The 57,671-nt window shown below is 71.9% G+C and carries 49 protein-coding genes and 1 tRNA gene (2 of these 50 running past the window's edge); 34 read left to right on the top strand and 16 right to left on the bottom strand.

The genetic code is table 11. The features are described 5' to 3' along the window. Positions 1-39: the 3' portion of a suppressor of fused domain protein gene (locus ACGFNN_RS11390; protein WP_362674800.1), read on the top strand. The gene continues 546 nt to the left of window position 1, outside the view; 39 of the gene's 585 nt are visible here — the last part of the coding sequence; the start codon falls outside the window, past its left edge; the stop codon is at positions 37-39. A 103-nt stretch (positions 40-142) separates the two neighbouring features. On the opposite strand, the gene ACGFNN_RS11385 is transcribed toward ACGFNN_RS11390, so the two are convergent. Next, positions 143-1,375: an MFS transporter gene (locus ACGFNN_RS11385; protein ID WP_393554835.1), complete on the bottom strand. Its 1,233-nt coding sequence runs from the start codon at positions 1,373-1,375 to the stop codon at positions 143-145. Between the two features lie 154 nt (positions 1,376-1,529). On the opposite strand from ACGFNN_RS11385, the gene ACGFNN_RS11380 reads away from it, so the two are divergent. The 3 genes from ACGFNN_RS11380 (at position 1,530) to ACGFNN_RS11370 (ending at position 3,819) form a co-directional block, all read left to right on the top strand. Then, positions 1,530-2,174, top strand: coding sequence for a DUF6758 family protein (locus ACGFNN_RS11380; RefSeq protein ID WP_362555688.1), 645 nt, complete (start codon positions 1,530-1,532; stop codon positions 2,172-2,174). Between the two features lie 79 nt (positions 2,175-2,253). Beyond that, positions 2,254-3,120 (top strand): PHP domain-containing protein, encoded by an 867-nt coding sequence (locus ACGFNN_RS11375; protein WP_362674802.1) that lies wholly within the window; start codon positions 2,254-2,256, stop codon positions 3,118-3,120. Positions 3,121-3,213: 93 nt separating this feature from the next. Beyond that, complete coding sequence (locus ACGFNN_RS11370; protein WP_393554833.1) at positions 3,214-3,819, top strand: MarC family protein; 606 nt, start codon at positions 3,214-3,216, stop codon at positions 3,817-3,819. 110 nt (positions 3,820-3,929) lie between these two features. Here ACGFNN_RS11370 and ACGFNN_RS11365 read toward each other — a convergent pair whose 3' ends face one another. Then, entirely contained in the window at positions 3,930-4,082 is a 153-nt protein-coding gene (locus ACGFNN_RS11365; RefSeq protein WP_362555682.1) for a hypothetical protein, read from the bottom strand. Between the two features lie 207 nt (positions 4,083-4,289). On the opposite strand from ACGFNN_RS11365, the gene ACGFNN_RS11360 reads away from it, so the two are divergent. Beyond that, entirely contained in the window at positions 4,290-5,198 is a 909-nt protein-coding gene (locus ACGFNN_RS11360) for an NYN domain-containing protein (RefSeq protein WP_393554831.1), read from the top strand. Between the two features lie 25 nt (positions 5,199-5,223). Here the strand turns inward: ACGFNN_RS11360 and ACGFNN_RS11355 are convergent, their stop codons facing one another. Next, positions 5,224-6,078, bottom strand: coding sequence for an alpha/beta fold hydrolase (locus ACGFNN_RS11355; RefSeq protein WP_393554829.1), 855 nt, complete (start codon positions 6,076-6,078; stop codon positions 5,224-5,226). Positions 6,079-6,182: 104 nt separating this feature from the next. Next, positions 6,183-8,132, bottom strand: a complete 1,950-nt coding sequence (locus ACGFNN_RS11350) for a DEAD/DEAH box helicase (protein ID WP_393555118.1) — start codon at positions 8,130-8,132, stop codon at positions 6,183-6,185. Positions 8,133-8,605: 473 nt separating this feature from the next. Here ACGFNN_RS11350 and ACGFNN_RS11345 point away from each other — a divergent pair, with 473 nt between their 5' ends. Beyond that, the gene (locus tag ACGFNN_RS11345) at positions 8,606-9,352 is read left to right on the top strand and encodes a ferritin-like fold-containing protein (RefSeq protein ID WP_393554827.1); all 747 of its coding nucleotides are present in this window, start codon (positions 8,606-8,608) and stop codon (positions 9,350-9,352) included. Between the two features lie 24 nt (positions 9,353-9,376). Here ACGFNN_RS11345 and ACGFNN_RS11340 read toward each other — a convergent pair whose 3' ends face one another. The 4 genes from ACGFNN_RS11340 to ACGFNN_RS11325 all read right to left on the bottom strand — a co-directional run bounded on the left by ACGFNN_RS11340 (position 9,377) and on the right by ACGFNN_RS11325 (position 11,228). Then, positions 9,377-9,649 (bottom strand): hypothetical protein, encoded by a 273-nt coding sequence (locus tag ACGFNN_RS11340; protein WP_393554825.1) that lies wholly within the window; start codon positions 9,647-9,649, stop codon positions 9,377-9,379. A 190-nt stretch (positions 9,650-9,839) separates the two neighbouring features. After that, a complete protein-coding gene (locus ACGFNN_RS11335; protein WP_362555672.1) occupies positions 9,840-10,067 on the bottom strand; it encodes a DUF3107 domain-containing protein in 228 nt (75 codons plus the stop codon). A gap of 135 nt (positions 10,068-10,202) precedes the next feature. After that, positions 10,203-10,844, bottom strand: coding sequence for a TetR/AcrR family transcriptional regulator (locus ACGFNN_RS11330; RefSeq protein ID WP_362675145.1), 642 nt, complete (start codon positions 10,842-10,844; stop codon positions 10,203-10,205). A 168-nt stretch (positions 10,845-11,012) separates the two neighbouring features. After that, entirely contained in the window at positions 11,013-11,228 is a 216-nt protein-coding gene (locus tag ACGFNN_RS11325; protein ID WP_393554823.1) for a hypothetical protein, read from the bottom strand. A 110-nt stretch (positions 11,229-11,338) separates the two neighbouring features. Here ACGFNN_RS11325 and ACGFNN_RS11320 point away from each other — a divergent pair, with 110 nt between their 5' ends. The 7 genes from ACGFNN_RS11320 to moeZ all read left to right on the top strand — a co-directional run bounded on the left by ACGFNN_RS11320 (position 11,339) and on the right by moeZ (position 20,209). Next, positions 11,339-12,304: an alpha/beta fold hydrolase gene (locus ACGFNN_RS11320; RefSeq protein ID WP_393554821.1), complete on the top strand. Its 966-nt coding sequence runs from the start codon at positions 11,339-11,341 to the stop codon at positions 12,302-12,304. Between the two features lie 8 nt (positions 12,305-12,312). After that, on the top strand, positions 12,313-13,629 hold the full coding sequence (locus ACGFNN_RS11315) for a DUF3152 domain-containing protein (protein WP_393554819.1): 1,317 nt from the start codon (positions 12,313-12,315) through the stop codon (positions 13,627-13,629). A gap of 284 nt (positions 13,630-13,913) precedes the next feature. Then, positions 13,914-15,731, top strand: coding sequence for a DUF3492 domain-containing protein (locus ACGFNN_RS11310; protein ID WP_393554817.1), 1,818 nt, complete (start codon positions 13,914-13,916; stop codon positions 15,729-15,731). 31 nt (positions 15,732-15,762) lie between these two features. Next, on the top strand, positions 15,763-16,965 hold the full coding sequence (locus ACGFNN_RS11305; RefSeq protein ID WP_393554815.1) for a hypothetical protein: 1,203 nt from the start codon (positions 15,763-15,765) through the stop codon (positions 16,963-16,965). A gap of 194 nt (positions 16,966-17,159) precedes the next feature. Next, the gene (locus ACGFNN_RS11300; RefSeq protein ID WP_362555660.1) at positions 17,160-18,131 is read left to right on the top strand and encodes an NAD-dependent epimerase/dehydratase; all 972 of its coding nucleotides are present in this window, start codon (positions 17,160-17,162) and stop codon (positions 18,129-18,131) included. Then, positions 18,119-18,946: a spherulation-specific family 4 protein gene (locus ACGFNN_RS11295; RefSeq protein ID WP_393554813.1), complete on the top strand. Its 828-nt coding sequence runs from the start codon at positions 18,119-18,121 to the stop codon at positions 18,944-18,946. Before ACGFNN_RS11300 ends, ACGFNN_RS11295 begins: the two co-directional genes overlap by 13 nt. Before the next feature lie 84 nt (positions 18,947-19,030). Continuing rightward, positions 19,031-20,209: an adenylyltransferase/sulfurtransferase MoeZ gene (gene moeZ, locus ACGFNN_RS11290; protein ID WP_362555656.1), complete on the top strand. Its 1,179-nt coding sequence runs from the start codon at positions 19,031-19,033 to the stop codon at positions 20,207-20,209. Between the two features lie 72 nt (positions 20,210-20,281). On the opposite strand, the gene ACGFNN_RS11285 is transcribed toward moeZ, so the two are convergent. Together ACGFNN_RS11285 and ACGFNN_RS11280 are read right to left on the bottom strand one after the other, a co-directional pair. Next, the gene (locus ACGFNN_RS11285) at positions 20,282-21,874 is read right to left on the bottom strand and encodes an alpha/beta hydrolase (protein ID WP_393554811.1); all 1,593 of its coding nucleotides are present in this window, start codon (positions 21,872-21,874) and stop codon (positions 20,282-20,284) included. 76 nt (positions 21,875-21,950) lie between these two features. Next, positions 21,951-24,689: a lysylphosphatidylglycerol synthase domain-containing protein gene (locus ACGFNN_RS11280; protein WP_393554809.1), complete on the bottom strand. Its 2,739-nt coding sequence runs from the start codon at positions 24,687-24,689 to the stop codon at positions 21,951-21,953. Between the two features lie 217 nt (positions 24,690-24,906). Here ACGFNN_RS11280 and ACGFNN_RS11275 point away from each other — a divergent pair, with 217 nt between their 5' ends. From ACGFNN_RS11275 to nudC, 5 genes are all read left to right on the top strand, one after another. Continuing rightward, the gene (locus ACGFNN_RS11275; protein WP_393554807.1) at positions 24,907-25,317 is read left to right on the top strand and encodes an MGMT family protein; all 411 of its coding nucleotides are present in this window, start codon (positions 24,907-24,909) and stop codon (positions 25,315-25,317) included. Positions 25,318-25,641: 324 nt separating this feature from the next. After that, positions 25,642-29,046 carry an ATP-dependent helicase gene (locus ACGFNN_RS11270; RefSeq protein WP_393554805.1) on the top strand — a complete coding sequence of 1,135 codons (3,405 nt, stop codon included), beginning with the start codon at positions 25,642-25,644 and terminating at the stop codon, positions 29,044-29,046. A gap of 89 nt (positions 29,047-29,135) precedes the next feature. Beyond that, positions 29,136-32,681, top strand: a complete 3,546-nt coding sequence (locus tag ACGFNN_RS11265; protein ID WP_393554804.1) for a UvrD-helicase domain-containing protein — start codon at positions 29,136-29,138, stop codon at positions 32,679-32,681. Positions 32,682-32,691: 10 nt separating this feature from the next. Continuing rightward, positions 32,692-34,086, top strand: coding sequence for a dipeptidase (locus tag ACGFNN_RS11260; RefSeq protein WP_393554802.1), 1,395 nt, complete (start codon positions 32,692-32,694; stop codon positions 34,084-34,086). A 45-nt stretch (positions 34,087-34,131) separates the two neighbouring features. Then, a complete protein-coding gene (nudC, locus tag ACGFNN_RS11255) occupies positions 34,132-35,079 on the top strand; it encodes an NAD(+) diphosphatase (protein ID WP_362673652.1) in 948 nt (315 codons plus the stop codon). A 90-nt stretch (positions 35,080-35,169) separates the two neighbouring features. Here the strand turns inward: nudC and ACGFNN_RS11250 are convergent, their stop codons facing one another. Further along, the gene (locus ACGFNN_RS11250) at positions 35,170-35,412 is read right to left on the bottom strand and encodes a mycoredoxin (RefSeq protein ID WP_365527547.1); all 243 of its coding nucleotides are present in this window, start codon (positions 35,410-35,412) and stop codon (positions 35,170-35,172) included. A gap of 227 nt (positions 35,413-35,639) precedes the next feature. On the opposite strand from ACGFNN_RS11250, the gene ACGFNN_RS11245 reads away from it, so the two are divergent. The 5 genes from ACGFNN_RS11245 to ACGFNN_RS11225 all read left to right on the top strand — a co-directional run bounded on the left by ACGFNN_RS11245 (position 35,640) and on the right by ACGFNN_RS11225 (position 39,653). Further along, on the top strand, positions 35,640-37,862 hold the full coding sequence (locus tag ACGFNN_RS11245; RefSeq protein WP_393554799.1) for an ATP-dependent DNA helicase UvrD2: 2,223 nt from the start codon (positions 35,640-35,642) through the stop codon (positions 37,860-37,862). Between the two features lie 167 nt (positions 37,863-38,029). Then, complete coding sequence (locus tag ACGFNN_RS11240; protein ID WP_393554797.1) at positions 38,030-38,356, top strand: hypothetical protein; 327 nt, start codon at positions 38,030-38,032, stop codon at positions 38,354-38,356. A gap of 170 nt (positions 38,357-38,526) precedes the next feature. Then, positions 38,527-38,895: a WhiB family transcriptional regulator gene (locus ACGFNN_RS11235; RefSeq protein ID WP_031091240.1), complete on the top strand. Its 369-nt coding sequence runs from the start codon at positions 38,527-38,529 to the stop codon at positions 38,893-38,895. A 17-nt stretch (positions 38,896-38,912) separates the two neighbouring features. Continuing rightward, entirely contained in the window at positions 38,913-39,251 is a 339-nt protein-coding gene (locus tag ACGFNN_RS11230; protein WP_362675046.1) for a hypothetical protein, read from the top strand. Between the two features lie 198 nt (positions 39,252-39,449). Further along, complete coding sequence (locus ACGFNN_RS11225) at positions 39,450-39,653, top strand: hypothetical protein (protein WP_393554795.1); 204 nt, start codon at positions 39,450-39,452, stop codon at positions 39,651-39,653. A gap of 42 nt (positions 39,654-39,695) precedes the next feature. On the opposite strand, the gene ACGFNN_RS11220 is transcribed toward ACGFNN_RS11225, so the two are convergent. Together ACGFNN_RS11220 and ACGFNN_RS11215 are read right to left on the bottom strand one after the other, a co-directional pair. Continuing rightward, complete coding sequence (locus ACGFNN_RS11220; protein WP_393554793.1) at positions 39,696-41,174, bottom strand: ABC1 kinase family protein; 1,479 nt, start codon at positions 41,172-41,174, stop codon at positions 39,696-39,698. Positions 41,175-41,237: 63 nt separating this feature from the next. Beyond that, complete coding sequence (locus ACGFNN_RS11215) at positions 41,238-42,389, bottom strand: ThiF family adenylyltransferase (RefSeq protein ID WP_393554791.1); 1,152 nt, start codon at positions 42,387-42,389, stop codon at positions 41,238-41,240. 180 nt (positions 42,390-42,569) lie between these two features. Between ACGFNN_RS11215 and ACGFNN_RS11210 the strand changes: the two genes are divergently transcribed. The 4 genes from ACGFNN_RS11210 (at position 42,570) to ACGFNN_RS11195 (ending at position 46,407) form a co-directional block, all read left to right on the top strand. Next, positions 42,570-43,193, top strand: a complete 624-nt coding sequence (locus ACGFNN_RS11210; RefSeq protein WP_393554789.1) for a M48 family metallopeptidase — start codon at positions 42,570-42,572, stop codon at positions 43,191-43,193. A gap of 149 nt (positions 43,194-43,342) precedes the next feature. Continuing rightward, entirely contained in the window at positions 43,343-44,944 is a 1,602-nt protein-coding gene (locus ACGFNN_RS11205; RefSeq protein ID WP_393554787.1) for a TerD family protein, read from the top strand. Between the two features lie 11 nt (positions 44,945-44,955). Then, positions 44,956-45,636: an AIM24 family protein gene (locus ACGFNN_RS11200; RefSeq protein WP_362553467.1), complete on the top strand. Its 681-nt coding sequence runs from the start codon at positions 44,956-44,958 to the stop codon at positions 45,634-45,636. Positions 45,637-45,651: 15 nt separating this feature from the next. Further along, the gene (locus ACGFNN_RS11195) at positions 45,652-46,407 is read left to right on the top strand and encodes an AIM24 family protein (protein ID WP_393554785.1); all 756 of its coding nucleotides are present in this window, start codon (positions 45,652-45,654) and stop codon (positions 46,405-46,407) included. 98 nt (positions 46,408-46,505) lie between these two features. Here the strand turns inward: ACGFNN_RS11195 and ACGFNN_RS11190 are convergent, their stop codons facing one another. Together ACGFNN_RS11190 and ACGFNN_RS11185 are read right to left on the bottom strand one after the other, a co-directional pair. Then, the gene (locus ACGFNN_RS11190) at positions 46,506-47,048 is read right to left on the bottom strand and encodes an NUDIX hydrolase (protein WP_393554783.1); all 543 of its coding nucleotides are present in this window, start codon (positions 47,046-47,048) and stop codon (positions 46,506-46,508) included. Next, the gene (locus ACGFNN_RS11185) at positions 47,045-48,535 is read right to left on the bottom strand and encodes a zinc-dependent metalloprotease (RefSeq protein WP_393554781.1); all 1,491 of its coding nucleotides are present in this window, start codon (positions 48,533-48,535) and stop codon (positions 47,045-47,047) included. Before ACGFNN_RS11185 ends, ACGFNN_RS11190 begins: the two co-directional genes overlap by 4 nt. Before the next feature lie 191 nt (positions 48,536-48,726). Between ACGFNN_RS11185 and ACGFNN_RS11180 the strand changes: the two genes are divergently transcribed. The 4 genes from ACGFNN_RS11180 (at position 48,727) to ACGFNN_RS11165 (ending at position 52,027) form a co-directional block, all read left to right on the top strand. Then, positions 48,727-49,869, top strand: a complete 1,143-nt coding sequence (locus tag ACGFNN_RS11180) for an SDR family oxidoreductase (RefSeq protein WP_393554779.1) — start codon at positions 48,727-48,729, stop codon at positions 49,867-49,869. A 118-nt stretch (positions 49,870-49,987) separates the two neighbouring features. Beyond that, a complete protein-coding gene (locus ACGFNN_RS11175; RefSeq protein ID WP_365528534.1) occupies positions 49,988-50,449 on the top strand; it encodes a molybdenum cofactor biosynthesis protein MoaE in 462 nt (153 codons plus the stop codon). Positions 50,450-50,577: 128 nt separating this feature from the next. Further along, positions 50,578-50,748, top strand: coding sequence for a hypothetical protein (locus tag ACGFNN_RS11170; RefSeq protein WP_181011218.1), 171 nt, complete (start codon positions 50,578-50,580; stop codon positions 50,746-50,748). Positions 50,749-50,920: 172 nt separating this feature from the next. Then, positions 50,921-52,027, top strand: coding sequence for a PDZ domain-containing protein (locus ACGFNN_RS11165; RefSeq protein ID WP_393554777.1), 1,107 nt, complete (start codon positions 50,921-50,923; stop codon positions 52,025-52,027). 19 nt (positions 52,028-52,046) lie between these two features. On the opposite strand, the gene ACGFNN_RS11160 is transcribed toward ACGFNN_RS11165, so the two are convergent. Then, positions 52,047-52,613: a PPA1309 family protein gene (locus tag ACGFNN_RS11160; protein WP_393554775.1), complete on the bottom strand. Its 567-nt coding sequence runs from the start codon at positions 52,611-52,613 to the stop codon at positions 52,047-52,049. A gap of 126 nt (positions 52,614-52,739) precedes the next feature. Between ACGFNN_RS11160 and ACGFNN_RS11155 the strand changes: the two genes are divergently transcribed. From ACGFNN_RS11155 to ACGFNN_RS11145, 3 genes are all read left to right on the top strand, one after another. After that, a complete protein-coding gene (locus ACGFNN_RS11155; RefSeq protein ID WP_393555116.1) occupies positions 52,740-55,664 on the top strand; it encodes a UPF0182 family protein in 2,925 nt (974 codons plus the stop codon). Positions 55,665-55,706: 42 nt separating this feature from the next. Beyond that, positions 55,707-55,780, top strand: a tRNA-Met gene (locus ACGFNN_RS11150). Positions 55,781-55,992: 212 nt separating this feature from the next. Further along, positions 55,993-57,671: the 5' portion of a sel1 repeat family protein gene (locus ACGFNN_RS11145; RefSeq protein ID WP_393555114.1), read on the top strand. 415 nt of this gene lie beyond the right edge of the window; only the first 1,679 of its 2,094 coding nucleotides appear in the window; it begins with the start codon at positions 55,993-55,995; its stop codon lies beyond the right edge, outside the window.

Genomic DNA, 57,671 nt, shown 5'->3' with positions numbered 1-57,671 from the left:
CTGAGGGATCCGCTGCGCGCCTCGGTCGCGCTGGACTGAGACACCCGGGCGCGCCGGCCGGTGCGCCCCGGGCAGGGAGAAGCCCCGCCGCGCGGCAAGGAGGGGGAACCGCGGGCGGGGCCGGAGAGAGGTCGGGAGGCGGTCAGTCGGCGAAGACGGTGACGCCGTCCTCGACCGCGTGGACCGGTTCCAGTGCCTCCGCCTCGTGGGTCAGCGCCGCACGCCTGGCCCATACGACCAGGGCTCCGACCAGCGCCGCGAGCGCGGCGACCACGAACGGGATGTGGATGTCGCTCCACTCCTCGATCTTCGGCGCGAGGTAGGGAGCCGCGGCCGCGGCGAACCAGCGGACGAAGTTGTACCCGGCGCTCGCCACCGGGCGCGGCGCGTCGGACACGCCGAGGGCGAGCTCGGTGTAGACGGTGTTGTTCATACCGATGAAGGCACCCGAGACGATGGTGCAGACGATCGCCGCCGTGTGGTTGCCGTACCCGAGGACGACCAGGTCCGCGGCGAGCAGCACCAGGGAGCCGCCGACCACCTTCAGTGAGCCGAACCGCCGCTGCAGCCGCGGTGCGACGAGTACCGAGAAGACCGCCAGCAGCAGGCCCCAGGCGAAGAACACCGCGCCCGACCGGTACGGCGACATGTCGAGGACGAACGGTGTGAAGGCCAGGATCGTGAAGAACGCGTAGTTGTAGAAGAACGCCGACGTGGCGACCGAGGCCAGCCCGCCGTGTCCCAGCGCCCGGATCGGGTCGAGCAGGGATGTCTTCCTGGCCGGCCTGGGCTGCTCCTTGAGGAACGCGGTGATGCAGAGGAAGCCGATCGCCATCAGGGCTGCGGTGCCGAAGAACGGGTAGCGCCAGCTCGCGTCGCCGAGCAGCGCGCCGACCAGCGGGCCGCACGCCATGCCGAGGCCGAGTGCGGACTCGTAGAGCAGGATCGCCGCGGCGCTGCCGCCCGCGGCGGCGCCGACGATGACCGCGAGGGCCGTGGAGACGAACAGCGCGTTGCCCAGCCCCCAGCCCGCGCGGAAGCCGACCAGTTCGGCGACGGACGAGGACGTGCCGGAGAGCGCGGCGAAGACGACCACCAGCGCGAGGCCGGTCAGCAGGGTCTTGCGGCCGCCGATGCGGCTGGAGACGAATCCGGTCACCAGCATCGCGACCGCGGTGATCAGGAAGTACGAGGTGAACAGGAGGGACACCTGGCTGGGTGTGGCCTCCAGGCCCTTCGCGATGGACGGCAGGATCGGGTCCACCAGCCCGATCCCCATGAAGGCGACGACCGAGGCGCCCGCCGTGGCCCAGACGGCCTTCGGCTGACGCAGGATGCTGGTCGCACCCTCGTCGAACGGATCCTCTTCCCGCATGGCTTCCCTCACTCCCAAAGATCGTTGCGTTATGCACAGAATAAGTTAGAGAGGCTAATAAATGCAAGCTACACTCATCTCGCCAGGTGGGAGCCCCGGCAGGGATGGGTGATCGCCTTGACGCGGCGACGGCCGGGGAGGACCGTGGGGCGTTATGAGGGGCGAACCCAGTTGCCCGAAGTGCGGTGGCCGGGTCAGGGCGCCCGGCCTCTTCGCCGATGCCTGGCAGTGCACCACGCACGGCCAGGTGCACCCGATGCAGCCGGTGGTCCCGCCCAGCGTCGAGGCGCTGGGCGTCGTGGTGCACCGTGCCCGGGTGCCGGTGTGGATGCCCTGGCCACTCCCGGTCGGCTGGCTGTTCACGGGCGCCGCGTACGCGGGTGACGACCGCAGCGGCGGCCGCGCCACCGCCGTCGCCTGCTCGGGCCCCGGACCGCTAGGGGGAATGGGTGAACTGCTGCTGGTCGCCGAGGAGCTGGGTGTCGGCCTCGGGGCGCGCTACGCCGGGGTCGAGGGCCCCGATCCCGGGGCCGGCCTGCGGGTCGAGGCGGTCCCCGACGCCAAGGTGCATGCGGCGGGACGTCCCACCGCGCTGTGGCACGTCAAGGACGCGCCCGCCGACCGCGCGGTCTTCGCGGGGGAGGCGCGCGGCCTCTGGCTCTGGGCCATCGTCTGGCCCGAGCGGTCGGGGCTGCTGATGTACGACGACCTCGTGCTGACCGATCTGCGTGACGCCGGGGGGGAGGTGGACCTCCTGCCCTGCGGCGCACTCACCCCCCGGCTGCTCGGCGGGCCCTGAGGGCGACCGGAAAGAGGGCGGTTCCCGGCGGTTATCCTTGAGCGTCCCCTGTCCGTCCACCAGCACCGGAGTACGCGTCGTGCGCATCGACCTGCACACCCACTCCACCGCTTCGGACGGCACGGACACCCCCGCCGAGCTGGTGGCCAACGCCGCAGCGGCGGGCCTCGACGTCGTCGCCCTCACCGACCACGACACGGTCGGAGGCCACGCCGAGGCCGCCGCCGCCCTCCCCGAAGGGCTGACCCTCGTCACCGGCGCCGAGCTCTCCTGCCGCGTCGACGGTGTCGGCGTGCACATGCTGGCCTACCTCTTCGACCCCTCCGAGCCCGAACTGGCCCGTGAGCGCGAGCTCGTCCGGGACGACCGGGTGCCGCGTGCGCAGGCCATGGTGCGCAAGCTCCAGGACCTCGGCGTCCCGGTCACCTGGGAACAGGTCGCCCGGATCGCCGGCAACGGGTCGGTCGGACGCCCGCACGTGGCGACCGCGCTGGTCGAGCTCGGTGTCGTCGCCTCGGTCTCCGACGCCTTCACTCCCTCCTGGCTCGCCGACGGCGGTCGGGCGTACGCCGGCAAGCACGAGCTCGACCCGTTCGACGCGGTCCGGCTGGTCAAGGCGGCCGGCGGGGTCACCGTCTTCGCCCACCCGCTCGCCGTCAAGCGCGGCCGGGTGGTCCCCGAGGACGTGATCGTGCGGCTGGCCGACGCCGGGCTCGACGGCATCGAGGTCGACCACATGGACCACGACGAGCCCACCAGGGCCCGGTTGCGCGGCCTCGCCGGCGAGCTGGGGCTGCTGACCACCGGGTCCAGCGACTACCACGGCAGCCGCAAGACCGTCCGGCTCGGGGAGTTCACCACCGACCCCGAGATCTACGGCGAGATCACCCGGCGCGCCACGGGAGCCTTCCCTGTGCCGGGCGCGGGCGGTCCCTTCCCCGCGTAGCGCCTCACCGCTCGCCGCATCCCCTCCGCGCCTCCGGTCGTGCACCCCCGGCGCGCTCCCGTCTCACCCGCTCATCTCCCGCAAGGCTCAACCGTGTTCGACTTCGCCGTATTCGGATCCCTCTTCCTCACCCTCTTCGTGATCATGGATCCCCCCGGAATCACCCCGATCTTCCTGGCTCTCACCGCGGGCCGGCCCGCGAAGACGCAGCGGCGGATGGCACTGCAGGCCGTCTCCGTCGCGTTCGGCGTGATCGCGGTCTTCGGTCTGCTCGGCCAGCAGATCCTGGACTACCTTCACGTCTCGGTGGACGCGCTGATGATCGCCGGCGGGCTCCTCCTGCTGCTCATCGCGCTGGACCTGCTCACCGGGAAGACCGACGAGCCGACGCAGACCAAGGACGTCAACGTCGCCCTGGTGCCGCTCGGCATGCCGCTGCTGGCCGGCCCCGGTGCCATCGTCTCGGTGATCCTCGCCGTGCAGAACGCCGACGGCGTCCAGGGACAGGTCTCCGTCTGGTCCGCGATCCTCGCGATGCATCTGGTGCTCTGGCTGACCATGCGGTACTCGCTCCTGATCATCCGTGTGATCAAGGACGGGGGTGTCGTGCTCGTCACCCGGCTCGCCGGCATGATGCTCTCGGCCATCGCCGTGCAGCAGATCATCAACGGCGTCACCCAGGTCGTCCAGAACTCCTGAGCCGCGGAGCCGGACAGCACTGCGCCCTCGCACGGACCATCCGTGCGAGGGCGCTTCGTCTTCAGCTCGTCATGCGTCCGAGGTCGGCGACGCGAAAGCGATGCGAGGTGTTATGAAGCCGTGGTGTCGGCCGGCCGGATGTAGATGCGCTGGCCCGTTGCCGCGGCCTGCTGCACGATCCGGTTGACGGAGGCGGCGTCCACGACGGTGCTGTCCACGGCGGTACCGTCGACATCGTCGAGTCGCATGATCTCGAAGCGCATAAGGCTTCCCTTCGTCTGATCCTCCTGGTGGAGAACTACTGGCGCCGGTGGGGCGTCCCACCGGCAAGGATAGGAACGCGAAGCTTCCTTCGCGTTCCATACGGGTTACAACGGCTTGCTCACCACAAACATTCCCTACGCTAAGGAAATTTTTTGGATGTCTAAGTACCCATCGGTAATCAGACGTGCGCGGACGATGAGGTCCGCATGAGTCACACGGACACGACGGACGGGACGCCCGGCGTCCGCGAACAGCTGGACCGCACGAACGCGCTGCTCCAGCGGGTACTCGCCGAGGTCTCCAAGACACCCTCCACGCACGCGATCTTCGTCGACGCCGGCTACGTCTACGCGGCGGCCGGACTGCTCGTCACCGGCACGGAGGACCGCCGCTCCTTCGACCTGGACGCGGAAGGGCTGATCGAGGCCTTCATCGACAAGGCCCGCACGATCTTCGCCGACAGCCGGCTGCTCCGCGTCTACTGGTACGACGGCGCGCGGCGCCGGATCCACACCACCGAGCAGCAGTCCATCGCCGAACTCCCCGACGTCAAGGTCAGGCTGGGCAACCTCAACGCCAACAACCAGCAGAAGGGCGTCGACTCACTCATCCGCTCCGACCTCGAATCGCTCGCCAGGCACCGCGCCATCAGCGACGCGGCGCTCGTCGGCGGCGACGAGGACCTGGTCTCGGCCGTGGAGGCCGCCCAGGGGTACGGCGCCCGGGTCCACCTCTGGGGCATCGAGGCGGGTGAGGGGCGCAACCAGGCCGAGCCGCTGCTCTGGGAGGTCGACAGCCAGCGCACCTTCGACCTCGACTTCTGCCGCCCGTATGTGACCCGGCGCTCCGTCACGATGTACGACGACGACAGCCCCGCCCCCGCACGCGAGGACGTACGGTTCGTCGGCGCCCAGATCGCGGCGGCCTGGCTCTCCGCCCGCGGACGCGACGCGCTGGCCGACCTGCTCCCGGGGCACCCGTATCTGCCGGGCTCCGTCGACCAGGACCTGCTCGTCGAGGCGGAGCGGATCCTCCAGCACTCGCTGCGCGGCCACGCCCCGCTCCGCCGCGCGCTGCGCGACGGCTTCTGGCAGCACCTTCAGGCGCAGTACTGACGCCGCGCCCGGCGCGCGGACCGGCTCAGGCGGCGTTCCAGAACGCGGCCAGGGCCGCGGCGGTATCCGCCGGACGGGCGGTGTTGGGGGAATGCTCGGCGCCCTTGACCACCGTCCGGTGGGCGCCCAGCCGCACGGCCATCTCGTCGAGCAGCGGCAGCGGCCACACGTCGTCGCTCTCCCCGGAGATCACATGCACGGGAAGGGGCAGGGCCGAGAGCTCGGCCACCCGGTCGGGTTCCCGGGAGAGCTGGGCGCCGGTCGCGATCAGCTGCGCCGGGTCGTGGCTCAGCCAGCGCAGGCGCAGGCCCTCGCCGTCCCCCGTGTCCGCGTCCTCGGGCGGGTCCATCGCGCGCATCATGCGCCAGACGTCGTCCATGCTCCAGCGGACGAGCGCGTCGCTGAGCAGGGCCGCCTTCGTCCGCTGGGCCGGGTCGATCGCGGCGGGGCCCGACGACATCAGGGTCAGCGAACGGAAGGGCGAGGGGTCCAGGAGTACCGCCGCGCGGGCGATCTGCCCGCCCAGGGAGTGGCCGAGCAGATGGATGCCGCCCGTGGCCGCCGTACCGTCCACCGCCGCGGCCTGCGCGAGTACGTCACGGGCCAGCTCCTTCTGCGCGTAGGATCCCTGGTCGCCTGTACCGGCGCTCTCGTACTGTCCCCGGCCGTCGACGGACAGCACCCGGAAGCCGGCCTCGGCGAGGGGTTCGAGCAGGGCGATGAAGTCCTCCTTGCTGCCGGTGTAACCGGGCAGCAGGAGCGCGGTGGAGTGGGCCCCCGAGGAGGGCACCGCGTCCAGCACGGCGAAGTCCCCGCGCTCGGTGCTCAGTACGCGCTTGCTGGCACAGCGGGGCGGGGTGAAGGTGGGCGGCCGGCTCATGGGCCCGAGACTATCGCCGGTGACCGGGGCGCGCCCCGGCAGAGGTACGGCCCCGGCCCCGCAGTGCGGGAACCGGGGCCGTACGAAGTGCCGGCGGCGGGTACTCAGCCCTCGGTCGTCTCCGAGACGGCCGTCGCCGCACGCGAGCGGCGCCTGCGCGGCTTCGCGGGCGCTGCCTCGTCCGTCGCGGTGACGGACACCGCGGCGGCCTCGGGCTTCTCCGCGGCGCGCGTCGACCTGCGGCGGCGCGGCTTGGTCTCCGCGGCCTCCTCGGCGACCGGGGCCGTCGCCTGGGCGACGTCCTTGCCGTCCTTCGGCTTCGCGGCGGCGCGGGTACGGCGGCGCGGCCTGCTCTCGGTCACGGGCTCCGAGGGCGGGGCGATCTGGAAGTCCACCTCGTCGGCGGGCTTCACGATCCGGGCGCGGCGGCGCGGCTTGGCCGCCACGGGCTCCGCGGCCGGGGCCGAGACGGCCACGGTCTGGAAGTCGACCACGGCCTCGGCGGCCGGCGCGGGCGCCTCGGACACCTTCGGCGCGGCGGCGCGCGTCGACCTGCGGCGGCGCGGCTTGGTCTCCGCGACCGGCTCGGTGACCTCCGCCGCGGGCTTCACGGCCGGGGTCTCGGCGACGGCCACCGCGGCCTCCGCCACACCCTCGGCGGCGGCGCGGGTACGGCGGCGGCGACGCGGCGTGCGCGGCTCCGGAGCATCCTCGCGGGGAGCCTCGGTCGCGGGAGCCGGCACCGAGGCGACGGCGTTCTCCTCGACCGAACTGCCACCGCGGGTGCGGCGGCGCTGACGCGGGGTGCGCGGCGGGCGCTCCTCGCGGGGAGCGGGCGCGGCGGACCTGCGGCCACGGCCACCGGTCTCGCCGAGGTCCTCGATCTCCTCGGCGCGCAGACCGGCACGGGTCCGCTCGGCCCGCGGCAGGACACCCTTGGTGCCGGCCGGGATACCGAGGTCCTCGTACAGGTGCGGAGACGTGGAGTACGTCTCGGCGGGGTCGGGGAACTTCAGGTCCAGAGCCTTGTTGATCAGCTGCCAGCGCGGGATGTCGTCCCAGTCCACCAGCGTGATCGCGGTGCCCTTGGCGCCCGCGCGGCCGGTACGGCCGATGCGGTGGAGGTAGGTCTTCTCGTCCTCGGGCGACTGGTAGTTGATGACATGGGTCACGCCCTCGACGTCGATGCCGCGCGCGGCGACGTCGGTGCAGACGAGGACGTCCACCTTGCCGTTGCGGAAGGCGCGCAGGGCCTGCTCGCGCGCGCCCTGGCCGAGGTCGCCGTGGACCGCGCCGGAGGCGAAGCCGCGCTTCTCGAGCTGCTCGGCGATGTCGGCGGCCGTCCGCTTCGTACGGCAGAAGATCATCGCCAGCCCGCGGCCCTCGGCCTGGAGGATGCGGGAGACCATCTCGGGCTTGTCCATCGAGTGGGCGCGGTAGACGAACTGCGCCGTGTTCTTGACGGTCGTGCCCTCGTCGTCGGGCGAGGTGGCGTTGATGTGCGTCGGCTGCGACATGTAGCGGCGCGCGAGGCTGATGACGGCGCCGGGCATGGTCGCGGAGAACAGCATCGTCTGGCGCTTCGAGGGAAGCATCGTGATGATGCGCTCGACGTCGGGCAGGAAGCCCAGGTCGAGCATCTCGTCGGCCTCGTCCAGGACGAGGGCGCGGATGTGCGAGAGGTCGAGCTTGCGCTGGCCCGCCAGGTCGAGCAGCCGGCCGGGGGTGCCGACGATGATGTCGACGCCCTTCTTCAGGGCCTCGACCTGGGGCTCGTACGCCCGGCCGCCGTAGATCGCGAGGACGCGGACGTTACGGGCCTTGCCGGCGGTGAGGAGGTCGTTGGTGACCTGCTGGCAGAGCTCACGGGTGGGGACGACGATCAGGGCCTGGGGCGCGTCCGTCAGCTTCTCGGGCGCGGCGCGGCCGGCCTCGACGTCCGCGGGGACGGTCACACGCTCGAGGAGCGGAAGACCGAAGCCCAGGGTCTTGCCGGTACCCGTCTTGGCCTGGCCGATGACGTCGGAGCCGGAGAGGGCGACCGGGAGCGTCAGCTCCTGGATGGGGAAGGGGGACGTGATGCCGACCGCCTCGAGGGCTTCGGCCGTCTCGGGAAGGATTCCGAGGTCGCGGAACGTAGTCAGGGTGCTGCCTCTTCTGTGAGACGCGGTCCGAGGCGAACGATGGGGGTCGTACCGTGCCGGGGTTGGTCATCCGGCCGTGGATGGGCCGGGTGGCGCGGGACCACTGCCGTCGCTCGAGCGCTCGTGCCGCTGAGGGGGCCCCTCATCTTGCGGTCGTGCGTGGTGCACGGCCTGCGCGGAGGGCTGTCGGGTCGGAGCCGATCGGGCCACCGACCGGGCATCCTCATTCAAGGTCGCGCCCCTGGCACAGGAATGCTCAGTAGGCGCATTACCACTGTACCCCGGATTCGCGCATGCGTGTCGGGCGAATTCATCGGAACGGTGTGATGTCTCCTGCTGGACGGGGCCTTCCGCCCCTCGCGGGGCGGGCTATTCTGCGATCCATGGAGACGCCTGACACCGCCACCGAAGCATCCGAAGAAGTGCCTGCCCCGACCGGAATCGCCGCCCAGGACTGGGTCACAGCCTCGGCCGACCCGCACTACCGCGCCGCGGTCGTGGACCTGCTGGGCGCGCTGGCCTACGGCGAGCTCGCGGCCTTCGAGCGGCTCGCCGAGGACGCGAAACTCGCGCCGACACTCGGAGACAAGGCCGCGCTGGCGAAGATGGCCTCCGCCGAGTTCCATCATTTCGAGCAGCTCACCGACCGGCTCACCGCCGTCGAGGAGTCGCCCACCGCGGCCATGGAGCCCTTCGCCAAGGCGCTCGACGACTTCCACCGCCAGACGGCCCCGTCGGACTGGCTGGAAGGCCTGGTCAAGGCGTACGTCGGCGACTCGATCGCCAGTGACTTCTACCGGGAGATCGCGGCCAGGCTGGACGCGGACACACGTTCCCTCGTCCTCTCCGTGCTCGACGACACGGGCCACGGGAACTTCGCGGTCGAGAAGGTGCGGGCCGCCATCGAGGCCGACCCCAGGGTCGGCGGCAGGCTCGCCCTGTGGGCGCGCAGGCTGATGGGCGAGGCCCTCTCGCAGGCACAGCGGGTGGTCGCCGACCGTGACGCCCTCTCCACGATGCTCGTGGGCGGAGTCGCGGACGGCTTCGACCTCGCCGAGGTGGGCAGGATGTTCTCCCGGATCACCGAGGCCCACACCAAGCGGATGGCCGCGCTCGGTCTCGCGGCCTGAACCGAGGGGGCCGGGGGACGGTCCTCAGTGGACGGCGGCCGAGCGCACGGGCCGACTGCCCGGGGGGCGGATCAGCAGGGACAGGGTGATCGTCCCGACGATCAGGGATCCGGCGCACGTCGCCAGGAGGTGGCCGGTGCCCAGCGCCGAGTGCGTCAGCAGCGCACCGAACAGGGCAGCCGGTCCTCCCGTGAGGAAGACCGCCCGCGAGGACGGGAGGCGGTCGGGCAGCGCCCGGAGCGCGCCCCAGGAGAGCGCGAGTCCGAGCACGACGGAGCTGATGGTTTCCCAGAGCACTGAGGGGTCACCTCGCTTGACGGCGCGGCGGGCGGTCGGTCGTAGGCCGTCCTACCCGTGGCCCCCGGAACGCAACCCTCCGTGGCGACCGGTGAACCCCACCGAGGGACGCGTCGTGCGCGGGTGCGGACATGGGTGAGGGCCCGGCGGAATCTTCCGCCGGGCCCTCACTCCTTGCCGCGTGCGCGGACTACAGCGCGCCGAACCCCACCCGCCGGGCGGTGGGCTCACCGATCTCCACGTAGGCGATCCGGTCGGCCGGCACCAGGACCTTGCGGCCCTTCTCGTCCGTGAGGCTGAGAAGCTGCGCCTTGCCGCCCAGCGCCTCGCCGACCGCGCTCTCGACCTCTTCGGCGGAAAGTCCGCTCTCCAGAACGATCTCGCGGGGCGAGTGCTGCACCCCGATCTTGACCTCCACGGCTATGTCCCTCCGACGGTCCGTCTCTGCGCGGTGAACCGCGCCGTACGCAGCACACATTAGCCCGGTGAAGGGACGGACCAGGGGTCGACCGGCAACGCCCGCAGCGAACACCGGCTCGTCGGTCGCGCCGGTTCAGTGCAGATCGGCACCGTGCAGCGGGAAGCCGGCGATGCCGCGCCACGCGAGCGACGTCAGCAGCTGGACTGCGGATTCGCGCGGGATGCCGGAAGGGCTGGACAGCCAGTAGCGGGCCACGACCTGCGAGACGCCGCCCAGGCCGACCGCGAGCAGCATCGATTCGTCCTTGGACAGGCCGGTGTCACCGGCGATGACGTCCGAGATGGCCTCGGCGCACTGGAGGGACACCCGGTCCACCCGCTCGCGGACGGCCGGCTCGTTCGTCAGGTCGGACTCGAACACCAGTCGGAAGGCGCCGCCCTCGTCCTCCACGTACGCGAAGTAGGCGTCCATCGTGGCCTCGACACGCTTCTTGTTGTCCGTCGTCGACGCGAGCGCCGTGCGGACCGCCTGCAGGAGCGATTCGCAGTGCTGGTCGAGAAGGGCGAGGTAGAGCTCCAGCTTGCCGGGGAAGTGCTGGTACAGCACCGGCTTGCTCACGCCCGCCCGCTCGGCGATGTCGTCCATCGCCGCGGCATGGTAGCCCTGGGCGACGAAGACCTCCTGGGCGGCGCCCAGCAGCTGATTGCGACGGGCACGGCGAGGCAGCCGGGTGCCTCGCGGGCGCGCCGCATCTGTCTGCCCGATGGCTGTCACGCCGCCTCCCAAATTCGTGTTCGAACACAGTCGTACCGTGCACGCTGCGCCGTTGGGCCATCGTACTTTTGAGTAACCCGGGTGTGCGCGGCGCGAACGCAGAATTTCACGGACCGGACGGCTGCGGAAGGCGCAGATATGCCGGTCACCACCGCAAAGCGGTGCGATCTACCGGTAATCGTCCTCGTCCTCCGTGACGACGCGCGCCTGCTCGGCCGCGTCCGCCTCGTCGGCGGTGGAGCGGTCGAGCCCTGAGGGCGGCTCGTCGCGCTCCGGCCGGACCGGCGCCCGCTGCTCCGCGCTGTCGGCCCGCGGGGTCTCGGGGCCCGGCTCGTCCGGCTGTGGATCCTCGAAGGTGTCCGGGTCGCTCGGGTCGACCGTCATGACGTCTCCCTTCCTTCCCTTGCAGCGTAGGAGCAACCATCCGGGGACGCTATGCGGCCTGTGACCGCGAACACATGAATCATCACGTGATCGTCTCGTAACATTGGCGCATGTCTTCGACCGAGCTGCCCGGTATCCAGGCCGCCGCCGCAGCGGTGGCACCCACGGTCAGTCCCGTACGGGTCGCGGAGGGGGAGGAGCTGCGGTCCGTCGCACTGCCCGGGCTCACCCTGAGCGTCCGCTCCCGCCCCGCGGAGACGGCGGCCACCGAGCCCGCGCTCTTCGTGCACGGCCTCGGTGGCTCCTCCCAGAACTGGTCGGCCCTGATGCCGCTGCTGGCGGACACGCTCGACAGCGAGGCGCTCGATCTCCCCGGCTTCGGTGACTCACCGCCGCCGGACGACGGCAACTACTCCGTGGGCGGACACGCCCGGGCCGTGATCCGGCTGCTGGACGCGGGCGGCCGCGGCCCCGTTCACCTTTTCGGGAACTCTCTCGGCGGCGCGGTTGCCACCCGGGTCGCGGCCGCAAGGCCCGATCTGGTGCGTACGCTGACGCTGATCTCCCCGGCCCTGCCCGAGATCCGGGTCCAGCGGCCCGCCGTGCCGACGGCCCTGCTCGCACTCCCGGGCGTCGCATCGCTGTTCGCCCGTCTCACCCGGAACTGGACCGCGGAACAACGCACCCGTGGCGCCATGGCACTCTGTTACGGCGATCCGGCGCGCATCTCCGACGAAGCCTTCCGCAACGCGGTGGCCGAGATGGAGCGAAGGCTGGAGCTGCCGTACTTCTGGGACGCCATGGCGCGTTCGGCGCGGGGCATCGTCGATGCCTACACGCTGGGCGGACAGCACGCGCTGTGGCGCCAGGCCGAGCGCGTGCTCGCGCCGACCCTCCTGGTGTACGGCGGACGGGACCAGCTCGTCTCGTACCGGATGGCACGCAAGGCGTCCGCGGCCTTCCGCGACTCGCGCCTGCTGACACTGCCCGACGCCGGGCACGTGGCGATGATGGAGTACCCGGAGGCGGTCGCCCAGGCCTTCCGGGAACTGCTGGACGAACGCGGCGGGAGCTGATCCAGGGCGTGGGACGACACAGTCGAAAGGGCCCCGAGGCCGTCCGGAGCGACGCCGGGGCCGCGGCGCCGGGTGCCGAAGCGGCCCGGGGCACCGGGCGCCGGGGCAGGGACTCCGCCACCCCGGCGCCGCGGGACGGCCACAGCCCGTTCCTCGACACCCCGCGGGTGCGCGGCGGGCACCCCGAGCAGCGCGAGCCGGGCGGCGGCTGGGGCGGCGGGCCGCAGCAGGGGTACGACGGCCGGCGGGACCCGGGTGGTCCGGGCGGCCAGGACCTCTTCCGCCCCCGGCAGCCCGCTCCCTCGCGGCAGCAGGCGCCCGAGCGGCGCACGGCGGACCCACGGACCGGTACCGCCCCGCTGATACCCGGCCCGCGCAGGGAGTTCCTGGAGGCCTTCGACGCGCCGCCCCCGCGACCGGCGCCGGCGGACGCGTCCGAGGGCGCGCCGGACGGCCCCGTCCCGCCCGCCGGGACCGGCACCGCCGAACGGGACGAGGACGGCAAGGGCGTTGGGGGCGGCAAGGGGCGCACCTTCACCGGGATCGCGGCCGCCGCCGTGACCACGGTGCTCGCGGTCGTGGTCGCAGGGCAGGTGGCACAGGACTCCGGAAGCACGGTGGACGGCCCGAAGTCCTCCGGCGTCGACCGGCAGGACACCGGGGACGCCTCCCGCTCCGTGGAGCGTTCCGCGCCCGAGCTGCGGAGCCAGCAGGTCAAGCCCATGTCCTACGCGCAGAAGATGGCCACCGCCTTCCCGCTGGCCCCGGACATGAAGGCGTCCGGGAAGTTCGAGGCGGTACCGGGGCTGGCCGAGGCTCCCGGCAAGGGGCGTAAGTACCGGTACCGGATCGACGTCGAGAAGGGCCTCGGCCTCGACGCGGGGCTGTTCGCGCAGGCCGTGCAGACGACGCTGAACGACGACCGCAGCTGGGCGCACGGCGGCGCCATGACCTTCGAGCGGATCTCCACCGGCCGGCCGGACTTCGTCATCACCCTCGCGAGCCCCGGCACCACCGGTGTCTGGTGCGCGAAGTCGGGGCTGGACACCACGGAGGACAACGTCTCCTGCGACTCGGCCGCCACCGACCGCGTGATGATCAACGCGTACCGGTGGGCCCAGGGCGCCTCGACCTTCGGTCCGGACAAGCTCTACTCCTACCGCCAGATGCTGATCAACCACGAGGTCGGTCACCGGCTGGGCCACAACCACGTGAACTGCCGTACCCCCGGGGCCCTGGCGCCGGTGATGCAGCAGCAGACCAAGACCCTCGACATCGACGGCGTCAAGTGCCGCCCCAACGCCTGGGTGTACCCGGGGAACTGAGCGGACGGCGGGGCCCGGCCGCGAAGGCCCGGCGCCCGCCTTCCCGCCGCGCCGTGCGCGGGATCGGCACCGGCCCGGAACAGGCCGCAGCCTGACCCTGTGTCACCGATCTCCCGCGTATCGCAACAGAACGCGACTGGCACGGGAAAGTTACGACGGTTCACCCCTTTCGGTGGCGCGACGGACAACCGTCCGTCGCGCCACCGGTGTGTCCGCATACGGTCGTCCCGCTGTGAGTCGCCGATCAACGGCGGCTGCCCACAAGGGAGATCGGAGGTGTGCTCGTGCGGATCGGACTCCTCACGGATGGTGGTTACCCGTATGCGAACGGTGAGTCCAGACTCTGGTGCGACCGCCTGGTGCGCGGTCTTCCTCAGCACGAGTTCGACCTCTTCGCGCTCAGCCGCTCCGCCGATCAGGAACGCCAGGGCTGGGTCAGGCTCCCCGACCACGTCGGGCACGTCCGTACGGCGCCGATGTGGACGGGCGCGGACGACTCCCGGCACGCCGGGGGCCGCCGCGGCCTGACCGGCCGGCTCGCCACCGGACTGGGGCGCTCGTACGGGCGCAGGGACCGGCGGCGCTTCGAGGAGGACGTCGCGGCGCTGGTCGGAGCGGTGTGCGCGGGGAGCGGGGCCGGCCCCGAAGACGGCGGCGGCCACGCGGGCACCGCCTCCGCCCTCTTCGCCGGGGGCCTCCACGGGCTCGCCGAACTGGCCAGGGAGAAGGGCGGGCTCCACACCGCCCTCCGCTCGGAGACGACCGTGCGCATCGTGGAGTCCGCCTGCCGCGCGCCGGGTACGGGGAGGACCGTCCACAGCGCCACCGTCCCCGACTACCTGGCCTTCACGACCGAGCTTGAGCGCGCGCTGCGCCCCCTCTCCCTCGACTGGTACGACGAGGACGGTCTCGGCGCCGTCGACCTCTGCCATGCCGCGTCCGGCGGGGCGGCCGCGCTCCCCGGACTGCTGGCCAAACGCTTCTTCGGCGTGCCGCTGCTGGTGACGGAACACGGCGTACCGCTGCGCTCCCACTACCTGGCGGCGCCCGCGGCCGCGTCGGGCGCGCCGGTGCGCGCCCTGCTCGCCAACTTCCACCGGCTGCTCGCCTCCGAGGTGTACCGCGAGGCCGCGCTCATCACCCCCGGCAACACCCATGTACGCCGCTGGCAGGAGCGGTTCGGCGCGGACCGCGAACGTGTCCGCACGGTCTACCCGGGCATGGAGGCCGACCGGTTCCGGTCCGTGGGGGAGGACGACGACGGGGGTGGTCCCGGCACGCTCGTGTGGATCGGCCGGATCGAGCCCGCCAAGGACCTGATCGCCCTGCTCCACGCCTTCGCCGAGGTGCGCAGGGCCGAACCGGACGCCCGGCTGCGCATCTTCGGCGCACCCGCGGAGGAGGGCGAGGGGGACGCGTACCTCACCCAGTGCCGTGCCCTGGCCGCCCAGCTCTTCCCCGACGAGGCCGCGGACGCCCACGCCGTGGGCGACAACCCGGTCACCTTCGAGGAGATCGGCGGCCCGGAGGTGCCCGACCTGGCCGAGGCGTACGCGTCCGGCGGCGTCGTCGTGCTCTCCAGCGTCGTCGAGGGCTTCCCCATCAGCCTGGTCGAAGCGATGTTCTGCGCACGGGCGACCGTCTCGACCGACGTGGGCGCGGTGGTCGAGGTCGTCGGCGGTACGGGACTGGTGGTCCCCCCGCGCAACCCGCGCGCACTCGCGGACGCCTGCGTCGCGCTGCTGCGCGATCCGGAGCGCCGGGCACGGCTGGGCGCGGCGGCGCGTGCACGGGCCCTCGAGCTCTTCACCGTCGAGCAGAACCTCGACGCCTTCCGCGACATCTACCTGGATCTGGTGGGACACGCCCCGGCCCGCTGGCCCGCTTCGTCGGAGGCCCGGGCCGAGGCGGGCCCGCCCCGCCCCTTCGCCCTGCCCCCCGAGGCCCATGTGCTGGACGCCCTGCCACCTGTGCCGGTCGGCGCCACCGCCGCGGTGGCGGCCGGCACGGCCCCCGCCGGCGCCTCACGCGTGCCGAGCTGGGCGGTCGGCGCGGAGTGCGCCTGCGCGGGCGTGTGCGCGGCGGGGGACGGCCATGCGTGACACGAACGACAACGAACACCGAGGAGCCCTCATGGGCAGACAGACCGACGCCCGGGACGCCGACGCCGGCGGGGAGCCGACGGACGAGGGCGCGGTCCGCTCCGCCGTCCGCGCACCGGAGATCGCCTACCGCCCTGCCCGCAGGTCCGCGGTCCGGCGGGGCCCCGCGGACCCGGTGAAGGTGCTGATGCACCGGCACCGGGACCTCTGTGAGCGCGCCGTCGACCCCCTGGAGATCGCCGCGGGTCTGGAGGCGCACGGACTCACCGACCGGGTCGCCGCGCGCTACCGCCACCGGAACGTCTTCTCGCTCGCGGAGGAGCTGTACGCACGGGTTCCGAGCGCGGGCCGGCACATCGCCCGCGCGTCCGGGCCGCGGGCGCGTCCCGTCGCCCAGGAGGGGCGCGCCGGATGGACGCTCATGGCGCTGCTGCCCGGCGCCGCCTGCCTCGCGACGGCAGGAACGCTGCGGGTCACCGAGGGTGTGCTCGGCAGTGAGGCCCGGTTCGCCGTCACCGCTGCCGGAGCGCTGCTGGTCGCCCTGACGCTCCGGCTCTGCCTGCGCTCGGGGCCGCTGCGCGCGCCGGAGGGCGCCGGGGGAGTCGCGCCCTACGTCTGCTGGCTCCTCGGCTACGCGGTCTACGGCGAGGACCTGATCGCCCAGGTGATCAGCGGCGGGCCGGACGGCAACTGGACCGCGGCCCCCGCCCCGCTCCTCGGCCTGGCGCTCTCCCTGGCCCCGGCCGCCTGGTGCGCCCATCTCTTCGCCGTGCACGCGCGCCACCGGCTCGCGGGCTCCCACGCCCTGTCGGAGTTCGGCGCCGGGGTGCGTCCCCTCCTCTTCGGCGTCGTCGCCCTCTTCCTCTGTGCGCCCGCCGCGATGGTGCACCTGGCCGCCCTCGGCCACCCCGGCCCCGGCAACGGCCTGGCCGGCCCGGTCGCCCTGGGAGCCCTGCTCTTCCTGGCGCGTCTGCTGGCGGTCCACGGCTTCCCCGAACCGGCCGCCACCGGACTCGCGGCCGCCTGCGCCGTCGAGGTCGCCGCTCCCTTCCTGGTCCTCGCCGGACGGCTGCCCGGTCTCGATCTCCTCGCCCGGCCCGTCGACGCGGTCGTCGCCGCCTCCGGTCCCGGCGGGGTGCCCGTCCTCGCGTGCTCGATCGCGGCCCTCGGGCTGCTGGTCCACGCCTCGGTCGCCCTCACCAGGGCGTCCGCCCACGCCTCCGCCCGGGACTGACCGGCGGACCTGGCACGGTCGGCGACACCCGGTCCGGCCCGGTCCGCCCACAGCCTCCGGCCGGTCCAGTCACGCCCCGCGGAGCCGACGCCGCGGGTCTTCCCACCGCACACCACGAACCTGAAGGAGACACCGGACATGACCCGCCAAGGCCCCGCACCGGCAGCACGCCGTCGGCACCGAGGGAGTGCGCGATGAGGGTTCTGCTGCTCGGAGCCAACGGATTCCTCGGCCGCTTCGTCGCCGACCGGCTGCTCGCCGACCCCGCCGTGCACCTCACGGCACTCGGACGCGGCGACGACGCCGACGTGCGCTTCGACCTCGCCGGCGGCAGCCCCGGAGCGCTCACCCGCTTCCTGGACGCCGTCCACCCCGGGGTCGTGGTGAACTGCGCGGGCGCCACCCGCGGCGGCGCCCGCGACCTCACCCGGCACAACACCGTCGCCGTGGCCACCGTCTGCGAGGCCATGCGCCGCAGCGGCTGCAGCGCGCGGCTCGTCCAGGTCGGCTGCGCCTCGGAGTACGGGCCCTCGCAGCCCGGTTCGTCCACCGCAGAGGACGCGGTGCCGCGTCCCGGCGGCCCGTACGGGGTGAGCAAGCTCGCCGCCACGGAACTGGTCCTCGGCTCCGGCCTGGACGCGGTCGTGCTCAGGGTCTTCTCCCCGGTGGGGCCCGGGACCCCGGCGGGTTCCCCGCTCGGCCGGCTCGCCGAGACGATGCGCCGCGCCATGCAGACGGGAGACCCCGAGCTCAAGCTCGCCGGCCTCGGGGTGCAGCGCGACTTCGTCGACGTACGGGATGTGGCGCGTGCCGTCCACGCGGCTTCCCTCTCCGCCGCCCAGGGCGTCGTGAACATCGGTACGGGCAGGGCCGTTCGCCTGCGTGACGCGGCCGCGGTCCTCGCCCGGGTCGCCGGATACGCGGGCGCCCTCCACGAGCTCGACGCGCCACCGGCCCGGCTCCCCATCGGTGCCCCCCGCGCCTCCGCCGAGTCGGCGGTGGAGCACCTCGCGGGCCCTCCCACCCCGTCCCCGTATCCCGACGGCTGCGGTGCCTGGCAGCAGGCCGACGTGCGCACCGCCCGGGACCGGCTCGGCTGGCGGCCCCGGATCAACCTGGAGGAGTCGCTCGCCGACATCTGGATGGAGGCGGCGTGCCGCATCTGACCAGTACCGGCGCCGGCACGCGGACGGACGGGGCGCAGCATCTCGGGGTGGGGGTGCCGGGGTACGCCCACCCGCTGCTCGCTCCCGTCGAGTGGGCCGGGCTCAGCAGGCCCGGCACACCGCTGCACTGGGCGGTCCTCAACATCGACAACGGGCCGGGTGCCCGGCCCGACCCGCACTGCCTGGAGGCGGCCGGCCGGCTGCGCAACGCCCGCGAGCGCGCCCTCCACTCGGAGGACCCGGAGGACACGGTCCGGGCCTCCGGGGGCAGGCTGCTCGGCCACATCGACCTGGCCTTCGGGGGCCGGCCCTTCGGTGAGCTGGTGGCCGACGCCCAGGCGTACCTGGACTGGTACCGCGTCGGGGGCTTCTACCTGGACCGCTGTCCGGCCGGGCGTGACAGCCTCCCGGCCGTCCGCCGGCTGACCAGTACCCTCAGTGCGCTCCTCGGCGACAGCGACTGCGCGGGGGAGGGCGGCGGCCTGCTGGTCCTGGGCCACGACACCCACCCGTACCCGGGCTATGCCGAGGCCGCCGACCAGCTGGTCACCTTCCGCGGCCCCTGGACGGACTACCGCTGGTCCCAGGTGGCCGAGTGGACCGCCGGTTACGCACCGGGCCGCTTCGCGCACCTCGTCCACGGCGTCCCGCGCACCCACCTGGAGGAGGCCATGCGGATCGCCCGCTGGCACGGCGCCGGGACGATCTTCTTCACCGACCGGGACGGCACAGCGGGGCAAACCGACCCATTCGCGGCGCTGCCCAGCTACTGGGACGAATTCGTCTCGCGGATCGGACCCGGTATCTCGGAATGAGGAGGGGCGTGGCAGTGTTACGGGAGAACAACCGTACGTAGATGAAGTACGTAGAAACCGACCACCTGCATTGTTGAGGTTCCTGTGTCGCTGCCACCCCTGGTCGAGCCGGCTGCCGAGCTCACCGTCGATGAGGTCCGCAGGTACTCCCGCCACCTGATCATCCCGGATGTCGGGATGGACGGACAGAAGCGGCTGAAGAACGCGAAGGTGCTCTGCGTCGGCGCCGGCGGCCTCGGCTCGCCGGCCCTGATGTACCTGGCCGCGGCCGGTGTCGGCACGCTCGGCATCGTGGAGTTCGACGAGGTCGACGAGTCGAACCTGCAGCGCCAGATCATCCACAGTCAGGCCGACATCGGTAAGTCCAAGGCCCAGTCGGCAAAGGAGACCGTCCAGGGGATCAACCCCCTGGTCGACGTCATCCTTCACGAGGAGCGGCTCGAAGCCGAGAACGTGAAGGAGATCTTCGCCCAGTACGACCTGATCGTGGACGGCACGGACAACTTCGCCACCCGCTATCTGGTCAACGACGCCGCGGTGCTGCTGAACAAGCCGTACGTCTGGGGCTCGATCTACCGCTTCGACGGCCAGGCGTCCGTCTTCTGGTCCGAGCACGGTCCCTGCTACCGCTGCCTCTACCCGGAGCCGCCCCCGCCCGGCATGGTCCCGTCCTGCGCCGAGGGCGGCGTCCTGGGCGTGCTCTGCGCGTCCGTCGGCTCCATCCAGGTCAACGAGGCCATCAAGCTGCTCGCCGGCATCGGCGACCCGCTGGTCGGCCGTCTGATGATCTACGACGCCCTGGAGATGCAGTACCGCCAGGTCAAGGTCCGTAAGGACCCCGACTGCGCGGTCTGTGGCGAGAACCCGACCGTCACCGAGCTCATCGACTACGAGGCCTTCTGCGGCGTCGTGTCCGAGGAGGCCCAGGAGGCGGCGGCCGGTTCCACGATCACTCCCAAGCAGCTCAAGGAGTGGATCGACGGCGACGAGAAGATCGAGATCATCGACGTCCGCGAGCCGAACGAGTACGAGATCGTCTCGATCCCCGGTTCCCGGCTTATCCCGAAGAACGAGTTCCTGATGGGCAACGCCCTCCAGGACCTGCCGCAGGACAGGCGCATCGTCCTGAACTGCAAGACCGGTGTCCGCAGTGCGGAGGTCCTCGCGGTCCTCAAGTCGGCGGGCTTCGCCGACGCGGTGCACGTCGGCGGCGGTGTCATCGGCTGGGTCAACCAGGTCGAGCCCGAGAAGCCGGTCTACTAGACCGTTCACGAAGGGGGCCGGTTCCATCACGGGAACCGGCCCCCTTCGCGTACCCGGCCGTCCGCAGGGCGGTCACTCGCAGACGGTTCCCGACTTCGGGACCTTGCCCGCGAGCAGATACGCGTCGACGGTCCGCTGCACGCAGGTGCTGCCGCCGTTGTACGCCCCGTGGCCCTCGCCCTTGTAGGTGAGCTCGATACCGACGCCCTTGCCGAGCTGCGCCGCCATCGCCTTCGCCCCGGCGTACGGCGTCGCCGGGTCCCCGGTGTTGCCGATGACCAGGATGGGGGCGGAGCCCGGTGCGCTGACGTCCGGTGTGTCCCAGGCGCCCGCCACGGGCCAGCCGGTGCAGGCCATGAGCCCCCAGCCCAGGTAGTCGCCGAAGACGGGGGACGCCTCACGGAAGCGGGGGAGCGCCTTCCTGGTCTGCTCCAGCGTGTAACGCTGCTTGGAGTCGGCGCAGTTGATCGCGGCGTTGGCCGCGTTCGAGTTGTCGTAACGGCCGTCCTCGGAACGGCCGTTCAGCGAGTCGGCGAGCGCGAGCAGCAGCCCGCCGTTACCGGCGTCGGCCTCGTCGAGCCCCTGCTCCAGCAGGGGCCAGGTCTCCTTGGAGTAGAGGGCCGAGGCGATCCCCGTGGTGGCCTGGGTCTCCGTCAGCTCCCGCTCCCCGAGCCCCGGTACGGGCTTCTTCTCCAGCTTCGCCAGCAGGTCCGCGATCCAGTCCTGGACCTCCTGCGAGGTGGCTCCGGGGAGCTTGCAGTCGTCGCGCTCGGCGCAGTCGGCGGTGAAGTTGTCCAGGGCGAGCTGGAAGCCCTCGGCCTGGCCGATCGAGGACTCCAGGGAGTCCTCGGTGGGGTCGACGACCGCGTCCAGGACGGCCCTGCCGACCTTGTCCGGGTACAGGTGCGCGTAGACACCGCCGAGTTCGGTGCCGTACGAGATCCCGAAGTAGTACAGCTTGTCGTCGCCGAGCACCTGGCGCAGCAGGTCCATGTCCCGGGCCGCGTTCGTCGTCCCGACGTAGGGCAGCTGGTCCCCGGAGTTCTCCTCGCAGTCCGCGATGTAGGACTTCTGGTCGTCCACGAACTCCTTCTCCTCCTCGGAGTCGTCCGGGGTGCCGTCCTTCTCGTAGCGGGCGTCGAGCGTCTCGTCGTCCGAGCATTCGACGCCCTCGCTGCGGCCGACCCCGCGCGGGTCGAAGCTGACCAGGTCGTAGCGGGTGCGCAGGGCGTCGTAGTCGGTGCCGAAGGACGGCAGCGTGGCGACGCCGGAGGCGCCCGGTCCGCCGAAGTTGAAGATCAGCGAGCCGATGCGCCGCTCCTGGTTCCTGGCGGCGGCGCGGATGAGTGCGAGTTCGATGGTGCGCCCGCCCGGATCCCCGTAGTCGAGCGGCGCGTCCATGAAGGAGCACTCCCAGGCCGCCCCGCCGGGGAGCGGAGAAGGCGCCGTACCGCTGCCCTGGGCCTCGTTGGGCGCGGGGCAGGGTTTCCAGTCGAGCTTCTGGGAGGCAAGGTCCTCCGGTGTCGCCGTGGGCGACGCCGTGGAGGCGGTCGACGGTGTCGCCGTCCCCCCGTCGTCACCGTCGTCCGAACAGGCCGCCAGCGGCAGCAGCACGGTGGCGGTGGCGAGGAGGGCGGCGGCACGCAGGGCGGGGGAGGTCCTCATGAGCCCATCGTGCTGCGGGGCGCGGGGGAGCGCGCGGGGCGCGGTCCATGCGAGTGGCGCGCCCCGCGCATATGTTCTACAGCTCGCCCTTGCGGGTCAGCTGGTTGAAGCAGATCCATCCGGGCAGCACCGGCAGCCACAGCGTCATCACGCGGTACAGGAGCACCGCGGGTGCCGCGACCTCCTTCGGCAGCCCCACCGCGATCAGACCGAGCGTCAGCGCACCCTCGACCGCGCCCATACCGCCCGGCGTGGGCGCGGCCGAGCCGAGGGCGTTGCCCGCGAGGAAGACCACCGCGATGCTCGCGTAGCTGAGCTGGGGGACGTCGGGGCCGCTGAAGGCGCGGATCGACGCGTCCAGACACATCACGAACAGGCCCGTCAGCAGCAGCATCCCGCCGATGCCGGTGATCAGCTTCTGCGGACGCTGCACCACGTCGAGCATGCGGGGCACCACGCCGGCGAACAGCGACCTCACCCGGGTGACGACGAACTTCCGCATGAAGGGGATCGCCGTCACCACCAGCACCAGCACGGCGACCGTGAGCAGACCGGCGATCACCGTCCTGGACGGGGTGAGCGAATCCGGGGTCTTCTCCGTGCCGGTCAGATAGCCGAACAGCGCCAGCAGCAGGATGTGGGCGCCGAGGCCGAACAGCTGGGAGGCCCCCACACTGGCGACGGCGAGCCCCGGACGTACTCCGGCACGCTGCAGGAAGCGGGTGTTCAGCGCCACACCCCCGACCGCCGCCGGGGCCACGATCTTCACGAACGAGCCGGCCACCTGCGCCAGCACCGTCTTACCGAAGGCCACCCGCTCCGGCACGAAGCCGAGCAGGCTCATCGCGGCGGCGACGTAGCTCAGGGCCGAGAAGCCCAGCGCCGCGGCCACCCAGCCCCACTCCGCCTGCTCCACGACCGTGCCGAAATCGGCCTCGGTGACCTGCGAGATCAGGAAGTAGGCGGCGATCGCGCCCGCGATGAAGCTGAAGAGCGTCCGCGGCTTGATGCGCTCCAGCCGGACCGGCTCCACCGGCGCCTGCGGCCTGATCAGCAGCACCTCACGGCGGATCTGGGCCAGCATGTCCTCCTCGCGGGCCTCTTCCAGGGCGTCGTCCATCGCCCGCTTCTCCGCCTGCTTCTCGGTGCGCAGCGACTTGCGGACCTCCTTGCGGCCGGATTCCGCGGCGGCGTGCTCCTCGGCCTTGGCCTGCTTGGCCGCTTCGGAGGCCTCCAGCACCGCCTCCCGTTCCCGCTGCGAGCGCTCCCGGGCGAGACGGCGAAGCGTCGCCCGGGTCGAACGGCTCAGCGCGATGGGCTGGAGCAGCGGGAGACAGTCGGCGACGGCGTCGGGTCCCAGCACGGCGAGCGCCCCCGCGACCGCACGCTCGGCGCCGACCCGCAGTCCCGTGGTGGTGAGCAGCTGGGCGATGTCCATCCGCAGGATCAGATCGCCGGCCGCGATCTCACCGCCCCGAAGATCGGTCACGAACACCGTGCCGGAACGATCCACCAGGATCGCGTCGCCGGTCAGCCTGCGGTGCGCGATCCGCCGCGACTGGAGGGCCTTCACCTGCCGCCAGGCGCCCCGTACCAGGTCGTCGGTGATCTCCTCGTCCTCCAGCGCGTCGAGCGAGCGCCCGCCGATGTGCTCGTACACGAGCATCACGGCGTCGGGCCCCAGCTCGGAGGTGGCGATCAGCTTCGGGGCGTTGGCCCCCGCGGCGATCGCCGCGTAGGCCAGGAGGGCTTCCTGCTCCAGGGCCTGGCGCAGCGACTGGATCGAGCGGCGCTGGGTGATGCTGCGCAGGGTGAGTCTGCGCCACACCCGGTAGAAGAAGCCCTGGGCCTGCTGCTCACGGTCCACGACCGTGACGTCCAGCGGTGGGCCGTCCTCCAGTGTGACCAGATAGCGCCGGCCCCGGTCGCTCTGGTCGACGGTGTCGTGCGCCTCCTCGGTCCGCATCGCCGCCACCGGACGGAAGCCGACATGGCGCAGACCGGCCATCAGATGCTGACCGGTCGGACGGACGTTCGGCGAGCCGACGGTGTAGAGCGTGCCGTACGCCACGGTCCAGCCGATCAGCACCGTGAGGACGATCGAGAACGGTGTGGTGTAACCGCCGACCAGCATCGCGAAGGCGTCCAGCAGCAGCACCATCCACAGCACGACCCGCCAGCGGGGTCTGCGTGCCATCCCGACCGCCGTCATGTAGGCGATGACGGGAGCGAGGTATCCGTGCACGGGATCGGTGAGCGCGTCACCGGGCTGCGGCTGCGTCAGCGCGTCCCGGATCGTCCCGGGCGCCGACCGCGCGACCCAGAGATCGGTGGCCAGGGTCACCCCGTGGGCGAGCACGGCGGCGAGCACGCCGTCGGCGATGCGCAGCCCGTCCCGCTTGACCAGGCGCTCGATCGCGAAGGCGACCGGCACGAGGAGCACGGCGATGCTCGACACCAGTCCGGCCAGCTTGATCAGCAGGTCCGGGGCCTGGTCGGTCCCCTTGGAGATGTCGTCCTCGAGGCCGGTGGTGGTCCCCTGGGCGAAGGCGGCGACCGCGAGCAGCAGAGCGATCGCGAGGACACCGACGAGCAGCCGCAGCAGGTCCGACGGACGGTGCACCCGGGCGGGCAGCAGCGGCTCGTCCCCCGAGACCCGGTCGGTCAGCCCGTCCTGGGACGAGGCGAGCGTCGACCCGGTCGGATGTCCGTCCGACGGCCCCGAGGCCTCGTCGGAACCCGGGGCACCGGGGTCGCCGGGCGCGTCGCGGCGCGGCTCGGCGTCAGAGGCGTCGGCCGCCTTCGGTGGCTGCACGCCCTGCTCCTTAGCCTCTGAAAAATCTTCGTGGTCTCGTATCACCCGGTCACCGCCCGCATGATGGTGGCACGGCATGCAGACAGAGGGGGGCATCAGGGTGCATTGCGCGGGCGCGATGCGCAACATACGCCGATCCGCCCGCCCGTGCACGGTCTGTGACCGGTCTGACACCGCGGCGGCCCCGTTGTCGGTGGCGTACGGCAGGATGGGGCGGATGAGCCAAGACCGGACGAGCGGCGACCGGGCCGGTGCCGTGCCCGCGATCCCCGTGACCGCCGAGCTGCCCGAGTACGCCGAGCGCGTCCTGGACGTGGCCGATCTCATCCCGCCCGGCCGCGTCATGACGTACGGCGACGTCGCCGAGTGGCTCGGGGACGGCGGACCGAGACAGGTCGGCCGGGTGATGGCCCTCTACGGATCCGCGGTGCCCTGGTGGCGCGTGGTGCGGGCCGACGGAGTGCTGCTGCCCGGCCATGAACAACGCGCGCTCGGCCACTACCGCGAGGAGGGCACCCCGCTGCGCACGGCACCACGTGACGCGGAGGGACACGTCCCGCGCATCGACATGAGGCGCGCCCGGTGGGACGGCGGGACGGGCGGTCCCGGCGAGGAAGCTCACACCTGACAGCTTCCGCCATCGGGCTCCGCCGGGACGGACGCCTTGCCGGTGGCCGAGCCGGGCCACTGCACCCGGGCACGGTGGGACAGCGGCGCCGTGTGACGGGGGACGCGTCCGGAAGCCCCTTCTCCTCACCGCCACTGGCGTAGCGTCGTCCCTGCGCGGCACACTCCGCTCCCTCACTCCATCCGTTCCCGTCACGACCCGTCTCCCGTCAAGGCCGGGCCGTGGTCACCGGGGACCGGCACCATCCGTCACACCCGGGCGGCGGTCACCGGCACGCCGGACCACCGCGCGGACCGAGTACACCCACCAGGACCGGCGATCCACGTGAGCTCCTCCTCCACCACCCGCGACAGCCCGCACCGCCAGACACGGCGGCGGGCCGCGGGCGCGTACCGGCTGGTGCGCACACCACCGGGCTCCGTGGAACCCCCTCTCCTGGACGCACCGCAGCGCGCGGTGGTTGACCACCGCGACGGGCCGCTCCTGGTCCTCGCCGGGCCGGGCACCGGCAAGACCACCACCCTCGTCGAGACCGTGGCCCGGCGGGTGGCCCGGGGCGCCGATCCCGCCCGCATCCTCGTCCTCACCTTCAGCCGCAAGGCGGCGGTCGAACTGCGCGACAGGATGGCGGCCAGGCTCGGCGGCGCCAGGGGCCCGCAGGCCACCACCTTCCACTCGTACTGCTACGCCCTGGTCCGCGCCCACCAGGACGCGGACCTCTTCGCCGACCCGCTGCGTCTGCTCTCCGGACCGGAGCAGGACGTCACCGTGCGCGAGCTCCTCGCCGGGCAGCTCGGCCTGGAGCGCGCCGGACTCGCCCATGTCCGCTGGCCCGACGAGCTGCGCGCCTGCCTGACCACCCGCGGCTTCGCCGACGAGGTCCGCGCCGTGCTGGCGCGCAGCCGGGAGCTGGGCCTGGGCCCGGACTCGCTGGCCGCCTTCGCCCGCCGCACCGGCCGCCCCGACTGGGGCGCCGCCGCCCAGTTCCTCGCCGAGTACCTCGACGTACTGGACGCCCAGGGCGTCCTCGACTACGCCGAGCTGGTCCACAGGGCCGTCCTGCTCGCCGAACGGCCCGAGGTCGCGGCGGTCCTCGCCCGGAGCTACGACGCGGTGCTGGTCGACGAGTACCAGGACACCGACCCCGCCCAGGTACGGCTGCTGCACGCCCTGGCGGGGAACGCGGCCGGCGCGGCGCCCGGGACCGGCGGGGGCAGGACCCTGATCGCCTTCGGAGACCCCGACCAGTCGATCTACGCGTTCCGGGGCGCCGACGTGAACGGCATCCTCGACTTCCCCGACACATTCCGCCGCGCCGACGGCGCCCCCGCACCCGTCGGCGTTCTCACCACCTCCCGCCGCTCCGGCGGGAAACTCCTCGAGGCCACCCGGCTCCTCACCCGCCGGATGCCCCTCACCCGGCTGCCCGCCGACAAGGTCCGGGCCCACCGGGAGCTCTCGGCCGTGCACGGTGGCGGGCACGTCGAGGCGTACACCTACCCGACCCCCTCCGCCGAGCTCGACAACATCGCCGACCTGCTCCGCCGCGCGCATCTGGAGGACGGCGTCGCCTGGCGGGACATGGCGGTCCTCGTACGCGCCGGCGGGCGCTCCCTCCCCGGCGTACGCCGGGCGCTCACCTCCGCCGGCGTCCCCCTGGAGGTCGACGGCGACGACCTCCCGCTGCGGCACGAACCGGCCGTCGTACCGCTGCTCACCGCGCTGCGCGCGGTCGCCACGGCGGCGGCCCCGGGGCCGGCCCTGCCCGGTGCGGGCGGTGCGGGTGGTGAGGATGCCGCGGACGCCCCGGAGCCGGAACAGGCCGAGGAGGACACGGCGGTACGAGGACGGCCCGGCGGTCTCGACACCGAGACCGCGCTCACCCTCCTGACCTCCCCGCTCGGCGCCATGGACGCCGCCGACCTACGCCGTCTCGGCCGGGCCCTGCGCGACGAGGAGCGGGCCGCCGGAAACCGCGTCCCCCCGCCCTCGGGGGAGCTGCTGGCTCGCGCGCTCGCCGAACCCGAGCGGCTCGTCACGCACGACCCGGCGTACGCCCGGGGCGCCCAGCGGCTCGGCGCGCTCCTGCGCAAGGCCCGTGAACTGCTCGAAGGCGGAGGCACCGCCGAGGAAGCGCTGTGGACCCTCTGGAACGGCACCCCCTGGCCCGCCAGGCTGGAGCGGGCCGCACTGCGCGGAGGCGCGGGCGGGCGGAACGCCGACCGTGACCTGGACGCCGTGTGCGCCCTCTTCGACACCGCCGCACGGGCCGAGGAACGCACCGGAGGACGCGGGGCGCTCAACTTCCTGGAGGAGGTCGACGCCCAGGACATCGCCGCCGACACCCTGTCCCGGCGCGCCGTACGCCCCGACGCCGTACGCCTGATGACCGCGCACCGGTCGAAAGGGCTGGAATGGCGGCTCGTGGTCGTCGCGGGCGTGCAGGAGGGCCTCTGGCCCGACCTGCGCCGCCGGGGCTCCCTCCTGGAGGCCGACCGGATCGGCCGGGACGGACTGGCCGAACCGCTCACCCCGGGGGCGCTGCTGGCCGAGGAGCGCCGCCTCTTCTACGTCGCGGCCACCCGCGCCCGCGAGCGTCTCGTCGTCACCGCGGTCAAGGCCCCTGCCGACGACGGCGACCAGCCCTCCCGCTTCCTCACCGAGCTGGGCGCCGAACCACGGGACGTCACCGGACGCCCCCGGCGCCCGCTCGCGCTCGCCCCGCTCGTCGCCGAGCTGCGGGCGACGACCGTCGACCCCGCGGCCTCGGAGGCGCTGCGCGACGCCGCCGCCCGACGGCTCGCCCGGCTCGCGGCGCTCACCGACGACGAGGGGCGGCCCCTGGTCCCGGCCGCCCACCCGCACCGCTGGTGGGGGACGGACGAACCGACCCGCTCCGAGATCCCGCTCCGCGACCGGGACCAGCCCGTCACCCTCTCCGGCAGCGCGCTCGACCAGCTCGCCAACACCTGCGCCCTCCAGTGGTTCCTCGGCCGTGAGGTGAAGGCCGACGCGCCCGCGACGGCCGCGCAGGGCTTCGGCAACGTGGTCCACGTGCTGGCCGACGAGGTGGCCTCCGGACGGACCGCCGCCGACCTGGACGTCCTGATGGAACGGCTCGACTCCGTGTGGGACGGCCTGGTCTTCGACGCCCCCTGGAAGTCGAGGCAGGAGAAGGACCAGGCGCGCGCCGCCCTGGAACGCTTCCTGCAGTGGCACGTCACGGACCGGGCGGGCCGCACCGCCGTCGCGGGCGAACACGGCTTCGACGTCACCCTCGAAGCGGGCGAGTACACCGTGCGCATCCGGGGATCCATGGACCGGGTCGAGAAGGACTCCCAGGGGCGGGCGTACGTCGTCGACTTCAAGACCGGCAAGGCAGCGCCGACCAGGGACGAGGTGGCGGCCCACCCCCAGCTGGCCGTCTACCAGCTCGCCGTCGGCGAAGGCGCCGTCGACGAGGTCTTCGACGGCGAGCGCCCCGGCCTCGGCGGCGCCGAACTCGTACAGCTGCGTCAGCCCGCGCCCAGGAAGGAGGGCGGCGACGCCTTCCCCAAGGTGCAGGCACAGGAACCCCTGTCCGGGGAGTGGGTCCCGGACCTCCTGGCCACCGCGGCGGGACGTGTCCTGGACGAACGCTTCACCCCCTCGACCGGCGCGCACTGCGCCCACTGCTCCTTCAAGGCGTCGTGCAGCGCCCAGCCCGAGGGCCGCCAGATCGTGGAGTGACCGCCGCCCAGGGCGCCGACGCGATGCGGGGGTCCGCCCGGAACCGCGCACCGGCCCGCTCTGTCGGTGCGTCCGGTTAGCCTCGTGGGGTGTCCCCGCGTATCACCGATCCCGAGCAGCTCAAGGAGCTCCTCGGGATCCCCTTCACCCCGGAGCAGACGGCCTGCATCACCGCGCCGCCCGCCCCGCAGGTGATCGTCGCCGGGGCCGGCTCCGGGAAGACCACGGTGATGGCCGCCCGTGTGGTCTGGCTCGTCGGAACCGGACAGGTCGCCCCCGAACAGGTCCTCGGCCTCACCTTCACGAACAAGGCGGCGGGCGAGCTCGCGGAGCGCGTGCGCAAGGCCCTCGTCGCGGCCGGGGTCACCGATCCGGACACCATCGACCCGGACAGCCCGCCGGGCGAGCCCAGCATCTCCACCTACCACGCCTTCGCCGGCCGGCTCCTCACCGACCACGGTCTGCGGATCGGCCTCGAACCCACCACCCGCCTCCTCGCCGACGCCACCCGCTACCAGCTCGCCGCCCGGGTGCTGCGCGAGGCCCCCGGGCCCTACCCGGAACTGACCCGTTCCTTCCCCACACTCGTCAGCGACCTGCTCGCCCTGGACGCCGAACTCGCCGAGCACCTCGTACGGCCCGAACAGCTCGCCGCCCACGACACCGCGCTCCTCGAGGAGCTGGAGACCGCCCGGCTGAGCAACGCCGAGCTCCGCAAGATCCCGGAGGCCTCCCGTGCGAGGCGCGAACTCCTCGACCTGACCCGGCGCTACCGGGACGCCAAGCGCGGCCGGGACCTCCTGGACTTCGGGGACCAGATCGCCCTCTCCGCCGAGCTCGCCCTCACCAGGCCCGAGGTCGGCGCGATCCTGCGCGACACGTACCGGGTGGTCCTCCTCGACGAGTACCAGGACACCTCCGTCGCCCAGCGGCTGCTCCTGTCCGCGCTCTTCGGCGGCGGTGGAGCCGACGGCGCCACGGGCCACGCCGTCACCGCCGTCGGCGACCCCTGCCAGGCGATCTACGGATGGCGCGGCGCCTCCGTCGCCAACCTCGACGACTTCCCCCACCACTTCCCGCACGCCGACGGCACCCCGGCGACCCGCCACGCCCTCAGCGAGAACCGCCGCAGCGGAGGCCGCCTCCTGCATCTCGCCAACGGGCTCGCCGAACCCCTGCGGGCCATGCACGAGGGCGTCGAGGCACTGCGCCCCGCACCCGGCGCCGAGCGCGACGGCATGGTCCGCTGCGCCCTCCTGCGTACCCACGAGGAGGAGATCGAATGGATCGGCGACTCCCTCGCCCACCTCGTACGGACCGGCACACCACCCGGCGAGATCGCCGTCCTGTGCCGGACCGCGGGTGATTTCCCCCGCATCCAGGCCGCACTCGTCGCACGGGACGTCCCCGTGGAGGTCGTCGGCCTGTCCGGGCTGCTGCACCTGCCCGAGGTCGCCGACCTCGTCGCCGTCTGCGAGGTCCTCCAGGACCCGGGGGCCAACGCCTCCCTGGTCCGGCTCCTCACCGGCCCGCGCTGGCGGATCGGACCCCGGGACCTCGCGCTGCTGGGGCGCCGTGCCCGTCTCCTCGTCCACCGCCCCGCCTCAGGCGACGACGCCGACCCGGACCAGCGCCTGGCCGAGGCCGTCGAAGGCGTCGACCCGGCCGAGGTGATCTCGCTCGCCGACGCCCTGGACACCTTCCTGGAGTCCGGCGGCGCCGAGGACGACCGGCTGCCGTTCTCCCCGGAGGCGCGCGTCCGCTTCGCCCGCCTCGCCACCGAGCTCCGCGAGCTCCGCCGCTCACTGGCCGACCCGCTCATGGACGTACTGCACCACGTCCTCGCGACGACCGGCCTCGAAGTGGAACTCTCCGCCTCGCCGCACGCCCTGGCGGCGCGGCGCCGCGAGACACTCGCCAACTTCCTGGACATCGCGGCGGGCTTCGCGGCGGTCGACGGCGAGGCGACACTGCTGGCCTTCCTCGGTTTCCTGCGCACCGCCGCGCACTACGAGAAGGGGCTCGACAACGCCCTGCCCGGCGGCGAGAACACCGTGAAGGTCCTCACCGCCCACAAGTCGAAGGGCCTGGAATGGGACGTCGTCGCCGCCCCGGGGCTCGTCACCGGCCAGTTCCCCAGCACCCGGTCCCGGGAGGCGTGGACCTCGACCTCCCACGTGCTCCCGCACCCCCTGCGGGGCGACGCGGCCACACTCCCCGCCCTCCACCACATCGACGCCAAGGGCCTCACGGCGTTCAAGGCGGAGATGAAGGCACACCAGCACACCGAGGAGCTCCGCCTCGGATACGTCACCTTCACCCGCCCCCGCAGCCTGCTCCTGGGCTCGGGCCACTGGTGGGGCCCCTCCCAGAAGAAGCCGCGCGGCCCGTCGGCCTTCCTCGACGCGCTGTACGACCACTGCGAGGCCGGACACGGCGAGATCGAGGTCTGGGCCGACGAGCCCGGGAAGGACGAGGAGAACCCGGCGCTGCAGAAGAGGGACGCCGATCAGCCCTGGCCGCTCCCGCTCGACGACACCGCCCTGGCCCGCCGCCGGGCCGCCAGGGACACCGTGCTCGCCCACCTGGACGCCCTGGCGGCAGCACCCGGGGCGGACACCTACGGAGCTCCCGCGCCCGCGGGGAGGCCACGGCACGAGGCTGCGCCGGACGAGCCGCCTTTCGAGGAGGAGCCGCCGTACGGGGAGGAGCCCCCCTACGACGAGCCGCCGTACGACGACGAGCTCCCGTACGGGGAAGAACCGTCCCACGAGAGCGAGCGCCCGCTCCCGGTCGCGGGCGCCGCCGGCCCACACGGCGGCCCTCCCCACGCCACGCCCCCCGCAGGCGTCGAGCGGTCACGCGTCGAGCAGCCCGGGCAGCCGCGGCCCCGGCCGCAGGTGCCGGCTGCCCGCGCGCCGGAGGACGCCGGCCTCACCCCCGAGGAGAGCCGCACCCTCGCCTCCTGGGACCGCGACCTCGACGCCCTCGCCGGTGAACTGCGCCGTGCCCGCGCGACCGTGCACGACGTCGTCGTACCCGCGACGCTCTCCGCGACCCAGCTCCTGCACCTCGCGGACGACCCCGACGGCTTCGCGCGGGAGCTCGCCCGCCCCATGCCCCGGCCCCCGCAGCCCGCCGCCCGCCGCGGCACCCGCTTCCACGCCTGGGTGGAATCCCGCTTCAAGGAGCTACCGCTGCCCATGCTGGGGCCGGACGAACTCCCCGGAGGGGACGAGACGGACGCGGACATCGCCGACGAGCGCGACCTCGCCGAACTCAAGGAAGCCTTCGAGCGCACCCCGTACGCCCGGCGCACCCCCTACCGCGTCGAGGCCCCCTTCCAGATCGTCCTCGCGGGCAGGCTGATCCGCGGCAGGATCGACGCCGTCTACCGCACGGGCGACACCTACGAGATCGTCGACTGGAAGACCACCCGGCACCGCACCGCCGACCCCCTCCAGCTCGCCGTCTACCGCCTCGCCTGGGCCGAGCTGCACGGGCTTCCGCCGGAGGAGGTCACCGCGACCTTCCTCTACGTACGCACCGGCGAGACCTCACGCCCCACCGGCCTGCCCGGCCGCCGGGAGCTGGAGCGGCTCCTGCTGGACGAGCCACCTCCGCGGGGCCGATAGGCTCATAAGCATGAGCGACACCCCGGACAGCGCCGTCCGTACGTACACCGAGCAGCACCGCGCCGCCTTCCTCGACGACCTGGCGGAATGGCTGCGTATCCCCTCCGTGTCCGCTCAGCCGGAGCACCACGGGGACGTTCGGCGCAGTGCGGAATGGCTCTCCGGCAAGCTCTCGGAGACCGGCTTCCCGGTCACCGAGATCTGGGAGACACCGGGTGCGCCCGCCGTCTTCGCCGAGTGGCCGTCACAGGACCCGGACGCACCGGTCGTGCTGGTCTACGGCCACCACGACGTGCAGCCCGCGTCCCGGGAGGACGGGTGGCACACCGACCCCTTCGACCCGGTGATCCGGGACGGCAGGATGTACGGACGCGGCGCCGCCGACGACAAGGGACAGGTGTTCTTCCACACACTCGGTGTCCGCGCCCACCTCGCCGCGACCGGCCGTACGACGCCCGCCGTGCACCTCAAGCTCCTGATCGAGGGCGAGGAGGAGTCCGGATCGCCGCACTTCCGCGCGCTGGCCGAGGAACGTGCCGAGCGCCTCGCCGCCGACGTCGTGATCGTCTCCGACACCGGCATGTGGAACGAGACCACGCCCACCGTCTGCACCGGGATGCGGGGGCTGGCCGAGTGCGAGATCGAACTCTCCGGCCCCGGCCAGGACATCCACTCCGGATCCTTCGGCGGAGCCGTCCCCAACCCGGCGACGGAGATCGCCCGCCTGGTCGCCGCCCTCCACGACCAGGACGGCAGGGTCGCGGTCCCGGGCTTCTACGACGGGGTCGCGGAACTCACCGAGGCCGAGCGCGACCTCTTCGCCGAACTGCCCTTCGACGAGGCCACCTGGCTGCGCACGGCCTCCTCCCACGCCACCGCCGGCGAGGCCGGATACTCCACGCTGGAACGTATCTGGGCCCGCCCCACCGCGGAGGTCAACGGCATCGGGGGCGGCTACCAGGGTGCCGGCAGCAAGACCGTCATCCCCGCGTCCGCCCTGGTGAAGCTGAGCTTCCGGCTGGTCGCCGGCCAGGACCCGGAGCGGATCCAGGAAGCGGTACGCGTCTGGGCCGAGTCCAGGATCCCCGCCGGGATCGGCCACCGGATCACCTTCGCCCCGGCCACCCGCCCCTGCCTCACGCCTCTGGACCACCCCGCCCTCCAGGCGGTCGCCCGGGCCATGGGCCGGGCCTTCGGGACGAAGATCCTCTTCACCCGGGAGGGCGGCTCCGGGCCCGCCGCCGACCTGCAGGACGTACTGGGCGCGCCGGTGCTCTTCCTCGGCATCTCGGTCCCCTCCGACGGCTGGCACGGCCCCGACGAGAAGGTCGAGCTCGACCTCCTCCTCAAGGGTGTCGAGACCGCCGCCCATCTGTGGGGCGAACTGGCCGACGCCCTGCGCTGAACCTTCTGAACGCCCGATCCGCCCCCGGGGGAGTAGGAACCACCTGTGAGCACCTTCGACAACGCCACCACGGACCGTCCCATCGGTTTCACCGCGCCCAGCGGCATCGACCGCGCCGCGCACCACCGCCTCGACGAGGCATGGCTCGCCGCGGCCTGGAGCCACCCGACGACCAGAGTGTTCGTGGTGTCCGGGGGACAGGCGCTCGTCGACGACACCCCTGACGGCGGCACCGAGCTCGTCATGACCCCCGCCTTCGAGGCACCGGTCACCGAGACCCACCGTTACTTCCTGGGCACCGACGACGAGGGCGTGCGGTACTTCGCGCTCCAGAAGGACTCGCTGCCCGGTCGCATGGACCAGTCGGCACGCCCCGCGGGACTCCGCGAGGCCGGCCTGCTCCTGGGCCCGCGCGACGCCGGGCTGATGGTGCACGCGGTCGCCCTCGAGAACTGGCAGCGCCTGCACCGCTTCTGCTCACGCTGCGGGGAACGCACGGTCATCGCAGCGGCCGGCCACATCCGCCGCTGCCCGGCCTGCGGCGCCGAGCACTACCCGCGGACCGACCCCGCGGTGATCATGCTGGTCACCGACGACCAGGACCGTGCCCTGCTGGGACGCCAGGTGCACTGGCCCGAGGGACGCTTCTCGACCCTCGCCGGATTCGTCGAGCCCGGCGAGTCGATCGAGCAGTCCGTGGCCCGCGAGGTCTTCGAGGAGGCGGGCGTGACCGTCGGAGAGGTCGAATACGTCGCCAGCCAGCCCTGGCCGTTCCCCTCCAGCCTGATGCTCGGCTTCATGGCGCGCGCCGTCTCGTCGGAGATCAACGTCGACGGCGAGGAGATCGAGGAGGCCCGCTGGTTCTCCCGCGAGGACCTGACGGCCGCCTTCGACTCCGGCGAGGTGCTGCCCCCCTTCGGCGTCTCGATCGCCGCCCGCCTGATCGAGCTCTGGTACGGCAAGCCGCTCCCCAGGCCGGGTGGCGCCGTCTGACCCGCCCTCGCGGACGGAGACCTTTCCCGGAACGCGCAGAACCCCCGACGGCCCGTGGCCGGTCGGGGGTTCCGTGTATCGCGGCGGCGATCAGACGCCGAGCGCCTGCTTCACCTGGGCCAGCGACGGGTTCGTCAGCGTGGAGCCGTCGGGGAAGAGAACGGTCGGCACCGTCTGGTTTCCGCCATTCGCCTTCTCCACGAAGGCCGCCGACTCCGGGTCCTGCTCGATGTTGACCTCGGTGTAAGCGATGCCCTCGCGATCCATCTGCCCCTTGAGCCGGCGGCAGTAGCCGCACCACGTGGTGCTGTACATCGTCACAGTGCCCGGCATGTCGTCGGTGCTCCCTTGTCTGTATGTCCCGGCGGGAACCGCGTTCCCCCGGGAAGCTCGCTGAGGATGCGGGAGCGTACGCGCACGCACCCTCTCGCATCGGAGGAACGTCCGGGACCCGGCGGCCATTCCCGGCCCGGCCCCGCAGCCCCATCACCGGTACGACAATCGACGGGCCCTGTGGACAACCGCCGCGGCATCCTCTCCCGACCTGGCAGCATGGCAGGGTGACAGCAGCAACGCACTCCACCCTCTTCCCACAGGTTCCCGACTCCGCGGACGCCGTGCTCGACGGGCTCGACCCGGAGCAGCGCGAGGTCGCGCTGGCCCTCGGGGGGCCGGTGTGCGTGCTGGCCGGAGCCGGCACGGGCAAGACGAGGGCGATCACGCACCGCATCGCCTACGGGGTGCGCGCCGGGATCCTCCAGCCGACGACCGTGCTCGCCGTCACGTTCACCAACCGGGCGGCGGGGGAGATGCGGGGCAGGCTGCGCCAGCTCGGCGCGACCGGTGTCCAGGCCCGGACGTTCCACTCCGCGGCCCTGCGTCAGCTCCAGTACTTCTGGCCGAAAGCAGTCGGTGGTGAGCTCCCGCGTCTGGTGGAGCGCAAGGTCCAGCTGGTGGCCGAGGCCGCGGCCCGCTGCGGCATCCGTCTCGACCGCAACGAGCTCCGGGACGCGACCAGCGAGATCGAGTGGGCCAAGGTCACCCAGACCGTGCCCGCCGACTACCCCGCCGCCGTGGCGAAGACCCAGCGGGACGCCCCGCGCGATCCGGCCGAGCTCTCCCAGATCTACGCGACCTACGAGCAGCTGAAGCGCGACCGCTCGGTGATCGACTTCGAGGACGTCCTGCTGCTCACCGTCGGCATCCTCCAGGACCGCCACGACATCGCCGACCATGTGCGACGGCAGTACCAGCACTTCGTCGTCGACGAGTACCAGGACGTCAGCCCCCTCCAGCAGCGCCTCCTCGATCTCTGGCTGGGCGAGAGGGACGACCTCTGTGTGGTCGGCGACGCCGGGCAGACGATCTACTCCTTCACCGGTGCCACCCCCGACCACCTGCTGAACTTCCGGACCCGTCACCCCGACGCGACGGTGGTCAAGCTGGTGCGCGACTACCGCTCCACGCCCCAGGTGGTCCACCTGGCCAACGGCCTGCTCAGCCAGGCGCGGGGCAGGGCGGCCGAGCACCGTCTCGAGCTGGTCTCGCAGCGCGACAAGGGCCCGGAGCCCGCCTACACGGAGTACGCGGACGAACCGGCCGAGGCAGAGGGCACCGCGCGCAGGATCCGCGATCTGATCTCCGCGGGCGTGCCGGCCGGTGAGATCGCGGTGCTGTACCGGGTCAACTCACAGTCCGAGGTCTACGAGCAGGCGCTCGCGGACGCGGGGGTGCCGTACCAGCTGCGGGGCGCCGAGCGGTTCTTCGACCGCCCCGAGGTGCGGGAGGCGGGGGTCGCCCTGCGCGGTGCCGCCCGGGCCGGAGGGAACGACCCCCTTCTGGACGGCGCCGACGACCTGCCCGCCGAGGTGCGGGCGGTGCTCTCCACCAAGGGGTGGTCCACGAAGCCGCCGGCCGGTTCGGGGGCGGTGCGGGACCGCTGGGAGTCCCTCGCCGCACTGGTGCGGCTGGCGGAGGACTTCGAACAGGCCAGGCCCGGCGCGACCCTCTCCGACCTCGTGGCCGAGCTCGACGAGCGCGCCGCGGCTCAGCACGCACCCACGGTCCAGGGCGTCACCCTCGCCTCGTTGCACTCGGCGAAGGGGCTGGAATGGGACGCCGTGTTCCTGGTCGGGCTCACCGAGGGCATGATGCCGATCGCCTACGCCAGGACGGACGAGCAGGTGGAGGAGGAGCGTCGGCTGCTGTACGTCGGCGTCACCCGGGCCAGGTTCCACCTCGCCCTCTCCTGGGCGCTGTCCCGGTCCCCCGGCGGCCGGGGGAACCGGCGGGCCAGCCGTTTCCTCAACGGGCTGCGCCCGGGATCCGCCGCCCTCGGTGTGCGCGGCGGTGCCGGCGGGGGCGGCGGGATCGACCGGGGTTCCCGTGCCGGTTCGGGCGGGTCCGGTCCGGACAAGCAGGTCAGGCCGGCGAGGCGGGGTCCGGTGCGGTGCCGGGTCTGCGGCAGGACGCTGACCGATGCCGGCGAGATGAAGCTGATGCGCTGCGAGGACTGCCCGTCGGACATGGACGAGGGGCTGTACGAGCGGCTCCGCGAGTGGCGGGCGGACCGTGCCAAGGAGATCGGCCAGCCCGCGTACTGCGTCTTCACCGACAAGACTCTGATGGCGATCGCCGAGGCGGTGCCGGACAGCGAGGGCCGACTGGTGGTCATCGCGGGTGTCGGCAACCGGAAACTGGCCAGGTTCGGGGACGATGTGCTGGCCATCTGCGCAGGTCGGACGGTGGGTCAGGAACCGGAGGACGGCGCAGGCGAGATGTGAGCGAAACTCGTCGAGAAAATAGTTTGCGCGCGCAGCAGTCATCACCATAGGTTCTTAACCACGGGAACAGCGGCTTCTCTGAAGCCCTGGCTCCGTGCTGTACTTATCCGAATACCGCAGGATCGGCCCCGGCCGGTCCCCAGAGACGCCGAGAGGAGGCGATTGTCGTGATCAGCATCATCAGCACCATCAAAATGACCGATCCGTCGGTCGTCTCCGCCTGCTCGCTCGGCCTCGGCGGCTCTTCGGAGCTGCTCGCGCTTCCCAGCATCGGTGCGTCCGCCATTTCCGCCGCCTCGCGGCCCGTGGCGTCCCTGCCTGTGCGACTGCGCAATGAGCGACCGACCGAGGCACCGGAAGCAGCAGTAGTGAAGGCACAGGCCTCGGCCTATGCCTTTACGGCAGCCGGTGCCGGAGCCAAGAAGCAGACGACGCAGCACCACCACACGATGTGGGCCTTCCGTGGGCCTGAACCCTGGAGTGATCCAGCCTGATCAAGATCAGGCCGGCGCCTTCAGGGCCGCGGAACCCCACTCGGGATCCGCGGCCCTTTTGTTTTGTCCGAACGGATGAGACGAGACGAAGGAGCCTCGGGACAGCAGGACCTGGTACCAGCCGCCAACCGGCCAACAGGCCGGCACGACCAGACGAGGACAACGCCACCGTGCAACTCGAGACGCACGCCCCGTCCGTACCGCCTTCCGACACGATCTCCCCGCCCGGCCTCACGGAGGACTCCACCTTGATCCCCCTCACCGCGCTCACCGCGCTCGACGACGCCATCGAGAACCTCGGCGTACCCGTCCCCTGCCGTTCCTACGACCCGGAGGTCTTCTTCGCCGAGTCGCCGGCCGATGTCGAGTACGCCAAGTCTCTCTGCCGGACCTGCCCGCTGATGGAGGCCTGCCTCGCCGGGGCGAAGGAGCGGCGCGAGCCGTGGGGCGTCTGGGGCGGCGAGCTCTTCGTCCAGGGCGTGGTCGTGGCGCGCAAGCGTCCGCGTGGCCGTCCGCGCAAGAACCCGGTCGCGGCGTGACCGCCGACCTGGGGGCCATGGCCCCCGCACGAACGCAGCTCCTTGGAACCATCGACCGTCCCCGCACCCATGACCCCCGAAACCAGGCACCAATGACCACCACCACGAGGGAGCCCGTCGGCTCCGCGACCCCGGACGTCACCATCACCGGCGCGAACGACTCGCGTCAGAACAGGACCCGCGAGATGCAACTCATCCCAGAAGCCCTGGCTCGTGCTCATATGCACGACCGTATGAGGGAGGCCGAGGAAGGCCGTCAGGCGATGCGCCTGATGACCGCCCGGCGGATGCAGCGCCGTGCGGAGCGCGCTTCGATGCGTGCGCGCCGTGCGCTTGCCATGGCCGTCATGCACTGACGGTTCCGTCGCGACCACGGGCTGCCGGGGCAACCGCTCCGCCCCTGAGGCAGCCAACTCCCCTTCCGCGGGCCGGCCTGAACAGGCCGGCCCGCGGTGCGTTGCGCCGCGTGCCGTCCGCTGTCCCGCCGTTGTCCCGCCGTGTCGCCGTTCCCTGTCGGCCGCGCGCCTTCCGCCGCGCGGCGTTATCGTCGCGAGGTGGACGAGGACACCCGGAGCCCAGGGGAGCCGGCCGCCGAGAACGTGGTGTGCGCCCGCTGCGGCACCGTGGCGGACTCCGGCACCCCGCCCCCGACCTGGCTCTGTTCCGTGGAGAACGGCGTGCGCCAGTACTTCTGCGAGGACTGCGCCCGCACGCACATCAGGGCGATCGAGAGCCGGCTCGACTCGTCCTGGTGGTGATACCCGGCCCCACGCTGTGCGGCGTGTCCCTCATCAGCCGCTCTACACCTCGACGGCCGCGCCCTTCTCCGTGTCGTCCAGGTCCTGATCGGTGTCGCGCCGGGCGTCATGCGCCTCTTCGCGCTCCGAGTCGTCGTCAGGTACGAACCCGGGCAGGTGACGCTCCAGTTCGTCCCGCAGACGGACGGTCGCACCGAGTTGGCAGAGCACACCGATCGTGCTCAGCGTCACGCGGTGGATGAGCAGGTAGGACGGGGGCAGGTTCAACCGTTTGCCCAACTGATGCGCCGGTGAACGGGGATCGGCGATGCGTGCCGCCTGACTGCGCAGCCAGGAGCGGGTGAAGGTGAACTCGTCCACCCGAGCCGGTTCGATGATGGGCAGCAAGTAGTCGAGTACGGCGTCGGGTTCGAGGTCGATGGACTCCTTGACGAACCCGGCTTCCCGAAGCATCGAGAGGACGCCTTGGGCATCGGATTCCAGCGCCATCCGCAGCGCGTCCCCGACGATCCGCGGCAGGCCGCCGGGCAGCCGGTCAACCGTCCCGAAGTCCAGGACCCCGAGACGCCAGAGGCCGAAGTCCTCCTCGTGTCCGTCCTCTTCGCCGGTGGTCGCCTCGCCCTCCGCCGGGCGGTCCCGGTCGGCAGGAGGGATCAGCCGGAAGTTCCCGGGATGCGGATCCGCGTGAAGGAGACCGGTCCGCGCGGGACCCGAGAACAGGAAACGTGCGAGCAACTGGCCGGCCCGGTCGCGCTGCCCGGGACTACCCCCTGCGATCACCTCCGAAAGAGGTACGCCGTCCATCCACTCCGTCACCAGCACCTGTTCGGATTGGTGGACCACGCCCGGGACCACCACGTCGGGGTCGCTCTCGAAATTTGACGCGTGCTCCTGCTGCGCCCGTGCCTCGAGCTCGTAGTCGAGCTCCTCGGAGACGCGGTCGCGCATCTCCGTGATGAGCGGCTTGATGTCCATGCCGGGCACGAGGGGGCCGAGCAGCTTCGCGAAGCGGCTCAGCTGGGTGAGGTCGGACAGCAGCGCCTCGCCGGCGCCCGGGTACTGCACCTTCACGGCCACCTCGCGTCCGTCGTGCCACACGGCGCGGTGGACCTGCCCGATCGAGGCCGCGGCGGAGGGCCGGTCCTCGAACTCGACGAACAGCTCCCGCCAGTCCTCGCCCAGCCGCTCCGCCAGCACCGCGTGGACGGTGTGGGCAGGCATGGGAGGTGCGGCTTCCTGCAGCTTGGTCAGCGCTGCCCGGTAGGGGCCCGCGACATCCTCCGGCAGCGCGGATTCGAATACGGAAAGGGCCTGCCCGAGCTTCATCGCCCCACCCTTCAATTCGCCCAGCACTTTGAAGAGCTGATCGGCCGTACGCTGCTGGACCTCACGTGCGACCAACTCGGCGGACTTCCCGCCGATCCGCTTGCCCAGGCCCCAGGTGGCACGGCCTGCGAAGCCGAGCGGGAGAGCTGCCAGCTTCGCGGTACGGGTGACCGCCTTGCGGGGAAGATCAGACATGTGCCCCTCCGAGTCCCGGACCGTCGTGGAGCGTGAGATCCGGCTCCGCTTCTTCGGCTACGGTCACCCGGCCATTGTGTCCTGCGTGGCCCGGGCCGCGGAGGTGAGCTCCGCCTCAGTACGTTCGGCAGCGCCGCATACGCAGTGGTCGTGCGGCCCCAGAGTCTCCGACCGCCAGTCCAGCGCCGGCATGGCGGCTTCCCAGCGCGCCCCTGTGCTGGCGGGGAGCTCGCCGTCGAGGAAGGAAAGGGCGTGTGCGGCGGCGAGACCGGCCACAGCCGTCGCGAGCCCCAGGTCACAGGCCTGCACACAACTGCGGCGACCGGAGCGCCACTGCGCCAGCATCCGTGGCCACTGAGGATCGGCATCCGCGCGACACAGTGCCAGGCAGCCCGCGCACCCGGTGCCTCCGGGCAGGACCAGCGGTCCCACCACGCCGGTGGCTTCGATGACTCCGGCGTACAGATGAGGGGTGCCGGACGCGATCCACGGCAGGGAGATCTCCGGATCGGGGGCGTAGACAGAGAGACCGTCCCGGGGCGCCACCACGATCAGTGACAGCGCGGCGTCACCTGACGAGGAGACGGGGCCGGCAGCCGCCCCGGTAGTCCGCGGACGGGGGCCGACGGCGGATCTGCGAACCAATTGCCGGGCCGCCGTGTCCCGGCGCTCCCCGACCGAGGAGGCCGGAAGGCCGCCGGGTGCGATGTCCCAGGGTTCGGTGCGGCCGCCGTCCAGCACCTCGACGTGCCCCACCCCCGACCCCGAGAGCACCGCGGCGACGGCTGCGCCGACCCGGCCCGCACCGCGCACCTGCACGCGCATCGCCCGGCGGGCCGCCAGCCGGCGGAGTCCGCTGCCCGGGGCCGTGTGGACCAGGGAGAGGGCCGCCGCGTCGGGGCGCTGTCGTTCGATGGACTCGGCCCGGCGCCGTAAGGCCTCCGCCTCCGGTCCGCCGGCGTCCGGATCGTCCAGCAGCCCCGCTTCGGTGAGGCGTGACACGAGAATGTCCACATGACGGTCCGACAGATCGAGGGCCTTGGCCTCTTCACGGAGCAGGGGAAGTCCGCGCGTCCCGTCGAGGAGTTCCAGAAAACTCCCGGTCGCGATATCCAAAGGCCCCAACGTCACCGCGTGCGCGGGTGTCACACCGAATTGCACGGTGTTACGTCCACGCCAGGCTCGGCGGAGGGCGGGCTTCAGCATCGGATGCATGACTTCTCCCAGCTCGGTGTCGGGCTCCGTTGCCAGAATGCAACGTGGTGGCGGAACGAGCCGAAAGTTGTCCACAGGGTGGGGCATTAGTCGTTCAAATGGTGCGGGCCGAGAAGTGGATCAACACCGGGCCGCCGAGTGGGCGGGACTTCCCCCGCGGTCAGCGGGTAACGTCGAGTCGTGCCCGCCGACCCTTCTTCCGGTCTCGCCGGCGAGACCTCCGCGCGCGGCGCCGGACCCCGCCCGCGCGACGCAGCCGCCCAGCAGCCCCGTGCCGCGCCGACGGGTGCGATCGAGGTCCGCAGGAGCGCGCGGCGCAGCAGAACGGTCTCCGCGTACCGGGAGGGGGACCGCACCGTCGTGCTCATCCCGGCCCGGATGTCCGAGGCCGAGGAGCAGCGCTGGGTGGGGGTGATGCTGGACAAGCTCGCGGCGCAGGAGAGCAAGCGGCTCCTGGGTGACAGCGATCTCGCCGAGCGTGCCGATCGTCTCTCGGGGCAGTACCTGGAGGGCCGTGCCCGGCCCGCGTCCGTTCGGTGGGTGACCAACCAGAACACCCGCTGGGGCTCGTGCACGCCGGCCGAGGGAAGCATCCGGCTCTCGCACCGGCTGCAGGGAATGCCGGAGTACGTCGTGGACTACGTCCTGCTCCACGAACTCGCTCATCTGCTCGTGCCCGGGCACGGCCCGCGCTTCTGGAAGCTGCTGGACGGGTACGGGCGGACCGAGCGGGCGCGAGGGTATCTCGAAGGCGTCGCGGCGGCCGAACGGCTACCGCACCTGCCCACCGCCCGTGAGGAGTGACCTTCGCGCTTTCCTCCGGATCGGGCGGGGCAGGGGAGAAGCGGCCTCGCCGATTCTGTACCGGGTCTGTACCGGCTTGGCTCATTGTCGTGGTCAGCGGTTAGCCTGACGCGAGCATTCACCTTCGGGATGGGGGACGGTCGTTACGCATGGCCAGGGAATTTCAGCGAGGCCACAAGGCCAAGATCAGTGATCTCACGTCAGGGACGGATCTGTACGTAGGTGTGCAGATCGCGGCCCCCGGCCTGTCGTTCGACATCAGCTGCTTCGGTCTCGACGCCGACGAGCAACTATCCGACGATCGGTATTTCATCTTCTTCAACCAGCCGAAATCGCCGGAGGAGTCCATTCAGCTCCTCGGCGCCCAGGCCGGTGACACCGAGTCCTTCCGCGTCACGCTCGACCGCATCCCGGCGAACATCCACAAGCTGTCCTTCACCGCGACCCTCGACGGGACCGGACAGATGTCGCAGGTCGGTCCCGGTTACATCCGGATCGTCGCGGGCGGCGAGGAAGTCGTCCGGTACGCCTTCACCGGCTCCGAGTTCACCACCGAGCGCGCCGTCATGCTCGGGGACTTCTACCTCAAGGACGTCTGGCGTTTCGCAGCGGTCGGACAGGGTTTCGACGGCGGTCTCGACGCATTGCTGAGGAACTTCGGCGGTGAGGTCGCCGAGGAGGAACCGGCCGCGCCCGCACCCGGTGCGGCACCCGGGTTCGCGCCCCCGGCCCAGGCCTCCGCGCCGCCGGCCTTCGGCGCTCCGGCCGCTCCTCAGGCGCCTCAGCCCGCGCCTTCCTTCGGCGCTCCGGCACCGGCGCCACAGCAGCAGCCGATGCACGCCGCTCCGACGATCGCGGCACCGATGGCCCCTCCGGCGCCCTCGCCGTACGGCGGGCCCCCGCAGCAGCCGCAGTTCGGACAGGTCCCCGGGCAGGGCGCTCCGCCGATGTCCCCGCCCTACGGCCAGCAGCCGCCCCAGGCGCCGCCTCCCTACGGCCAGCAGCCTCCACAAGCCCCGCCGTTCGGGCAGCAGGCCCCGCCGCAGTTCGGGCAGCAGCCGGGCGTGCCGCAAGGTGTCCCGGCAGGCGGTGCGGGGCTGCAGGCCGCCCTGCAGCCCTACAAGGAGACGGCCACCGGACAGCGCTGGACCTCGCAGAACCAGCAACTCATGCGGGTCGACCTCACCATGGGCGGCACGCCCGTGCTGGCCCGTCAGGGCAGCATGGTGATGTACCAGGGCAAGGTCGACTTCGGCTACAAGGGTGCGGGTTTCGCCGGGCGCATGGTCGGCAACGCCACGGGCCAGGAGATGCAGCTGATGCGCTGCACCGGCCGGGGACAGGTCTTCCTCGCCGAGGAAGGCGCTCATCTGCACCCCATCGAACTGCAGGGCGACGGCCTCTGCGTCTCCGCCGAGAGCGTCCTCGCCTTCGACGAGTCGCTGACGTACGAGGTCCGCAGGATCGAGGGCCACGGCATTCCTGGCGGGGCCCTGTTCACCATGCAGTTCCAGGGCTCCGGCACGGTCGTCGTCAAGACCCACGGCGTACCGGTGGTCCTGCCCGTCACGCCGACCACCTTCGCCGATGCCAACGCCGTCGTGGCCTGGTCGTCCGCGTCCCAGGTCATCCTCTCCAGCCAGGTCCGGCTGCGCCGCAACGCGTATCCCGGACACAGCGGTGAGACCGTGAACCTCCAATTCCGGGGAGCACCCGGGAACTTCATCGTCGTCCAGCCCTACGAGGTCTGAGGGAGCCCGTCATGAACCAGCAACTCGCGGGCTTCGCCCCGACCCCCGTCACGGCCCGCATGGAGAACCACGGCCGCACGATGCTCAAGGTCGCCATGGCCACCGGCCAGGACCTGTACGCCCGCACCGGCTCGATGGTGGCCTACGAGGGCTTCATCCAGTACGAGCCCAATCCGCCCGCCGTGCGCCAGATCGCCTCCCAGTGGATCACCGGCGAGGGCGCGCCCCTGATGAAGTGCTCCGGCGACGGACTGCTCTACCTCGCCGACTACGGTGCCGACGTCGTCGTCATCAATCTCGACAACGACGCCCTCTCGGTCAACGGGACCAATCTGCTCGCCTTCGACGGCCACCTCACCTGGGGCGTGGAGCGGGTCAAGGGCCTGGCCAAGTTCGCCGGACAGGGTCTGTGGAACGTCGGCATCCAGGGCACGGGCTGGGTGGCGATCACCTCGCGCGGAACCCCGATCGTCGTCGACTGCGGCAGGGGCGAGGACGAGACGTACGTCGACCCGGACGCCCTCGTCGCGTGGTCCCCGAACCTCAAGGTGAAGGGGAAGCGCAGCTTCAAGGCGGGCTCGCTCATCGGGCGGGGCAGCGGAGAGGCCTACCAGATGGCCTTCTCCGGCCAGGGCATCGTCGTCGTCCAGCCGAGCGAGGACAGTACCGACCGCCTGCGGATCCGGAACTGAGCGGGGGAACACATCATGCAGAGTCCGCTTTTCAGCCACACGGAACAGCAGTCGCAGGACCGCTACACCGTCCAGAACCCGCAGCTCCTGCGGGTCGCACTGACCGGCCACGACGACGTCCTCGCGCGCAAGGGCGCCATGGTCGCCTACCAGGGGCTGATGGAGTTCGACGGCGAGTACCAGTCGCACAGCCAGCGGAGCGCCCGCCGGAACACCGGCGAGGGCCTCGACCTGATGCGCTGCTCGGGCCAGGGCACGGTCTATCTGGCCAACCTCGCCCAGTACATCCATGTGGTCGACGTCGACCACGAGGGCCTGACGGTCGACAGCGCCTACGTCCTCGCTCTGGACTCCTCGCTGCACACCGAGGTCATCGCGGTGGACAGCCAGTACGGGATCTCCGGAACGGGCAAGTACCAGCTCAACATCTCGGGCAACGGCAAGGTCGCGCTGATGACCTCCGGACAGCCGCTGATGATGCAGGTGACCCCCGACAAGTACGTCAACGCGGACGCCGACGCCATCGTCGCCTGGTCGAGCGGGCTGCGGGTGCAGATGCAGGCCCAGACCCACTCCTCGGGCGTCTTCCGGCGCCGGGGCAACACGGGCGAGGGCTGGGAGCTGAGCTTCCTGGGCCAGGGGTTCGCGCTCGTCCAGCCGAGCGAGGTGCTGCCTCCCCAGCACGCGCAGATCGGTCAGGGCGCCGCTGCCCAGTTCGGTGTGGGGCAGCACGGCGCTCGTGCGCAGAACCAGAACAACTCCTGGAACTGAGCCACGTCACTCACGCGGTGGCCGGTGGGGTGGGACCGGTGCGCTCCGGGAGGAGCGCACCGGTCCCACCCCACCACCGCTGTCCGGCCCGACCCGCCTCAGCGGGCGCGGTCCAGCCGGGCCAGGGTGGATTCGAGCAGCCGCACCACCGAGGTGTCCGCCACCCCGGCCACCTCGTCGTAGGCGAACCAGCGCAGGTCGAGTGACTCGTCACTCATCCGCTCCGCCGCCCCCGGCGGCACCGTGGCCGCGTACTGCACATCGAGGTGCTCGTGGCAGGGCGCCGGGATGGGGTGCCGGTCCAGGCGTACCGGACCGCCGGACAGCAGGGTGATTCCGTCCATCCCCGACTCCTCCGTGGCTTCGCGCAGAGCCGCCTCCGCCAGAGTGGTGTCCTCCGGCTCGCAGTGCCCTCCCATCTGCAGCCACATCCGCAGCTTCTTGTGCAGGGTGAGCAGGACCCGCCCGCGCTCCGGGTCGATCACCAGCGCGCTGGCGGTCAGGTGTCCGGCTCCGCAGGCCTTCCACATGCCGTCGGGGTGCTCCGCCAGGTGGCGGAGATAGCCGTCGCGCAGCTGTGTCTGTGCCTCGGCCTCGTCGTAGCTCTTGAGTACCGCGATCGCGTCGTCGTGCAGGCTCACTGGCCGGTGTCGTCCTTACCGTCGTCGTCCGAACGGCCGGAGGGGCCGTCGGACGGCCCGTCGCCCTTCGCCTCGGAGCCCTCGGCGTCCGAAGTGTCCGAGGCGTCCGCGGCCGGCTTGTGCGGGCCCTTCGCCGCTTCGCCGAGCATCTTGTCCAGCTCGGAGAAGTCCAGCTGCTCGTGGTGGACGAAGCCGTCGGGGTCGTCCAGGTCCTGGGCGGTCGGCAGCATGTCGGGGTGCGCCCAGAGGCCGTCGCGGCCGTCGAGACCCCGGGCGTCGGTGAGCGAGGCCCACAGGCGCGAGGCGTCCCTCAGCCGGCGCGGACGCAGCTGGAGTCCGATGAGCGTGGCGAAGGTCTGCTCGGCGGGGCCGCCGGAGGCACGACGCCTGCGCATCGTCTCCCGCAGCGCGTCCGCCGAGGTCAGGCGGGACTTCGCGGCCTCGTGCACCACGGCGTCCACCCAGCCCTCGACCAGGGCGAGCGCGGTCTCCAGACGGGCCAGCGAGGCCTTCTGCTCCGGAGTGTCCTCCGGCTGGAACATGCCCTGCTGAAGGGCGTCCTGCAGCTGCTCGGGCTGCGAGGGGTCGAACTGACCGACCACGTCCTCGAGCTTGCTGGTGTCGACCTTGATGCCGCGCGCGTAGGCCTCGACGGCGCCGAACAGATGGGAGCGGAGCCACGGCACGTGCGCGAAGAGACGCTGGTGCGCTGCCTCGCGCAGGGCGAGGTACAGCCGCACCTCGTCCTGCGGCACGCTCAGGTCCTTGCCGAACCGCTCGACGTTCAGCGGAAGGAGCGCGGCCTTGCCGGCCGGCGCCAGCGGGAGGCCGATGTCGGTGGAACCGACGACCTCGCCCGCCAGGACTCCCACGGCCTGTCCGATCTGCTGGCCGAACATGGCGCCGCCCATCGACCGCATCATGCCGATCAGCGGGCCCGCCATCGCCTGCATCTCCTCCGGCAGGACATCGCCCATGGCCAGGCCGACACGCTCGGCCACCGGGTCGACCAGCTGCTGCCACGCGGGCAGGGACGCCTCGACCCATTCGGCGCGGCTCCAGGCCACCGTCGACACGGAACCCGAGGGAAGCGACGTCACACCGTCCAGCCAGAGATCGGCGAGACGCAGCGCCTCGTCGACCGACGCGCGCTCCGCGGGGCCGACGCTCGCGTCCTTGCTGCCGTCCGAGGTGCCCTGGGACACCGTCTGGCGGGCGATCTGCTTGGCCATGTCCCAGTTGACCGGACCGCCCTCGTAGCTCAACATCTGGCCGAGCTGCTGGAAGGCGGCACCCAGGTCGTTCGGGTTCATCGAGCCGAACATCGCGGCGAACGGGTTGTCCCCGCCCATGCCGGGCCCGAAGCCGAACGGGTTCGCCGGCCCGCCCGAGCCCTGCCCACCACCGGTGGGGTCCTTCTTCTTGCCCTCGTCGCCGTCGTCCGGCTCCTCCGGCGGAAGGCCGAATCCGAATGGGGTGTCACTCACGGGTTTCCTCGGCTCGTAGGGCCGCCGGCTCGAACCGACGGCGACTGCCCGACATCACCATCCAGCGTAGACACCGAACGCCGCTCCGGGCCTCAGTGCTCCGCCGGCTCCCGGCCTGCGGCAGGATGGACGCCACCTGGTACGCACGCGTCATACGGGTACGTACTGAAGACAACCGCTGGAGACGCCCGGTGAGTTCCCCAGATCCGCAGGTTCGCGCAGCGCGAAACCTGGCCGCCCCCTCGCCCGAGAGCAAGCCCACGAAAAATCCTTCAGGACGCCGAGGCCCCGTCGTCGCGGTGACGGGTGCCGCGACCGGAGTCGGTGAACTGCTCACCGCCCGCCTCGCCGCGTCCGACGCGATCAAGCAGGTCATCGCCATCGACGAGCGCCGCGGGGACGTCTCCGGGGCGACCTGGCACATCCTGGACGTACGGGACCCCGCGATCGCCGAGAAGCTGCGCGGAGCGGACGTGGTCGTCCACCTGGCGCTCGACCTCGACCTCGAGACCGATCCGGCCGCCCGTACCGCGTACAACGTACGCGGCACCCAGACGGTTCTCACGGCGGCCGCGGCCGTGGGGGTCCACCGGGTCGTGCTGTGCACCTCGGCGATGGTCTACGGGGCTCTGCCCGACAACGACATCCCCCTCTCCGAGGACGCCGAGCTGCGGGCCACGGCGGAGGCGACGGGCGTCGGCGACCTGCTGGAGATCGAGAGACTGGGCCGCCGCGCGCCACGTGCCCACCCCGGTCTGAACGTCACCGTGGTACGTCCCACGGTCCTGGTGGGCGGCACGGACACCGCCCTCACCAGGTACTTCGAGTCCCCCAGACTCCTGGTGGTCGCGGGGTCGCGCCCGGCCTGGCAGTTCTGCCACGTCGACGACCTGGTGAGTGCCCTGGAGTACGCGGCCCTGGAGAAGATCGAGGGAGAGTTCGCGGTGGGGTGCGACGGCTGGCTCGAGCAGGAGGAGGTGGAGGAGATCTCCGGAGTACGCCGCATGGAGCTGCCGTCCGCCGTCGCCCTCGGTGCCGCTGCCCGGCTGCACCGGATCGGCCTCACCCCCTCGCCGGCCGGTGACCTCGCCTACACCATGCACCCGTGGGTGGTCAGCGTCAGCAGGCTCCACGACGTGGGATGGCGGCCGGCCTGGACCAACGAGGAGGTGCTCTCCGCGCTCCTGGAGGAGGTGGAGGGCCGGCACACGGTCGCGGGCCGCAGGCTCGGCCGCAAGGACGCCACCGCCGCCGGCGCCGCGGGGGCGACCGTCGCACTGCTCGGCACCGCGGCCCTGGTGCGGCGGGCGCGCAAGGCGCGCCGACGCTTCTGAGGGGCGCCACGCCGTGCCGCGGCGGCCGGCCCGCTGGTAGGACACTCCAAGCCGGTCGTGCCGCCCCCGGTCGAAAACGCTATTCCGCGATGTCGGCGGCGTGCGGCACGATGGCCTCATGGCACGCACCCACGACCACCCCGGCGAGCAGGCGGCCCAGGATCCGATCCGGCTCCTGGACATCCGTGAGACCCCGCTCTCCGTCGACGAGATCTTCCGCGCGGTCGGCGACGACGCGGCCGGAGGCACGGCGCTCTTCGTCGGCACGGTGCGCAACCACGACGGCGGGCAGGACGTCGGAGCCCTCGGATACTCCTGCCACCCCACGGCAGGCGACGAGCTCCGCAAGGTCGCCGAGAAGGTGGTGGCGGAGTTCCCGGTGCGGGCGCTCGCCGCCGTCCACCGGGTGGGTGAACTCTCCGTCGGCGATCTGGCCGTCGTCGTCGCCGTCTCGTGCGCCCATCGGGGTGAGGCCTTCGACGCATGCCGCAAGCTGATCGACGACCTGAAGCACCAGGTGCCGATCTGGAAGCACCAGCGCTTCTCCGACGGCACGGAGGAGTGGGTCGGCGCCTGCTGAGAAGCAAACCGCCCCGGGGGGTATCAGGCCCGATTTGCGTAACCGCACCCCTGCCATGAGCGTTGGTCCTGCAGGTGGTTAATCTTCTGATCGTCAGTTGCGGTCGCTCATGGGGTAGGGAGGTCGTGATGGCAGCACTCGCGTGGCTGTTGATTCCGCTTATAGCCGCTCTCGGCGCGGCTATATGGGGAGGGTGGGCAGCCCGAAACCGAACGACCGGTGACGTCACCGAACTCGCCGGCTACGCCAGGTTCCGTGAAGCGATGGAGAAGCCGCACTCCGGTTCCGAGGCGGTCTGAGGCGAGCCCGGCCGTACGCAGTCGCCAATCCCCTCAGCCCCGCGGGGTTCCCGCGCGGCGCGCGGCGGTGTGAGGACCGTGAAAGTCCCGGTCCTCCCGGACCGCCGGCCCTCCACCCCGTACGGACCGGCCCCGACGGTGCACCGACAGGCCGTTCCCGTACTGTCGTTCCATGCCACGCCGCACCGCGACGATGCTCGCCTCGACCCTGATCCTGATCGCGCTGCTCTGCGCAGGCGTGCTGATCCGCGTGCCGTACTCGGAGATGTCTCCCGGTCCGACCGTGAACACGCTGGGCGACGCCAGGGGCGAGCCGGTTCTGCACATCAGCGGGCACAAGACGTATCCGACGTCCGGGAACCTGAACATGACGACGGTCCGCGTCACCGGCGCCGACTACGACATGAACATCGTCGAGGCCGTGTACGGCTGGCTGGCCCATGACAGCGTGGTCGTACCCCACGACACCCTCTACCCGGACGGGAAGACGGAGGAGGAGTCGACGCAGGAGAACGCCGAGGAGTTCAGCCAGTCCCAGGAGAGCGCCAAGGTCGCCGCCCTGGAGGAGCTGAAGATCCCCGTCACCTCCCGCGTCGTGGTCTCCACCGTCGTCAAGGACAGCCCCGCTGAGGGCGAGCTGCACGCGGGCGACGTGATCCAGGCCGTCGACGGCACCGCGGTGAAGGAGCCGCAGGACGTGGCCGAACTCGTCACCAAGCACGAGCCGGGCGAGAAGGTCGTCTTCACCGTGGTCCCGGCGAAGACGGCGGCGGCCGCCGAGAAGGCGGGCAAGGAGCCCAAGGGCTCCCGGGACATCACCCTCACCACGAAGAAGGCCCCCGCCGACCCGTCGGACCCGGGCGAGGACCGTGCGATCGTGGGTATCCAGGCGGGGACGGACCACACGTTCCCGTTCGAGATCGACATCAAGCTCGCCGACGTCGGCGGTCCGAGCGCCGGACTGATGTTCTCGCTGGGCATCGTCGACAAGCTGACACCCGGCAATCTGACGGGCGGCAAGTTCATCGCGGGCACCGGCACCATCGACGACGACGGCAAGGTCGGCCCCATCGGAGGGATCAACATGAAGCTGGTGGGCGCCCGCGACGCCGGCGCCCGGTACTTCATGACCCCCGACGACAACTGCGCCGCGGCCGCGGGGGACACCCCGAGCGGACTCACCCTGGTCAGGGTGAAGACCCTCGACGACGCGAAGAAGTCCCTGGAGAAGATCCGCGCGGGGGACACGGCCGGCCTGCCCAGCTGCTCGGCAGGCTGAGCGCGCCCCCGCCGGGGAGTCAGGACTCGAAGGTGGCGGCGAGCGCCTCGGCCAGCCCCGGGACGAGCCCCGCACCGGTCAGGACCTCGGTGGGGGAGTCCTTCTCCCGCAGACGTACCGCGGATTCCCGCGCGCCGTCCCGCAGCACCGCCACGGTCATCCGGACCTCCTGCCGGTCCGGGTGCTCCGACACCCACTTCGTCAGCTGGGCGTCGGTCAGGCCCTCCGGCACGGATCCCTCCGCAGACGGCGGCAGCATCATCCGCTCCACCGTCATCGCGCAACCGGCGACGGCGTCGGGCCAGGCGATCGTGGCGAGGAACTCGTCCAGCGCGGTGCCGGCGGGGAGCTCCTCCTGTTCCACGGGTGTGAGGCTCGCGGTCCGGGAGGTGTCGTCGATACCGAGCTGGGCCGCGAGACCCGGCTCCTGGGCGCGCAGAGCGGCGCTGTCGACCAGGGCGAACAGCCGGGCGGGCTGGTCCCAGCCCAGACCTGCGGCGTAGGTGTCGATCTCGAGGACGGCGACGGTGAGGGGGCTCGCGGCCATCGGGGGGCCGGAAGGGGAAACATTGGACATGGTGAACATCCTGCCTCCTTGGGCCCCGGGAACGGGAACTAGGTAAAGCCTCAGTAAGTTGCACAGGTGGGCTCTACGATCGCTGGGCCTGCTTCACACGACGCGAACTTCGAGGTGCGCACCTTGGCTTTCCAGATGCCGGACCGCGGCGGAGGCCCGACCGGGCCACGGATCAGAGTCGGCCGCCCGTCCCGGCGCGTCCGTACCCTGCTCATGACATTGGGTGTCCTGGCGGTGCTCGCCATGGCCTTCGTCATGTTCGCGGGGTTCTGGACGGACTGGCTCTGGTACAGGTCGGTCGCCTTCTCGTCCGTCTTCACCACCACCCTGTGGACCAAGATCGGGCTGTTCCTCGTCTTCGGACTGCTGATGGCACTCGCCATCGGCGTGAACATCTGGCTCGCGCACCGGCTCAGGCCGCCGCTGAGCGCGATGTCCTTGGAGCAGCAGAACCTGGACCGCTACCGGATGAGCGTCGCCCCCTACAAGAAGTGGGTGCTGCTCGCCGTCACCGCGCTGGTCGGGCTGATCGCCGGCGCCTCAGCCTCGGGCCAGTGGCGTACATGGCTCATGTACGTCAACGGGGTGTCGTTCGGGCAGAAGGACCCCCAGTTCAAGCTGGACGTCTCCTTCTACGCGTTCGACCTCCCGTGGTACCGCTTCCTGCTCGGGTTCGGCTTCGCCGCCGTGGTCCTGTCGCTCATCGCCGCGGCGGTGACCCACTACCTCTACGGCGGGCTGCGGGTCACCAGCCCGGGCGCCCGGGCGACGGGTGCGGCCACCGGCCACCTCTCGGTCCTCCTGGGGGTCTTCGTCTCGCTGAAGGCCGTGGCGTACTGGCTCGACCGGTACGGCCTGGCCGTGAAGTCCAGCGACTTCAAGGCCACGGACAACTGGACGGGTCTGCGGTACGTCGACGCCAACGCCTACCTGCCCGCGAAGACGATCCTGTTCTGCATCGCGGTGATCTGCGCGGTGCTCTTCTTCGCGACGCTCTGGCGGCGCACCTGGCAGCTGCCGGTGATCGGCTTCGGCCTGATGGTGCTCTCGGCGATCCTGATCGGCGGCCTCTATCCGGCGATCGTGCAGAAGTTCCAGGTCCAGCCCAACGAGCAGGCCAAGGAAGCGCCGTTCATCCGGAAGAACATCGACGCGACGCGTGATGCCTACGACATCGACGACGCGAAGGTCGAGGACTACTCGGGCAAGGCCGACACGACGGACGGGGCGAAGCTGCGTGCCTCCGCCGACCAGGCGGCCAGCTACCGGGTGATGGACCCGAACGTCGTCTCCCCGGCCTTCCAGCAGCTCCAGCAGCGGAGGAACTACTACCAGTTCCCCAAGACGCTGGACGTCGACCGCTACAAGGGCGAGGACGGCAAGGAGCAGGACACCGTCATCGGTCTGCGGGAGCTCAACCTCGACGGGCTGCCCAAGCGGAACTGGATCAACGACCACTTCACGTACACCCACGGCTACGGCGCCATCGCCGCCCGCGGCACCACGACGGGTACCAACCCGGCGGGCTCCCCGGACTTCACCGAGTCCGGCCTGCCGACCACCGGCGAGTTCGGTCCGTACGAGCAGCGGATCTACTACGGCGAGAAGACCGAGCAGTACTCCATCGTCGGCGGGCCCCAGAAGGAGCTCGACTACGAGGAGGACGGCGAGAGGACGACCAGCTACAAGGGAAAGAGCGGGGTCAGTCTCTCCAGCGCCTTCAACCGGGCCGCCTACGCGGTGTCCATGAGCGAGCCGCAGATACTCTATTCCGGAGCCATCGGCGACGGTTCGCGCATCCTGTACAACCGCACGCCCAAGGAGCGCGTCGAGGCGGTCGCGCCCTGGCTGACCATCGACGGCGACGCGTACCCGGCCGTGGTCGACAAGCGCATCCAGTGGGTCGTGGACGCGTACACCACGACCAACGGCTACCCGTACGCCTCGCGTACGACGCTAGGTGACACCACGGCCGACTCGCTGACCACCAACCAGCGTGCGGTCGTCGCCCAGCAGAACCAGGTCAACTACATCCGCAACTCGGTGAAGGCCACGGTCGACGCCTACGACGGGACCGTGAAGCTCTACGAGTGGGACACCGAGGACCCGGTGCTCAAGACGTGGCGCAAGGCGTTCCCCGGCACCGTGAAGGACCGCGGGGACATCCCGAAGGACTTGATGGACCACCTGCGTTACCCGCAGGACCTCTTCAAGGTCCAGCGGGAGCTGCTCACGCGGTACCACGTCAAGGATCCGGCGCAGTTCTACAGCGGAAGTGACGCCTGGCAGGTGCCGGACGACCCCACGAACAAGGAGCCCGGGGCCGTCCCGCCGTACTACCTGAGCATGAAGATGCCCGGGCAGGACGCGCAGAAGTTCTCCCTGACCACGACGTTCACCCCGCGAGGGCGCCCGAACCTCGGGGCCTTCATGGCGGTGGACGCCGACGCGGCCAGCAAGGACTACGGCACGATAAGACTGCTGAGAGTCACCGCCACCGTGAAGGGCCCCGGCCAGGTGCAGAGTGAGCTCAACGGCAACGACGACGTCGCCGAGTTCGTCAGGAACCTCAAGGGCACCGACTCGGACATCGAGTACGGCAACCTGCTGACCGTGCCACTCGACGGCGGCTTCCTCTACATCGAACCGGTCTACACGCGCGGTGGCACGCAGAACTATCCGCTGCTGCGCAAGGTGGCCGCTTCGTACGGGTCGGAGATCGTCTTCGAGAACAGTCTCGGGGAGGCGCTCAACGCGGTCTTCAAGGTCGACGACTCCGACACGACCGAGCCGACGGAACCGACGGAGCCACCGGGTGACACCACGGAGCCTCCGGCGACCGGTGAGGCGGCCCTCAAGAAGGCCATCGCGGACGCCCAGAAGGCGTACACGGCCGGTGAGGCGGCTCTGAAGGAGCAGGACTGGTCCGCCTACGGCAAGGCGCAGGCGGATCTCCAGGACGCCCTCGAACGCGCCGCGGCGGCGCAGCCCAAGGCCGGCGGCGGCGGTGCGGAATCCGCCGACGAGTCCGCTGACCAGGGCGAGGACCAGGGCAGCTGAGAAGGGTCCACCCCGCGTCGTGGTACGGTTTCAACACAACGACGCGGGGTGGAGCAGCTCGGTAGCTCGCTGGGCTCATAACCCAGAGGTCGCAGGTTCAAATCCTGTCCCCGCTACTGATGGACGAAGGCCCGGATCCTTTTGGGATCCGGGCCTTCGTCGTGCGGTGGAGCCTTTTTCAAGTTGTCGGCGTGAAGTGCGGTTCGCGGGGCACGAGTTGGACCCAACCGTGTTTCACTTGTCTCTCTGTGGGCATGTCGACAAAACGCTGAAGTGACCTCACTGGCCGCGCTTTATCAGGTGTACGCGGGTTGCAGGTGGTGTGACGATGGTATTTATGGGGGACAGGGCAACTCTGTTGGAGACAGGGCGGTTTGTGCAGCGACGCGGCCGGAGTGCGGAAAACGTGGCGGATGGGCCATTCGCCGCTGCCCCGACCGCGACCGTCGACGACGCCGCAGCCCTCGTGCAGGACACCACCACCGCGTCGCGCGCGGCCGAAGGCCTCGACGCCGTGGTGAGCCCCGCCGCCGACGGAGCGGTGGAAGCCTCCGGAGGTACGCAAGCCGCTGGGGCCGTGGAAGCCGGCGCGAGCGCCGACGCCACGGACACCCCGGATCACGCGGACGAGACCGAAGCCCGGCACCGGCGCGCCGCGGAGGCCGGTGACACGGCCTCCATGAGCGTGCTGGGCGCCCTGCTGCTGCGCCGGGGGGAACTCGACGGCGCGGAGACCTATCTCCGGGCGGCGACGGCCGAGGGTGACCGGGCGGCCGCGAACAACCTGGGCGTGCTGCTCCACCAGAGGGGATACGCGGACGAGGCGGCCGGATGGTGGCGCATCGCCGCTGTCGCGGGATCCGCCGCCGCCGCGCACGCCCTCGGGCGCCACTTCCGTGAGCGCGGGGACGAGCCCGGAGCCGAGTACTGGCTCCGCCAGTCCGCGGAACAGGGACACGCGCTGGGCGCCTACGCGCTGGCCGACCTGCTGGAGCACCGGGGCGACGACGGCGGCGAACGCTGGCTGCGGGCCGCCGCGGAGCAGGGGCACCGGGAGGCCGCCTACCGGCTGGCGCGCACGATCGAGCGGAACGCCGTGGGGGACGCGCACGAGGCCTTCGGCCTGGGGCGCGCCGTCGGCGAGGTGTACCGGGCCGCGGAGCCCCGTACACCCGTGAAGCCGGACAGTCCCGTGGCGGGTCCGGACGCCGAGCGTGTGGGCGAGGCCGAGCAGTGGTACCGCCAGGCCGCCGCGCGCGGTCACCGGCGGGCCGCCCTGCACCTCGGGGCCATCCTCGAGCAGCGTGGCGAACTGAAGGAGGCGGGCCGCTGGTACCTCACCGCGGCCAAGGGCGGCGAACCCCGTGCCGCGTGCGCCCTCGGCTTCCTCCTGCGTGACGCGGGCGACGAGGAGAGCGCGGCGGTGTGGTGGCTGCGAGCGGCCCAGGACGGCGACGGCAACGCCGCCAACGCGCTGGGGGCACTCCATGCCGCGAGGGGTGAGCAGCAGACCGCCGAGCGCTGGTACCGCGCCGCCATGGACGCCGGAGATGTCAACGGGGCCTACAACCTCGGTCTGCTGTGCGCGGCCCAGGACCGGATCCCGCAGGCCGAGCAGTGGTATCGCCGGGCCGCCTACGCCGGGCACCGTGAGGCGGCGAACGCGCTGGCCGTGCTGCTGCTCCAGGCCGGCGACGCGACCGGTGCCGAACCCTGGTTCTCCAAGGCGGCCGAGGCGGGCAGCGTCGACGCCGCGTTCAACCTCGGCATCCTGCACGCCGGGCGCGACGAGGACCGCACCGCGCTGGGCTGGTACCAGCGGGCCGCGGCCGCGGGGCACACCGACGCCGCGCTGCAGGTCGGCATGGCGCTGCTGAGGGACGGCGAGGAGCAGGAGGCCGAGCGTCACCTCAGGTGCGCCGCCGGTGGCGGGAGCGCCGAGGCGGCCTTCCGGCTGGCCGGTGTCCTCGACCTGCGCCAGCCGGCGCCCGGGGCGCCCGCCCTGGG

Source organism: Streptomyces sp. NPDC048590 (assembly GCF_043199535.1).
Lineage (GTDB): Bacteria > Actinomycetota > Actinomycetes > Streptomycetales > Streptomycetaceae > Streptomyces.
Note: the sequence above shows the minus strand (reverse complement) of the source record. Positions and strands in the feature narration are given on the sequence as shown.

Coding starts and splice junctions, on each gene's coding strand:
- ACGFNN_RS11345 (WP_393554827.1), top strand. CDS start 8,606: ATGGAGACGCCTGACACCGCCACCGAAGCATCCGAAGAAGTGCCTGCC.
- ACGFNN_RS11220 (WP_393554793.1), bottom strand. CDS start 41,174: ATGTCTGATCTTCCCCGCAAGGCGGTCACCCGTACCGCGAAGCTGGCA.
- ACGFNN_RS11275 (WP_393554807.1), top strand. CDS start 24,907: ATGAGCCAAGACCGGACGAGCGGCGACCGGGCCGGTGCCGTGCCCGCG.
- ACGFNN_RS11200 (WP_362553467.1), top strand. CDS start 44,956: ATGAACCAGCAACTCGCGGGCTTCGCCCCGACCCCCGTCACGGCCCGC.
- ACGFNN_RS11205 (WP_393554787.1), top strand. CDS start 43,343: ATGGCCAGGGAATTTCAGCGAGGCCACAAGGCCAAGATCAGTGATCTC.
- ACGFNN_RS11300 (WP_362555660.1), top strand. CDS start 17,160: ATGAGGGTTCTGCTGCTCGGAGCCAACGGATTCCTCGGCCGCTTCGTC.
- ACGFNN_RS11355 (WP_393554829.1), bottom strand. CDS start 6,078: ATGAGCCGGCCGCCCACCTTCACCCCGCCCCGCTGTGCCAGCAAGCGC.
- ACGFNN_RS11325 (WP_393554823.1), bottom strand. CDS start 11,228: ATGACGGTCGACCCGAGCGACCCGGACACCTTCGAGGATCCACAGCCG.
- ACGFNN_RS11155 (WP_393555116.1), top strand. CDS start 52,740: ATGCCGGACCGCGGCGGAGGCCCGACCGGGCCACGGATCAGAGTCGGC.
- ACGFNN_RS11215 (WP_393554791.1), bottom strand. CDS start 42,389: ATGCATCCGATGCTGAAGCCCGCCCTCCGCCGAGCCTGGCGTGGACGT.
- ACGFNN_RS11160 (WP_393554775.1), bottom strand. CDS start 52,613: ATGTTCACCATGTCCAATGTTTCCCCTTCCGGCCCCCCGATGGCCGCG.
- ACGFNN_RS11285 (WP_393554811.1), bottom strand. CDS start 21,874: ATGAGGACCTCCCCCGCCCTGCGTGCCGCCGCCCTCCTCGCCACCGCC.
- ACGFNN_RS11380 (WP_362555688.1), top strand. CDS start 1,530: ATGAGGGGCGAACCCAGTTGCCCGAAGTGCGGTGGCCGGGTCAGGGCG.
- ACGFNN_RS11250 (WP_365527547.1), bottom strand. CDS start 35,412: ATGCCGGGCACTGTGACGATGTACAGCACCACGTGGTGCGGCTACTGC.
- ACGFNN_RS11260 (WP_393554802.1), top strand. CDS start 32,692: ATGAGCGACACCCCGGACAGCGCCGTCCGTACGTACACCGAGCAGCAC.
- ACGFNN_RS11365 (WP_362555682.1), bottom strand. CDS start 4,082: ATGCGCTTCGAGATCATGCGACTCGACGATGTCGACGGTACCGCCGTG.
- ACGFNN_RS11230 (WP_362675046.1), top strand. CDS start 38,913: ATGGCCCCCGCACGAACGCAGCTCCTTGGAACCATCGACCGTCCCCGC.
- ACGFNN_RS11385 (WP_393554835.1), bottom strand. CDS start 1,375: ATGCGGGAAGAGGATCCGTTCGACGAGGGTGCGACCAGCATCCTGCGT.
- ACGFNN_RS11320 (WP_393554821.1), top strand. CDS start 11,339: ATGTCTTCGACCGAGCTGCCCGGTATCCAGGCCGCCGCCGCAGCGGTG.
- ACGFNN_RS11305 (WP_393554815.1), top strand. CDS start 15,763: ATGGGCAGACAGACCGACGCCCGGGACGCCGACGCCGGCGGGGAGCCG.
- ACGFNN_RS11360 (WP_393554831.1), top strand. CDS start 4,290: ATGAGTCACACGGACACGACGGACGGGACGCCCGGCGTCCGCGAACAG.
- ACGFNN_RS11165 (WP_393554777.1), top strand. CDS start 50,921: ATGCCACGCCGCACCGCGACGATGCTCGCCTCGACCCTGATCCTGATC.
- ACGFNN_RS11195 (WP_393554785.1), top strand. CDS start 45,652: ATGCAGAGTCCGCTTTTCAGCCACACGGAACAGCAGTCGCAGGACCGC.
- ACGFNN_RS11175 (WP_365528534.1), top strand. CDS start 49,988: ATGGCACGCACCCACGACCACCCCGGCGAGCAGGCGGCCCAGGATCCG.
- ACGFNN_RS11170 (WP_181011218.1), top strand. CDS start 50,578: ATGGCAGCACTCGCGTGGCTGTTGATTCCGCTTATAGCCGCTCTCGGC.